Annotated in this window: 55 protein-coding genes, 1 tRNA gene and 3 pseudogenes (2 of these 59 running past the window's edge); 36 read left to right on the top strand and 23 right to left on the bottom strand. The window is 63.4% G+C overall.

The features are described 5' to 3' along the window. The 7 genes in view from ABL840_RS04650 to ABL840_RS04620 are tightly spaced (at most 45 nt apart) and all read left to right on the top strand, a layout consistent with a single transcriptional unit that may run on beyond the window. A protein-coding gene (locus ABL840_RS04650; protein ID WP_093299066.1) for a TolC family protein crosses the window boundary here: on the top strand, positions 1 to 852 show its 3' portion. The gene continues 468 nt to the left of window position 1, outside the view; only the last 852 of its 1,320 coding nucleotides appear in the window; the start codon falls outside the window, past its left edge; the stop codon is at positions 850 to 852. Continuing rightward, positions 849 to 2,066 (top strand): efflux RND transporter periplasmic adaptor subunit, encoded by a 1,218-nt coding sequence (locus tag ABL840_RS04645; RefSeq protein WP_093299064.1) that lies wholly within the window; start codon positions 849 to 851, stop codon positions 2,064 to 2,066. Before ABL840_RS04650 ends, ABL840_RS04645 begins: the two co-directional genes overlap by 4 nt. An 18-nt stretch (positions 2,067 to 2,084) precedes the next feature. Continuing rightward, on the top strand, positions 2,085 to 5,210 hold the full coding sequence (locus tag ABL840_RS04640; protein WP_093299061.1) for an efflux RND transporter permease subunit: 3,126 nt from the start codon (positions 2,085 to 2,087) through the stop codon (positions 5,208 to 5,210). Then, a complete protein-coding gene (locus ABL840_RS04635; RefSeq protein ID WP_093299058.1) occupies positions 5,207 to 5,545 on the top strand; it encodes a P-II family nitrogen regulator in 339 nt (112 codons plus the stop codon). The genes ABL840_RS04640 and ABL840_RS04635 overlap by 4 nt, the downstream gene beginning before the upstream one ends. Positions 5,546 to 5,555: 10 nt before the next feature. Beyond that, a complete protein-coding gene (locus ABL840_RS04630; RefSeq protein ID WP_143042877.1) occupies positions 5,556 to 6,041 on the top strand; it encodes a hypothetical protein in 486 nt (161 codons plus the stop codon). An 8-nt stretch (positions 6,042 to 6,049) separates the two neighbouring features. Further along, complete coding sequence (locus ABL840_RS04625; protein ID WP_093299056.1) at positions 6,050 to 6,961, top strand: cation diffusion facilitator family transporter; 912 nt, start codon at positions 6,050 to 6,052, stop codon at positions 6,959 to 6,961. 45 nt (positions 6,962 to 7,006) lie between these two features. Next, on the top strand, positions 7,007 to 7,246 hold the full coding sequence (locus ABL840_RS04620; protein ID WP_143042876.1) for a hypothetical protein: 240 nt from the start codon (positions 7,007 to 7,009) through the stop codon (positions 7,244 to 7,246). Positions 7,247 to 7,338: 92 nt separating this feature from the next. On the opposite strand, the gene ABL840_RS04615 is transcribed toward ABL840_RS04620, so the two are convergent. The 3 genes and pseudogenes from ABL840_RS04615 to ABL840_RS04605 form a co-directional block, all read right to left on the bottom strand. Then, positions 7,339 to 7,584 carry a hypothetical protein gene (locus ABL840_RS04615; protein WP_093299053.1) on the bottom strand — a complete coding sequence of 82 codons (246 nt, stop codon included), beginning with the start codon at positions 7,582 to 7,584 and terminating at the stop codon, positions 7,339 to 7,341. A 6-nt stretch (positions 7,585 to 7,590) separates the two neighbouring features. After that, entirely contained in the window at positions 7,591 to 8,172 is a 582-nt protein-coding gene (locus ABL840_RS04610) for a plasmid pRiA4b ORF-3 family protein (RefSeq protein ID WP_093299051.1), read from the bottom strand. A gap of 2 nt (positions 8,173 to 8,174) precedes the next feature. After that, positions 8,175 to 8,342 (bottom strand): annotated as a pseudogene (locus ABL840_RS04605) (transposase domain-containing protein); the annotation flags it as partial. 110 nt (positions 8,343 to 8,452) lie between these two features. Between ABL840_RS04605 and istA the strand changes: the two are divergent. Together istA and istB are read left to right on the top strand one after the other, a co-directional pair. Further along, complete coding sequence (istA, locus tag ABL840_RS04600) at positions 8,453 to 9,964, top strand: IS21 family transposase (protein WP_027730572.1); 1,512 nt, start codon at positions 8,453 to 8,455, stop codon at positions 9,962 to 9,964. Continuing rightward, the gene (gene istB / locus ABL840_RS04595; RefSeq protein ID WP_027730573.1) at positions 9,957 to 10,766 is read left to right on the top strand and encodes an IS21-like element helper ATPase IstB; all 810 of its coding nucleotides are present in this window, start codon (positions 9,957 to 9,959) and stop codon (positions 10,764 to 10,766) included. The genes istA and istB overlap by 8 nt, the downstream gene beginning before the upstream one ends. Positions 10,767 to 10,978: 212 nt before the next feature. On the opposite strand, the gene ABL840_RS04590 is transcribed toward istB, so the two are convergent. Continuing rightward, complete coding sequence (locus tag ABL840_RS04590; RefSeq protein ID WP_093299048.1) at positions 10,979 to 12,910, bottom strand: cytochrome c/FTR1 family iron permease; 1,932 nt, start codon at positions 12,908 to 12,910, stop codon at positions 10,979 to 10,981. Between the two features lie 577 nt (positions 12,911 to 13,487). Then, entirely contained in the window at positions 13,488 to 13,916 is a 429-nt protein-coding gene (gene merR / locus ABL840_RS04585; RefSeq protein WP_176947364.1) for an Hg(II)-responsive transcriptional regulator, read from the bottom strand. A gap of 72 nt (positions 13,917 to 13,988) precedes the next feature. On the opposite strand from merR, the gene merT reads away from it, so the two are divergent. From merT to merA, 4 genes and pseudogenes are all read left to right on the top strand, one after another. Then, a complete protein-coding gene (merT, locus tag ABL840_RS04580; protein ID WP_093299046.1) occupies positions 13,989 to 14,339 on the top strand; it encodes a mercuric ion transporter MerT in 351 nt (116 codons plus the stop codon). Between the two features lie 12 nt (positions 14,340 to 14,351). Beyond that, positions 14,352 to 14,630 (top strand): mercury resistance system periplasmic binding protein MerP, encoded by a 279-nt coding sequence (gene merP, locus ABL840_RS04575; protein WP_093299044.1) that lies wholly within the window; start codon positions 14,352 to 14,354, stop codon positions 14,628 to 14,630. A 10-nt stretch (positions 14,631 to 14,640) separates the two neighbouring features. Continuing rightward, a pseudogene (merC, locus tag ABL840_RS04570) lies at positions 14,641 to 15,061 on the top strand (organomercurial transporter MerC). A gap of 30 nt (positions 15,062 to 15,091) precedes the next feature. Then, on the top strand, positions 15,092 to 16,768 hold the full coding sequence (merA, locus tag ABL840_RS04565) for a mercury(II) reductase (RefSeq protein ID WP_093299042.1): 1,677 nt from the start codon (positions 15,092 to 15,094) through the stop codon (positions 16,766 to 16,768). Between the two features lie 151 nt (positions 16,769 to 16,919). Here the strand turns inward: merA and petA are convergent, their stop codons facing one another. From petA to ABL840_RS04510, 11 genes are all read right to left on the bottom strand, one after another. Then, complete coding sequence (gene petA, locus ABL840_RS04560; RefSeq protein WP_093299040.1) at positions 16,920 to 17,525, bottom strand: ubiquinol-cytochrome c reductase iron-sulfur subunit; 606 nt, start codon at positions 17,523 to 17,525, stop codon at positions 16,920 to 16,922. Positions 17,526 to 17,552: 27 nt separating this feature from the next. Further along, positions 17,553 to 17,807: a DUF2933 domain-containing protein gene (locus tag ABL840_RS04555; protein WP_093299038.1), complete on the bottom strand. Its 255-nt coding sequence runs from the start codon at positions 17,805 to 17,807 to the stop codon at positions 17,553 to 17,555. A gap of 42 nt (positions 17,808 to 17,849) precedes the next feature. Then, positions 17,850 to 18,179, bottom strand: a complete 330-nt coding sequence (locus ABL840_RS04550; protein WP_093299036.1) for a P-II family nitrogen regulator — start codon at positions 18,177 to 18,179, stop codon at positions 17,850 to 17,852. 287 nt (positions 18,180 to 18,466) lie between these two features. Next, complete coding sequence (locus ABL840_RS04545) at positions 18,467 to 18,928, bottom strand: copper-binding protein (RefSeq protein WP_093299033.1); 462 nt, start codon at positions 18,926 to 18,928, stop codon at positions 18,467 to 18,469. A 110-nt stretch (positions 18,929 to 19,038) separates the two neighbouring features. Beyond that, positions 19,039 to 19,335, bottom strand: coding sequence for a hypothetical protein (locus ABL840_RS04540; RefSeq protein ID WP_093299031.1), 297 nt, complete (start codon positions 19,333 to 19,335; stop codon positions 19,039 to 19,041). Between the two features lie 90 nt (positions 19,336 to 19,425). Beyond that, positions 19,426 to 19,737, bottom strand: coding sequence for a hypothetical protein (locus ABL840_RS04535; protein WP_093299029.1), 312 nt, complete (start codon positions 19,735 to 19,737; stop codon positions 19,426 to 19,428). A 423-nt stretch (positions 19,738 to 20,160) separates the two neighbouring features. After that, positions 20,161 to 23,325: an efflux RND transporter permease subunit gene (locus tag ABL840_RS04530; protein ID WP_093299026.1), complete on the bottom strand. Its 3,165-nt coding sequence runs from the start codon at positions 23,323 to 23,325 to the stop codon at positions 20,161 to 20,163. Next, entirely contained in the window at positions 23,322 to 25,046 is a 1,725-nt protein-coding gene (locus ABL840_RS04525) for an efflux RND transporter periplasmic adaptor subunit (RefSeq protein ID WP_093299024.1), read from the bottom strand. The genes ABL840_RS04530 and ABL840_RS04525 overlap by 4 nt, the downstream gene beginning before the upstream one ends. Continuing rightward, positions 25,043 to 26,398, bottom strand: coding sequence for a TolC family protein (locus tag ABL840_RS04520; RefSeq protein WP_093299021.1), 1,356 nt, complete (start codon positions 26,396 to 26,398; stop codon positions 25,043 to 25,045). The genes ABL840_RS04525 and ABL840_RS04520 overlap by 4 nt, the downstream gene beginning before the upstream one ends. Positions 26,399 to 26,535: 137 nt before the next feature. Further along, positions 26,536 to 26,982: a hypothetical protein gene (locus tag ABL840_RS04515; protein ID WP_093299019.1), complete on the bottom strand. Its 447-nt coding sequence runs from the start codon at positions 26,980 to 26,982 to the stop codon at positions 26,536 to 26,538. Positions 26,983 to 27,245: 263 nt separating this feature from the next. Then, positions 27,246 to 27,695 carry a hypothetical protein gene (locus tag ABL840_RS04510; RefSeq protein WP_093299016.1) on the bottom strand — a complete coding sequence of 150 codons (450 nt, stop codon included), beginning with the start codon at positions 27,693 to 27,695 and terminating at the stop codon, positions 27,246 to 27,248. 1,021 nt (positions 27,696 to 28,716) lie between these two features. Here ABL840_RS04510 and ABL840_RS04505 point away from each other — a divergent pair. From ABL840_RS04505 to ABL840_RS04470, 8 genes are all read left to right on the top strand, one after another. Continuing rightward, complete coding sequence (locus ABL840_RS04505; protein WP_093299010.1) at positions 28,717 to 30,528, top strand: copper resistance system multicopper oxidase; 1,812 nt, start codon at positions 28,717 to 28,719, stop codon at positions 30,526 to 30,528. Further along, positions 30,525 to 31,604 (top strand): copper resistance protein B, encoded by a 1,080-nt coding sequence (locus tag ABL840_RS04500; RefSeq protein WP_228121900.1) that lies wholly within the window; start codon positions 30,525 to 30,527, stop codon positions 31,602 to 31,604. The genes ABL840_RS04505 and ABL840_RS04500 overlap by 4 nt, the downstream gene beginning before the upstream one ends. Before the next feature lie 12 nt (positions 31,605 to 31,616). Then, entirely contained in the window at positions 31,617 to 32,153 is a 537-nt protein-coding gene (locus tag ABL840_RS04495) for a c-type cytochrome (protein ID WP_093299006.1), read from the top strand. Between the two features lie 40 nt (positions 32,154 to 32,193). Further along, positions 32,194 to 34,035 carry a glycoside hydrolase family 15 protein gene (locus ABL840_RS04490; RefSeq protein ID WP_176947363.1) on the top strand — a complete coding sequence of 614 codons (1,842 nt, stop codon included), beginning with the start codon at positions 32,194 to 32,196 and terminating at the stop codon, positions 34,033 to 34,035. Beyond that, positions 34,032 to 35,024 (top strand): SDR family oxidoreductase, encoded by a 993-nt coding sequence (locus tag ABL840_RS04485; protein ID WP_093299001.1) that lies wholly within the window; start codon positions 34,032 to 34,034, stop codon positions 35,022 to 35,024. Before ABL840_RS04490 ends, ABL840_RS04485 begins: the two co-directional genes overlap by 4 nt. Positions 35,025 to 35,027: 3 nt before the next feature. After that, positions 35,028 to 37,565 (top strand): NAD-dependent epimerase/dehydratase family protein, encoded by a 2,538-nt coding sequence (locus ABL840_RS04480; protein WP_093298999.1) that lies wholly within the window; start codon positions 35,028 to 35,030, stop codon positions 37,563 to 37,565. A 226-nt stretch (positions 37,566 to 37,791) separates the two neighbouring features. Further along, a complete protein-coding gene (locus ABL840_RS04475; protein ID WP_093298995.1) occupies positions 37,792 to 38,130 on the top strand; it encodes a hypothetical protein in 339 nt (112 codons plus the stop codon). A 138-nt stretch (positions 38,131 to 38,268) separates the two neighbouring features. Then, complete coding sequence (locus ABL840_RS04470; protein ID WP_093298992.1) at positions 38,269 to 38,598, top strand: four-helix bundle copper-binding protein; 330 nt, start codon at positions 38,269 to 38,271, stop codon at positions 38,596 to 38,598. A gap of 76 nt (positions 38,599 to 38,674) precedes the next feature. Here ABL840_RS04470 and ABL840_RS04465 read toward each other — a convergent pair whose 3' ends face one another. The 3 genes from ABL840_RS04465 to ABL840_RS04455 all read right to left on the bottom strand — a co-directional run bounded on the left by ABL840_RS04465 (position 38,675) and on the right by ABL840_RS04455 (position 42,223). After that, positions 38,675 to 39,937 (bottom strand): type II restriction endonuclease, encoded by a 1,263-nt coding sequence (locus tag ABL840_RS04465; RefSeq protein WP_093298990.1) that lies wholly within the window; start codon positions 39,935 to 39,937, stop codon positions 38,675 to 38,677. Between the two features lie 190 nt (positions 39,938 to 40,127). Then, positions 40,128 to 41,543 (bottom strand): heavy metal sensor histidine kinase, encoded by a 1,416-nt coding sequence (locus ABL840_RS04460; RefSeq protein WP_228121901.1) that lies wholly within the window; start codon positions 41,541 to 41,543, stop codon positions 40,128 to 40,130. Further along, positions 41,540 to 42,223: a heavy metal response regulator transcription factor gene (locus ABL840_RS04455; RefSeq protein ID WP_093299893.1), complete on the bottom strand. Its 684-nt coding sequence runs from the start codon at positions 42,221 to 42,223 to the stop codon at positions 41,540 to 41,542. The genes ABL840_RS04460 and ABL840_RS04455 overlap by 4 nt, the downstream gene beginning before the upstream one ends. Before the next feature lie 191 nt (positions 42,224 to 42,414). On the opposite strand from ABL840_RS04455, the gene ABL840_RS04450 reads away from it, so the two are divergent. The 14 genes from ABL840_RS04450 to ABL840_RS04385 all read left to right on the top strand — a co-directional run bounded on the left by ABL840_RS04450 (position 42,415) and on the right by ABL840_RS04385 (position 53,225). Continuing rightward, complete coding sequence (locus tag ABL840_RS04450; protein WP_143042875.1) at positions 42,415 to 42,810, top strand: hypothetical protein; 396 nt, start codon at positions 42,415 to 42,417, stop codon at positions 42,808 to 42,810. Between the two features lie 67 nt (positions 42,811 to 42,877). Then, positions 42,878 to 43,303, top strand: coding sequence for a hypothetical protein (locus ABL840_RS04445; protein WP_228121902.1), 426 nt, complete (start codon positions 42,878 to 42,880; stop codon positions 43,301 to 43,303). Positions 43,304 to 43,525: 222 nt separating this feature from the next. Continuing rightward, positions 43,526 to 43,789: a hypothetical protein gene (locus ABL840_RS04440; RefSeq protein WP_228121903.1), complete on the top strand. Its 264-nt coding sequence runs from the start codon at positions 43,526 to 43,528 to the stop codon at positions 43,787 to 43,789. Continuing rightward, positions 43,786 to 45,210 carry a TolC family protein gene (locus tag ABL840_RS04435; protein WP_093298979.1) on the top strand — a complete coding sequence of 475 codons (1,425 nt, stop codon included), beginning with the start codon at positions 43,786 to 43,788 and terminating at the stop codon, positions 45,208 to 45,210. The genes ABL840_RS04440 and ABL840_RS04435 overlap by 4 nt, the downstream gene beginning before the upstream one ends. Positions 45,211 to 45,246: 36 nt before the next feature. After that, entirely contained in the window at positions 45,247 to 46,662 is a 1,416-nt protein-coding gene (locus ABL840_RS04430; RefSeq protein ID WP_093298977.1) for a multicopper oxidase family protein, read from the top strand. A 43-nt stretch (positions 46,663 to 46,705) separates the two neighbouring features. After that, positions 46,706 to 47,197, top strand: coding sequence for a cupredoxin domain-containing protein (locus tag ABL840_RS04425; protein ID WP_093298974.1), 492 nt, complete (start codon positions 46,706 to 46,708; stop codon positions 47,195 to 47,197). 75 nt (positions 47,198 to 47,272) lie between these two features. After that, positions 47,273 to 47,647, top strand: a complete 375-nt coding sequence (locus tag ABL840_RS04420; protein WP_176947362.1) for a copper-binding protein — start codon at positions 47,273 to 47,275, stop codon at positions 47,645 to 47,647. 49 nt (positions 47,648 to 47,696) lie between these two features. Next, positions 47,697 to 48,509 (top strand): methyltransferase, TIGR04325 family, encoded by an 813-nt coding sequence (locus ABL840_RS04415; RefSeq protein ID WP_176947361.1) that lies wholly within the window; start codon positions 47,697 to 47,699, stop codon positions 48,507 to 48,509. A 132-nt stretch (positions 48,510 to 48,641) separates the two neighbouring features. Then, positions 48,642 to 48,980 (top strand): hypothetical protein, encoded by a 339-nt coding sequence (locus ABL840_RS04410; RefSeq protein WP_093298969.1) that lies wholly within the window; start codon positions 48,642 to 48,644, stop codon positions 48,978 to 48,980. A gap of 62 nt (positions 48,981 to 49,042) precedes the next feature. Then, the gene (locus tag ABL840_RS04405; protein ID WP_093298967.1) at positions 49,043 to 49,702 is read left to right on the top strand and encodes a c-type cytochrome; all 660 of its coding nucleotides are present in this window, start codon (positions 49,043 to 49,045) and stop codon (positions 49,700 to 49,702) included. A 139-nt stretch (positions 49,703 to 49,841) separates the two neighbouring features. Beyond that, positions 49,842 to 50,162, top strand: a complete 321-nt coding sequence (locus ABL840_RS04400) for a hypothetical protein (RefSeq protein ID WP_228121904.1) — start codon at positions 49,842 to 49,844, stop codon at positions 50,160 to 50,162. 56 nt (positions 50,163 to 50,218) lie between these two features. Further along, positions 50,219 to 50,410, top strand: a complete 192-nt coding sequence (locus tag ABL840_RS04395) for a heavy-metal-associated domain-containing protein (protein WP_093298964.1) — start codon at positions 50,219 to 50,221, stop codon at positions 50,408 to 50,410. 115 nt (positions 50,411 to 50,525) lie between these two features. After that, positions 50,526 to 52,964, top strand: coding sequence for a heavy metal translocating P-type ATPase (locus tag ABL840_RS04390; protein WP_093298961.1), 2,439 nt, complete (start codon positions 50,526 to 50,528; stop codon positions 52,962 to 52,964). Between the two features lie 45 nt (positions 52,965 to 53,009). Next, a complete protein-coding gene (locus ABL840_RS04385; protein ID WP_093298959.1) occupies positions 53,010 to 53,225 on the top strand; it encodes a hypothetical protein in 216 nt (71 codons plus the stop codon). Positions 53,226 to 53,235: 10 nt separating this feature from the next. Here the strand turns inward: ABL840_RS04385 and ABL840_RS04380 are convergent, their stop codons facing one another. Continuing rightward, entirely contained in the window at positions 53,236 to 53,475 is a 240-nt protein-coding gene (locus tag ABL840_RS04380) for a hypothetical protein (protein WP_143093984.1), read from the bottom strand. 455 nt (positions 53,476 to 53,930) lie between these two features. On the opposite strand from ABL840_RS04380, the pseudogene ABL840_RS04375 reads away from it, so the two are divergent. Continuing rightward, positions 53,931 to 54,140 (top strand): annotated as a pseudogene (locus ABL840_RS04375) (IS3 family transposase); the annotation flags it as partial. 179 nt (positions 54,141 to 54,319) lie between these two features. On the opposite strand, the gene ABL840_RS04370 reads toward ABL840_RS04375, so the two are convergent. The 3 genes from ABL840_RS04370 to ABL840_RS04360 form a co-directional block, all read right to left on the bottom strand. Further along, positions 54,320 to 54,395, bottom strand: a tRNA-Phe gene (locus ABL840_RS04370). A gap of 21 nt (positions 54,396 to 54,416) precedes the next feature. Continuing rightward, positions 54,417 to 55,118: a response regulator gene (locus tag ABL840_RS04365; RefSeq protein ID WP_093207017.1), complete on the bottom strand. Its 702-nt coding sequence runs from the start codon at positions 55,116 to 55,118 to the stop codon at positions 54,417 to 54,419. A gap of 96 nt (positions 55,119 to 55,214) precedes the next feature. Beyond that, a protein-coding gene (locus tag ABL840_RS04360) for a sensor histidine kinase (protein ID WP_093298953.1) crosses the window boundary here: on the bottom strand, positions 55,215 to 55,924 show its 3' end. 1,624 nt of this gene lie beyond the right edge of the window; 710 of the gene's 2,334 nt are visible here — the last part of the coding sequence; its start codon lies beyond the right edge, outside the window; it ends in the stop codon at positions 55,215 to 55,217.

The raw sequence follows: 55,924 nt of genomic DNA, 5'->3' as shown, positions 1-55,924 counted from the left end.
CGCATCCTCGCCCTGCAACAACGGACCGAGCTCGAAGAGCAGGCGCTGGGTCTCTTCGAAAGTACCGCGGCAGCTGTACAAAAGCGACGGATCGCAGGCGAAGACACCAAGCTGGATTCCAACGTGGCCTCGGTCGAGGCCGAGCGTGCCCGCAACCAGCTGGCCGTCGCAAAGGAACAACTGCTAGACACTCGCGCTGAACTGGCTGCCAAGCTTCAACTCCGCCCTGAAAGCCTGCCCCAGGCGAGCGGCGAGCTCCGACCTGCGGCAAGCGCGGCCTACAGCCTCGAGTCCCTGCTGTCCCAGGTCGATAGCCAGCCCCGCCTCCAGGCCCTGCGTGCGCGGGAGGAGTCTGCACGGGCCAAGCTGAAGCTGGAGAGCGCCAGCCGCTATCCCGATCTCACTGTCGGCGTGGGCGTGGGACGTGAAGGTGCATCCGGCGCACGCGAACGGCTTACAACTGTTTCAGTCTCCGTGCCCCTACCGCTGTTCAAGCGCAATGCCGCTGGCATCGGACAAGCAAGCAGCGCGCTCACCCAAGCCGAGATCTCGCGCAGTGCGGGCGCTCGAGACGCGCAAGCGCAGGTGCAGGCGCTCTGGGCCAAGCTGGAGAGCCTGAGGGATCGCGTCACCAGGCTCCAAGAGCGCGTGCTTCCGGCGCTGCTCGATAACCAGCAGCTCTCGGTCAAGTCGCAGCGCGCTGGCCAGATCGGTCTTCTCGAGTTGATTGTGGTGAACAGGCAAGCCCTCGACGCACGCCGCGATCTCATCGACGCGCTCATCGACTATCAATCCACCCGTCTTGCACTGGAGCTGGCCGCCGGCTGGCCTCCAGAAGGAATCACGCCATGAAATTCAGTCCCACTCAAGTCGGTCAGAGCAGTACCGAACGCCCCGCTCTGACGAAGCTTGTCGCAGCGGTTTGCGCGGCCGTCGCATTGATTGCACTTTCCGGTTGCGGAGGCAGCAACGGTGCGGCAGAAAAGCCCGCTGCCGAAGAGAAAGCTGCCGAGAAAGAAGGCCTCAAGCTCACGAAGGAGGAAGCGGATCGCGCCGGCATCGTCCTGGAGGAACTCAAGGCACAGCCACTGGCTGACACCGTCACGGTGACAGCCACGATTCGCGCGAACCAGGATCGCATCGCGAGAATTGCGCCTCGCGTCGAAGGCCGCGTTGCCGGCGTTGCGGCAAGCCTTGGCGACAATGTTCGAGCCGGACAGTCGCTCGCGACCTTGGACAGCGTAGCCGTTGGCGAGGCATCGTCGGCGCTGAGCCAGGCACGGTCCGCTCAGCGAGTGGCTGACGCGGACTACAAGCGCGCGACTGCGTTGCAGGCAGAGGAAATCATCCCGCAGAAAGACTATTTGCGAGCCAAGGCAGAGCATGAAAAGGCAAGTGCCGCGCTTCGCGCCGCAGAGGACCACCTCCGGCTGCTCGGCGTTGCGTCGGGCCAAAGTGCAGGCGTGGCCTCCGTCTTTCCGCTGACTTCGCCGCTGGCAGGAACAATCATCGAGAAAAAAGCGGTCGTGGGTGGCTTGGCTGGCCCGAGCGACGCCTTGTTCGTTGTCGCGGACCTGTCGACGTTGTGGATCGAGGCCAACCTGGCCGAGGCCCAGTTGGCGAAGGTCCGCGTTGGTGCGAAAGCGACCGTCACGGTCGGCGCCTATCCCGGCGAGCGCTTTGAAGGACGAGTGACCTACGTTGCAAGCATCCTCGACAAGGAGACGCGTTCGATTCCGGCTCGCATCGAGGTGAAGAACGGCGACGGCCGCCTCAAGCCCGAGATGTTCGCGACCGCCACCATTGAAAGCCCCTCGCCGCAGTCGGCACCGAAGACTGACGTGCTGACGGTGCCAGACCAGGCCATCGTTCTCATGCAAGGCCAGCCCAACGTTTTCGTCTTTGAAAACGGTGCTTACGAACAGCGCGCCATCGATCCAGGCGACAGGCTCGGGAGCCGGACGGTGGTGAAGTCAGGCGTGAAGGCCGGCGAACAGGTGGTGAGTGCGGGAACCTATGCCCTCAAGGCACGCGTGCTGAAGTCGCAAATTGGCGATGCACATTGAGGAATCGAAAGTAACAACATGCTCAATGCACTCGTCGACGCGTCGCTTCGATACAAAGTACTCGTCCTGGTCTTCTTTGCCGTCTTGGTCGGACTCGGTGTTCAGGCATTTCGCAATGTCCCTGTCGATGCCTTCCCCGACGTTACCCCGGTTCAAGTCAATATCTATACAGAGTCCCCAGGCCTGGCCGCGGAGGACGTGGAAAAGCTGCTCACGACACCGATCGAAGGCGCCATGGCTGGCTTGCCGGGCGTCGAAGAAGTGCGCTCGGTCTCGCTCTTTGGCTTGTCTTACGTCGGCGTCTACTTCAAGGACGATGTTGACATCTATTTCGCTCGCCGCTTGGTGGGCGAGAAACTGCAGGAAGCAAAAGGGCGCCTGCCTCAAGGCTATGGCGAACCGGTGCTGGGTCCGAACAGCTCGGGTCTCGGCCAGGTTTTTTGGTACACCGTCGAGTCCGAAGACAAGAAGATGAGCACCATGGACCTTCGTACGCTCCATGACTGGACCGTGCGGCTGATCCTTCGTACGGCCCCCGGTGTTGACGACATCGTCTCGTGGGGCGGGGAACAGAAGCAGTTCCAGGTTCAGATCGATCCGCGAAAGCTCATCAAGTACAGCGTGAGCTTCAAGGAGGTGATGGAGCGGCTCACCGCCAACAACAAGCAGGTTGGCGGCCAATCGATCAATCTCGGCGCGGAACAGTTTCTGGTGCGCGGCCTCGGGCTGGTGGGAACCACAAAGGACATCGAGCAGATCGTCATCGCAGAGCGCAACGGCGCGCCTGTATATGTGCGGGACGTCGCTCAGGTCAAGGAGGCTCCCGCGCCCAGATTCGGCGCAGTGACACGAGACGGCAAGGAAGCCGTCTTGGGTATCGCATTGGCTCGGGTCAACGAAAACGCGAAGAACGTGGTGGATGCCGTCAAAGCCAAGTTGGCCGTGGCGCAAGCAGCGCTGCCGAAGGGCGTGACGCTGCAGCCGGTCTACGATCGCACCGAGTTGGTCAAGAAAGCCCTGAACACCGCGGAGAGTTCGCTGGTCGAAGGCGCGATCCTTGTCGCCGTGATTCTTTTCCTGTTCCTGGGCGAGTTTCGTTCGGCGATCGTGGTGGTGATCACGCTGCCAATGGCGATGTTGATCGCATTCATCCTGATGCAGCAGTTCGGTGTCTCGGCCAACCTGATGTCGCTTGCCGGCTTGGCGATCGGCACAGGGATGATGGTGGACGGCGCGGTCGTGATGGTCGAGAACGCATTCCGACTTCTGGCGCATGCGAAAGAATCCGGCAAGCCGATTCAGAAGACTCACCTCATCCTCGAAGCGGCCCGAGAGGTGGTCAACCCGATCGCATTCGCTATCCTGATCATCATCGTGGTTTTCCTGCCCTTGTTTTCGCTCACCGGGCTCGAGGGAAAGCTCTTCAAGCCGATGGCGTACACCATCACGTTCGCCATGGCAGGCTCGCTCCTGCTTTCGCTGACGTTGGTCCCAGTGCTCGCGGCGATGATCCTGAAGCCTAAAGAGGAGAAGGACACCTTCCTCGTTCGTCGCGCCAAGCGGATCTACCTTCCGCTGTTGGACTGGGCACTTGAGCGCAAGCGCTTAGTCGTCGGTTCGGCGATCGTCCTACTGCTCGCCTCGCTGGCGCTGTTCCCGTTCCTGGGCAAGGAGTTCATGCCCCAGCTCCAGGAAGGAACGATCCAGTTCCGGGTTACGGGCATTCCCTCTACGTCATTGGACGAGTCCATCCGCGTCTCCAACGAGGTGAGTGCGGCCTTGCGCAAGCAATTTCCCCAAGTCAGATCCGTGCTTGCAACCATCGGCCGCGCCGAAGGCGGCGAGACGACGGACGTGAACTACATGGAGCTGAACCTGGACACCAAGCCGCCAGGGGAGTGGCCGGAGAAAATTTCCTACGGAAAACTCGCCTCGGACATGCAGGAGGCGCTCGAAAAAGTGGTGCCCACGGTTGTGTTCGGCGCGACCCAGCCGATCCAATCTCGTGTCGAAGAACTGATCTCTGGGGTGCGGGCCACGCTTGCGCTCAAGCTGTACGGGGAGGATCTGGCCACGCTCGACAGGCTCACCGGCAAGATTCAAGGCGTGCTCGGGAAGATCCCTGGTGTTGCGGACCTGTCGGCTGAAGCCAACAAGGGCAAGCCGCAGCTCATCATCAAGGTCAACCGGGACGCTGCGGCGCGCTATGGCATCAACGCAGACGAGATCCTTGAGGTCGTGCAATCCGGAATCGGCGGCAGTGCGGTCTCCACATTGATCGATGGCACCAAGCGCTTTGAAATCGCGGTTCGTCTCTCCGACGAGTTCCGGGTCAGCCCCGCGGCCATTGCCAGCATTCCGATCCGCACGGGAGGGGGGGCGCTGGTGCCTTTCTCGCAGGTCGCATCGATCGAGCTCGACGAGGGGTACTCTTTCATCCGACGTGAGTCGCTGCAGCGCTATTCAGTGCTCCAGATGGACGTCAAGGGCCGCGATGTCGACAGCTTCGTGAAAGAGGCGGATGCGCAGCTGAAGGCGCAAGTCGAGTTGCCAACCGGCTACTGGATCGAATGGGGCGGCTCCTTCGAGAATCAGCAGCGCGCGATGGCGAGGCTCGGGGTGATCGTTCCGTTGACCATCGGTCTGATTTTTATCCTTCTGTACACCGCCTTCAACTCTGTACGGCATGCGACGCTCATCATCGCCAACGTGCCATTCGCAATCATCGGCGGCATCGTCGGCTTGTTTGTCAGCGGGCAATACCTGTCGGTCCCGTCGGCGATCGGCTTCATCGCTGTCTTCGGCGTTGCCATGCTGAACGGCATTGTGATGGTGACGTTCCTGAACGACCTGAGACGACAGGGCTTGCCGATCCGGGAGGCGGTTCAACAGGGGGCCGCGCTGCGGCTGCGCCCCGTGCTGATGACCGCGTCTGTCGCGATCCTTGGCCTCATCCCGATGCTGCTGTCGACCGGCGTCGGCGCCGAGACGCAACGCCCGCTTGCAACGGTCGTGGTGGGTGGCCTCTTCACTTCGACCGCGTTGACGCTGCTGATCCTGCCCTTGATGTACGAGTGGGCGGAGCAGCGTGCCGAGAGGCGCAAGGCCAAGGCCGAAGAAATCGTAGAAGGAGAAACACCATGAAAGAGATCAAGGCATACGTCCACAGCAACAGGGTCGCGGCTGTGATTGCCGCATTGAAGGGGGCAAGCGCCTGGGGAGACGACGCACGCGGTCGCCTGCACAACCTTACCCTGTACGTCGTGAAGGGATCGTTGACGCCGCTTCACGAGGCTGAGCGTCGCTACTCCATTGAACTTGGCGACGAAGTGGTGAACGAGTACAAGCTCGAACTCCATTGCAATGATGACGATGTCGATGAGTTCGTGAAGGTCATCGCAGCCGCGGCCCATACTGGCCAGGCGGGTGCGGGGTGGATATACGTAATGGATGTCGGGTACGCGCAAGCGATCGCTTGATGGTGCCGTGATGAACAACTCCGATCCGCGCGCCCATTGTCTCGAGAGGGGTGGTGATCGCGCAGGCGCCTTGCGGGCCAGGCGACTGCTCGTGATGGCTGTGTTCGGCACGGGTTGCGCCGCAAGCTTGGGCGGCTGCGCGAACCTCATGGAGGACGCCGGTGCGTTCCGCGAAGGCTGGCGCACCGCAGAGGTGACCGAGGTGGCCTCCGCGCGTCAACTGCGAGGAGGCGGCCGGACCGATTGCCGACAGACGGCAAGCCAACAACAATTTGCGATGTCGCGCTTCGCTCGCTTGTCGTACCGCTCCGGCGGGTCCAAGCACTCACATGTTGTCATGGTGAGCGACGGCCACCCCGTCACCGTAGGCGATGTCGTCTTCACCAATGTGATTCGTTGCGGAACCCCCTTGGAAGTTCGATCAAGGCCAACGGCCGATGCGATCAAGACCGGGAGCACGAGCGGCCCTGGCCGGCTTCCCAGCCCCAATCTTTGAAAGCGATCATGGCATCCGGAAACTCTCACTCGCATGTACAGGCCGTATCCGGCCCTGGTCACGAGCGATCCCTGTGGATTGCCCTGGCCCTTACGACGACGTTCATGGTCGCGGAGGTGATCGGAGGACTCGTCACCGGAAGCCTCGCGCTGATCTCAGACGCGGCGCATATGTTCACCGACACGGTGGCGCTGGCTATTTCGCTCGCAGCGATCCAAATCGGTAAGCGCGTAGTAGATACCAAGCGGACCTTCGGCTACTACCGGTTCGAGATCCTAGCGGCGGCGTTCAATGCCCTCCTGCTCTTCGGCGTTGCCATCTACATCCTCTATGAAGCCTGGCAACGGATGCGTGCGCCGCAAACGGTCGACTCCATCCCGATGCTGATCATTGCGGCACTAGGTCTCGTCGTAAACCTCGTGAGCATGAGATTGCTCTCGTCGGGCAAAGATCGAAGCCTCAATGTCAAGGGCGCCTACCTGGAGGTCTGGAGCGACATGCTCGGGTCGATGGGAGTGATTGTGGGGGCTGTCGTGATCTGGCTCACAGACTGGACTTGGGTCGATTCGATTATCGCCGTCGCGATTGGATTCTGGGTGTTGCCGCGAACTTGGCTGCTGCTGCGAGACAGCATGAATATTCTTCTCGAGGGTGCGCCGGACGATGTCGATGTTGAAGAGATCGGAAAGGCGCTGTGCGAATTGCCCGGGGTCGATTCCATTCACGAACTGCACGTCTGGGCTATCTCCAGCGGCAAGGTGAGCTTGAGCGTTCATCTAGTCAGCGCGATCGGTGACTTCGACAGTCTCGTGGCTGAGGGGACCCGCGTCCTCGCGGAGCGCTTTGATATACATCACTCGACGATCCAACCCGAACGCGTTCCATGCGGTCAGGCGTCGGAAACACATCGTTTCGAGTGATCTTCCATACCCGAACCATTCTGAGTTCGACGGAAAGGAACGGCCGTGCACCGCACCACAATCGACGACGGATCGCATTTTTTCATGATGCTGGGCCTGTACATCAGCATCCTCGTCATCGGCGCTGTAATCTTTCTTCTAGTTCGATGGTGGAAAGATCGCCGCGACTATCCAGCGGCACATCGCCGCCCCCAAACAAAAAGCTTGCTCGATCGACTTTCGGGCCGTGACGCCAAGACGAAAAGCACGGCGGCTCACAAGAGCCACGGGAAACCCAAGAAATAGTGCTCGGTGTTCATCGATAGATGAACTCCTGATCGCGGAAAGAAAGTAAGCGTCGTCTCAAGACCCCTCTTGACGCTGGATCGACGGAGGAACTACAGCAGGTCGCTCTCGCCGTCGTTGACCTCGTCGACGAACGTGTCATTTGACCAAGCCAGGCCGATGGCCTTGTCCAGGCGTTTGAGCAGGACGTTGAGGCTCTCACCATCGCGACGCACAAGCATGGCCAGGCAGTTGCTGCCATCGGCGGCTGTGGCGACGCACTCGTGCGGCGGCAGCGCACCGATTGTGATCTCGCCGCCGTCCTCGATCAGGGCCTCGATGTAGTTCGTCCGAGCCATTGCCGCTCAGACCTTGACCTCGGCGAGTCGGTCGTTGATCTCGATGGTGTCGAAGGCCAAGGGGTCCCAGGTATCGGTACCGATCCATTCGAGCAGATCATCGTGCTCGGGATCGTCAGGGTTCGCCATGGCCCGCACGAACTGCGCATAACCCGGCACGCCTCCGCAATCCTCCGGCGGCGTTGCACAGGCACCGCCGGCACAGAACGGGAGCACGAACTCCGGAATCGGTGCGATCTTCTTCTCGACCTTGATGCGGTGGTCCCAGTAGTCCCCGAAGTCGTAGACGTAGCTCAGCGTCGACCGGTTCAGGGCGGTGGTCAGTCGCGTGCTCTCGCTGGTGATCGAGCCAGGATCGTCGTACATCGGATCTGGCGTGCCATAGCGCTCGCCGTCGCCAGCGATGAACTCGTGCAGATGCGAGTGGCCCCAGCCGAAGGCTGCCTGGATGACAACGTGCAGCTTGGCCAGGGTGATCGTGTCCGGCACCAGAACGCGGCGCCAGACCTTGGGCTTGGTGCCGCGCAATTCGATGTGCAACTGCAGGATCGCCGCTGGTGCCTTGATTCGTTGTACCTTGCTCGCCATGCTCAAGCTGCTTGTCGTTGGTCTTCGGCGTGTCGGCCGATGTTCCACGGCAGCAACTCGTCGATGCGGTTGATCGGATGGTCCGCGATGCGCCCGAGCACATCGCGCAGGTAAGCCTCGGGGTCGAGCCCGTTCAGCTTGGCGGTCTCTACGAGGCTATAGATGTTGGCGCCGACCGGAAACTGAGCCAGTTTTGCAGGTAGTGCCGAAGTAAAAGTGAGCCAGGTGTTCAACCTACCCTGCTGTTTATTTAAGCAGCGGGGTTCGAGGAGTGATCACCATGGACATGATTGGCAAGATCCGACGGCTGCACGCGAGGGACAAGCTGTCGGAGCGCGAGATAGCGCGCAGGACGGGACTGTCGCGCAACACGGTTTCCAAGTGGCTGCGCGCGCCGGTGAAGGAGGCGCCGAAGTACCGGCGCGATCCCCGCCCCAACAAGCTCAGCCCGTTTGAGGAAGCGCTGAAGCGGGCATTGACGGCCGATGCGCGACGGCCCAAGCATGAGCGGCGCACAGCACGTGCGCTGCACGCCGAGATCAAGGCGGCGGGCTACGACGGCGGTTACTCGGCCGTCACTGACTTCGTTCGAGCCTGGCGCCAGGGCGAGGGACAGGCGGTCAACGTCACCGCGTTCGTTCCACTGACCTTCGAGCTCGGCGAGGCCTTCCAATTCGATTGGAGCGAAGAAGGCCTGGTCGTCGGCGGCATCTACTACCGCATGCAGGTGTCGCACCTGAAGCTGTGTGCGAGCCGTGCGTTCTGGCTGGTGGCCTACCCGAGCCAAGGCCACGAGATGCTGTTCGACGCCCACACAAGATCGTTCGCAGCGCTGGGCGGTGTGGCGCGCCGTGGGATCTACGACAACATGCGCACCGCAGTGGACAAGGTTCACAAGGGCAAGGGCCGCACCGTCAATGCCCGCTTCGCAGTGATGTGCGCGCACTACCTGTACGACCCCGACTTCTGCAACGTGGCCTCGGGCTGGGAGAAGGGGCGTGTGGAGAAGAACGTGCAGGACAGCCGTCGGCGCATCTGGATCGAGGCGGGCCGGCGCCGCTTCGGCTCCTTCGTCGAACTCAACGCCTGGCTGGGCGAGCGATGCCGAGCGCTGTGGAACGAGGTGCGCCACCCCGAGCACAGCCAGTTCAGCGTGGCCGAGATGCTCGAGCACGAGCGTCCCCACCTGATGCCCATGCCTGAGCCCTTCGATGGCTACGTAGAGAAGCCAGCGCGGGTGTCGAGCACCTGCCTGGTGTCGGTGGCACGCAATCGCTACTCGGTGCCCTGCGAGCTGGCTGGGCAGATGGTCAGCACGCGGCTGTACCCGGGCAACGTCGTGGTGGTCGCAGAAGACGCGGCAGTGGCGCGCCACGAGCGCCTGAGCGCCTCTGGCGGCACCCGCTACGACTGGCAGCACTACATTCCGCTCATCCAGCGCAAGCCTGGTGCATTGAGGAACGGTGCGCCCTTCGCGGACATGCCCGAAGCGCTGCAGCAACTGCGCCGCGGCCTGCTGCGCCAGGCCGGTGGAGATCGCGTGATGGCCCAGGTGTTGGCCATCGTGCCGACGGCGGGGCTGGATGCGGTGATCGTGGCGGTCGAGCTGGCGCTGGAGAGTGGTCCGCCATCGGGCCGTGTCAGCGTGGAGCACGTCGTCAATGTGCTCGGGCGGCTCACCGCACCGGCAGCACCGCAGAGTGCGCAGACGGCGCTGCAGATCGTCACGCCACCGCTGGCCAACACGGCCCGCTACGACGGCTTGCGTGGACAGGAGGTGGACCATGCGTGACGTGACAGTCGAACTCAAGGCGTTGCGCCTGCACGGTATGGCCAGTGCCTGGTGCGATCTGGCGGAGCAAGGTGCCGCGTCCGGCTTGGATGCCTCGCGCTGGCTGGTCGAGCACCTGCTGCAGGCGGAGACCACAGACCGTTCGATGCGTTCGGTCCAGCACCAGATGAACTCGGCGCGCTTCCCCGTGCACCGGGATCTGGCCGGCTTCGACTTCGACGCGTCGGTGATCGACCAGAAGCTGGTCCACCAGCTCGCGATGCTGGAGTTCACCGAGGCCGCGCACAACGTGGTCTTGGTCGGTGGTCCAGGCACAGGCAAGACCCATCTGGCAACGGCTCTGGGCGTGTCGGGCATCGTGCGCCACGGCAAGCGCGTGCGGTTCTACTCGACGGTCGATCTGGTCAATGCACTGGAGCAAGAGAAGGCCCAGGGCAAGGCCGGGCGTATCGCGCTGAGCCTGCTGCGAATGGATCTGGTGATCCTGGACGAACTGGGCTACCTGCCGTTCAGCCAGGCCGGCGGCGCGCTGCTGTTCCACCTGCTGTCCAAGCTGTACGAGCACACCAGCGTGGTGATCACCACCAACCTGGACTTCGCCGAATGGTCGACGGTGTTCGGCGACGCGAAGATGACAACCGCCTTGCTCGACCGCCTCACGCACCACTGCCACATCGTGGAGACGGGCAACGAGAGCCATCGCTTCCTGCACAGCAGCGCCACTGCGAAGAAGCGCATCAAGGCCAGGGAGCAGACCCGCAAGACAGGCGCCAAGGCCGATCCAACCGACGCCACCGATTGACGACTACTGCTCGTAGCAAGGCGCTACGGGCTACGCCCTTCGCGCCTTATGAGTTCGATCACAAGAAGCGAAAGGAGGTCACAGAACAAGGCAAGACATACACTTATCCACAGTCGACCATTGCTGCGTCGGCTTCCACCCCTGGCTCACGATTCAAGCGGCGCGGTGGCTCAGTTCTACTTCGGCGCGGACAGCCCAGCCCACCCCCAAGGTCATGCAGCCTGCAATCGACGGCCCTTGTATGCGTTCATCGCGAAGCCCGAGACCGCAATCAGCAGAACGATGACCTGGGCCACCACGGTTTCGGCCGAGGGGTACATGCCCAGCAAGTCGATCCGGGGCGCCATGATCGGAGTCGCACCCAGCCAGCCAGCTTCCTGCAGCCCCGCGACGCCCTTACCGGCCAGGACAACGGCGAGCACAGCGACCAGGAACGAGCTGATGCTGAAGAATTTCCCGATCGGCATCCGAGCGCTAGTCCTGAGCATCACCCAGGCAAGGACGGCCAGGAGTGCGACGCCCAAGGCGAGACCGCCCAGCAGTGCATCGCCATTCCCATCGGCGGACAGGGCCGAGTAGAAAAGCACGGTCTCGAAGACCTCGCGGTATACCGCAATGAACGAAAGACCGAACAAGGCCCACGCCGAGCGCTTCGACATGGCCGAGGACAGCTTTTCCTTGAGGTAGGCCTGCCAACGGCCCGCAGCGCTCTTCTGGTGCATCCACAAGCCCACGCTCAGCAGCACGAGCGCGGCAAAGAGCGACGAGAGCCCTTCGGTCACCTCTCGGCTTGCCCCGCTGATGTTCACGAAATAAGTTGCCACCGCCCAAGTCAGACCGCCGGCGGCCAACGCCACGATCCAGCCGCCGTGCACGTAGCGCAGGACGTCCGGACGATTGGCCTTCTTCAGGAAGGCCACCATGCCGACAACGATCAACAGAGCCTCGAGCCCTTCTCTCAGCAAGATCGTCAGAGAGCCCAGGAAGGTGGTGAGCGGTGCGGCCGATTCCCCACCCAGCTCCTTTTCCACCTCGGCAAAGAGGTAGTCCAGCTTTTGAGCTGCGGCCTCGGCTTGAGCCAGCGTGCCGTTGGCAATGGCCGAGCGATAGGCCAGCATGCCGTTTTCCACTTCCGTCAGAAGCGCCTTGTTGCGCGCGCCCAGGGACGGCTCCAGCGGCTCGAAGCCATCAAGGTAGGCGGAGAGCGCCAGCCGCGTGGCCGTCGGCTTGTCGCCCTTGCGAATTGCGGCCAGGCTCTCGTCAAGGCGCGTGCGGGAAAGGGTCAACGCGCCGGCGTTCCCCGCCGCGGACGCCGCCTCGGGCTGGCTGCGCAGGAAGGCGGTCACATCTCGAGCCGCCTCAGGCCCGATCCGGGCGGCTGCTGCCACTTCGGTGACCGTGGTCACTGCGGCCAGGTCTGCGAATTCCTTGCGAGTTGCGGCATCTCGTTTCCACAGCTGCTCGCCTCGTTCGCGCATGCCAGCATCATGAGAAAGCGTGCCGGCAAAGAACGCCAGCGCCCACCGGTCCTCATCGGGCAGCCCAGCAAAACTCGGCATCGCCGTGCCGGTAACGCCCTGGGAGACGACTTGATAGAGCGCCATGAGACTTCGCGAGCGAGCACGTTCCCGGTCCGTGAAGGCGATCGGCGGTGGCTCCATTTTGGCTGCGAGTGGTCCATCGCCTCCGCCCGCAGTGCCGTGACAGGATGCGCATTGGGCTTGGAAGAGCGCCGCGCCTCGCTTGAGGTCTGGCAGGGCCTTCGGTGCCACGGGGATAGGATAGGCGGCCACCAGCAGCGCTTCCGCTTCATGCGCCAGGCGCGCGACCTCTGCGCTATCTGCCTTACCGGAAACGGCCGCCTGCAGTTTGGTGGCAGCAGTGACTACCGCTTCCTTGGAGGCATGCGCAGGAAGGCTGCGCGCCTGGGTCACCGCATTGGTGGTGAAATCTCGCATCTCCGCATATTCCGACTCGCTGACGATGGCGCCTTTGTCGACCGCACCACCGTAGTCCACGGCGACATAGTCCAGCAGCTGCCATAGCTGACGCGGCCCTTCAGCGGCTCCAGCAGCAGGGGTCTGCGCGGTGGCAGAGCCCATGAAACACAGTCCAACCCACAGAATCAACAACAAGCGCTTCATTCTTCAATCCGAAATAAGAACGACAAGCATTTTCGTTCAATAGTCCGAGCTTTTGCTTGAGGCCAATCCATTTGCCTCAAAGCTGCTTTCGACAAAGTTGTAACAGTGGCACCGGTCGGCCGGGAGTGACGGTTGGGGGGCAGGCTTGCACAGCTTTTTGCTTGATCCCTCAACTATCTCAACTATCGGAAGGTGGGCTGTCAAGCTGTGACAGGAGCGCACACGGTCGAACGATCACACGCTACTGAAACTCAAAAAGTGGACGAACGTTCGCGTTCGCCCGCTCGGAGACGGCAATGTCTCGAAAGGCATGTTAGTTGAGAGCATGCCAGCACCGCCGGCTGCGGCCCGACGCCACTTCGTTGTCGCGGGGCTTAGAACCCATGTCCTTGCTGTTGTCTCGCATGCCCTTCATCATGAAGAGCGTCGCACAGGCTGATGAGCACCATCAGGATCGGCGCACCTCGGCCCTTCGAGCGCTCAACTTCGGTTGGTCGATTGACACTTTGCCGCCGCTGGTTTGGCCTGATCTCGCCCCCCTGGGCACTCGGCACATCGAGCGCTTCTCTCGCTTGCCTCAGGCGGGCGGAGCCACAGCCTGCTCCTGCAGCGCGGAAATCAACGGACATGACACCGTGCCGTGACTCGCACAACAGTCGTCAACCAGCGTAGCCAGAACGAACTCGATGCGGCGGAGATCGGCCAGCTTGGAGCGCACATTGGCCAACTTCTCTTCCGCAACCTGACGCGCTTCATCGCAATGGGTGCCGTCATCCAATGCGAGCAAGCTGGATACCTCGTCAAGGCTGAAACCCAGGCTCTGGGCGGACTTGACGAACCGAACACGCGCCACGTCAGTCTCTCCGTAGCGCCGAATGCTCCCGTAGGGCCTGTCCGGCTGCGGCAGCAGGCCCTTGCGTTGGTAGAACCTGATTGTTTCCACGTTGACCCCGGCCGACTCGGCGAATGCGCCGATGGTCAGGGTGTTGTGCACCTGATTTGCCATACCGCTTGACTCCGTACTTGACTACGGAAGTAAGGTTACTCCAGTTCAAAAACAACCGGAAGGATGGCGGCAATGCCAGAAACGAAAAGCAGTCGCGGAGTCCTGATTGCAGGGGGACTTGCCGCGTTGCTCGCCTCGACGTGTTGTCTTGGCCCCCTGATTCTGGTCGCGCTCGGTGTCAGCGGGGCATGGATCGGGAACCTGTCGGCGCTCGAGCCATATCGGCCGCTCTTCATCGGGGTGGCGCTGGTCGCGCTGTTCTTCGCCTCTCGACGCATCTTTCGGCCGGTGCAGGCCTGTCAGCCCGGGGACGTTTGTGCCGCGCCCCAGGTGCGGCTCGGCTACCAGGTCGTGTTCTGGATCGTGGCGATTTTGGTCGTCGTGGCGCTCGCGTTTCCCTATGTGTTGCCCTTGTTCTATTGAAAGGACCTCTTCATGAAAAAGCTGTTTTCTGTTCTCGCACTGCTCGCTGCGTTCACCGCTCCCGCGTGGGCCACGCCGCAAACCGTCACCCTCTCCGTACCGGGCATGACCTGCGCGGCGTGCCCGTTCACAGTCAAGCAGGCGCTGAGCAAGGTCAACGGAGTGAGCAAGACCGAAGTCAGCTTCGACAAGAGGCAGGCGGTGGTGTCGTTCGATGACGCCAGGACCAGCATCCAGGCGCTGACCAAGGCCACAGCGGACGCGGGTTACCCGTCGACCGCCAAGCAATAGGTCCTTCACCATGGGATTGATAACTCGCATTGGGGACAAGGCCGGGGCGCTGGGCACCGTCGTCTCTGCGATGGGCTGCGCGGGGTGCTTTCCGGCGCTGGGGAGCCTGGGGGGTGGCGCTCGGACTGGGCTTCCTGAACCGGTATGAGGAGCTCGTCATGACCCGCGTGTTGCCGCTGTCTGCCGTGGTGGTACTGCTCGCCAACGGCTTGGGCTGGTTCAGCCATCGGCAATGGCATCGCAGCGTGCTGGGCATGGTGGGTCCCGCGATCGTACTGGCGGTGCTCTATCCGTTCTTCGGCTATGGGTGGACCGAGTGGCTGCTCTACACGGGCCTGGCCATCATGGTCGCCGTCTCGGTCTGGGATCTGCTCTCGCCAGCGCATCGCAGGTGCGCTCCCGACTTGAGTGCACAACCACGCAGACAGTGAAGATTTTCAACCTACACAGACAGGCATTCAATGACCCGCTTGCAAATTGAAGGCATGACCTGTGCCTCGTGCGCTGAGCATGTGCGCAGTGCACTGCAGAAGGTACCCGGCGTGCGCTCGGTGTCGGTGTCTTACCCGGACCGCCTGGCCAAGCTCACGCTCGACGAAGGCACATCGCCGGCTGCGCTGACGACGGCTGTGGCAGCGGCCGGCTACCGCGCGCTGCATGCCGACACTTCGGCGCCCGCTGGGCCGCTCGGCAAGGCCCGCCAATGGCTCGGTAATGCCGCACATCCGAGCTCAGATAGCCAACCGTTGCATGTCGCGGTGATCGGTAGCGGCGGCGCCGCGATGGCCGCGGCGCTCAAGGCGGTGGAGAACGGCGCCCGCGTCACGCTGATCGAACGCGGCACGATCGGTGGCACCTGCGTCAATGTCGGCTGCGTGCCGTCCAAGATCATGATCCGCGCCGCGCATGTCGCGCATATGCGCCGCGAAAGTCCGTTCGACGCCGGCCTGTCCACGGCGGCGCCGACCGTGCTGCGAGACCGGCTGCTTGCTCAACAAAAAGCGCGCGTTGACGAACTGCGCCATGGCAAGTACGAGAACGTCCTGAGCGGCACACCGGCCATCTCGGTCGTGCATGGCGCCGCGCGCTTCAAGGATAGCCATACGCTGATAGTGACGCTGAACGAAGGCGGCGAGCAGGAGGTGTCCTTTGAGCGCTGCCTGGTGGCCACCGGTGCAAGCGCCGCTGTGCCGCCAATCCCGGGCCTGAAGGAGACGCCCTACTGGACGTCGACCGAAGCCTTGGCCTGCGCGGTGATCCCTCTGCGCCTGGTGGTGATCGGTGCATCGGTGGTGGCGGTGGAGCTTGCCCAGGCGTTCGCCCGATTGGGCAGCCAGGTCACGATCTTGGCTCGCAGCAGACTTTTCTCTCAGGATGACCCGGCCATCGGCAAGGCGGTCACCGAAGCGTTTCGCGATGAAGGCATCGTGGTGCTGGAGCAGACCGAGGCGAGCCAGGTGGCGTACGCCAACGGTGAGTTCGCCTTGACGACGAATCACGGCGTTCTGCGTGCGGAGCGGCTGTTGGTTGCCACCGGACGCTCGCCGAACACTGGCGGACTGGCTCTCGAAGCTGCAGGCGTGAAGCTCGGCGAGCATGGCACCATCGTCATCGACCACAGCATGCGAACCAATGTCGCAGGCATCTATGCGGCAGGCGACTGCACGAATCAACCGCAGTTCGTCTATGTCGCTGCGGCGGCCGGCACACGCGCGGCCGTCAATATGACGGGCGGAGCGGCTGAGCTCGATTTGACGGCAATGCCGGCGGTCGTGTTCACCGATCCGCAGGTGGCAACCGTCGGCTACACCGAGGCCGAAGCGCGCAAGGCGGGGATCGAGACCGACAGCCGCACGCTGACGCTGGACAACGTGCCGCGCGCCCTGGTCAACTTCGACACGCGCGGCTTCATCAAGCTCGTTGCCGAGGTCGGTACCGGCCGAATCCTGGGTGTGCAGGCGGTCGCGGCGGAGGCCGGCGAACTCATCCAGGCGGCGGCTCTGGCAATCCGAGGTCACATGACGGTCCAAGACTTGGTCGACCAGCTTTTCTCCTATCTGACGATGGTCGAAGGTTTGAAGCTTGCAGCCCAGACCTTCACCAAGGACGTTACACAGCTTTCGTGCTGTGCTGGCTGAGGAGCAGCAGCGGGGCAGCAATGACCGACAACGAATACGACCCGATAGGCAATATCGTCGAGAGATTGACCAATGATCTGTTTCTCGAGCAATGCAGCCAAGCCGTACGTCGAGACTGCCCGCCGTCGACTACATCGAGCGCCTCCGGCTCTCACTCTCCCGCCTGCCCAGGCCCTGCGCCGACCAACAGCATCGACTCCGCGACGTAGTGGTGCGGCGGCACCTCGAGGTTGCTTGGGGCAGGCACGTTCTTGAACACGCGACCTGCGAGATCGAACTTCGATCCGTGGCATGGACAATAGAAGCCGCCTGGCCACGATGCGCCGATGTCGGCGGCGCCTCGCTCTGGCCTGAAGGTCGGGACGCACCCCAAGTGGGTACATATCCCTGTCAACACGACGAACTCGGGCCTGACAGAGCGCAGCTCGTTGCGCACGTAGTCGGGCTGCTGGGCCAGCCGGCGCGAATGCGGATCTGCGAGCACATCGTCGTGTTGGCGCAAGCCTTCGATCATTTCGGCACTGCGGTGCAGCACCCAAACCGGCTTGCCGCGCCACTCCACGGTCTGCAGCTCACCGGGCTTGATGGGGCGGATGTCAACTTCCACAGGGGCGCCGAACGCTCGCGCCCGCTCGCTGGGAGACAGCGATGCCACGAAGGGCACGCTCGTCGCGATCAGGCCAGCGCCGCCGGCTGCGGAAGTGGCTATCAGCCAACTCCGACGTGCGGCGTTCGGGCGGCTTGGGGGGCATGACATGGGACGCTCCTCCTTGCTCGCTGGCCGTCAAGGCTTGTCGGGGTCGGTTTTTCGGTCACCCGGCACCACCTCGTTTTCGCGAGGCTTGGAGGTCACATCCTTGTTGTTGTCTCTCATGCCTTTCATCATGAAGAGCATCGCTGCCGGGCAGATGAGCACCAGCAGGAACGGTGCAATGGCCTGGATGAAGGCCCGCGCCTCGGGCAGCGCGGCATACGCCACCAGGAGGCCAGCGCCCAACCCAACGGCGACCTTGATCATTGTCCGCATATCGCATTTCATGGCATTGATCCTTTCAGAGCGCGTACTTCGCAGAGGCGTTCGCTAGACCGATGGGGCCGGCAGGAACTCTGTTCCGGTACGCAGATGGAGAAATCTTTCGACGGGCATCACAGCCGCGATTCCGGCGCCGGGGACATCCGAGCCAGCGACTTCCAGCAAGGCATTGAGAAGGCCTTCCAGGTGTGATTCCTCCACGAAGACCTCGAGCTTGGTGTGCTCGCTGAGCAAATCGCGGGAGAAGAAGTTCTTGTATTCGCCAAAGCCCTTGACCTTGGTCAGCGTCATACCGCCAATACCAATGCTCCTGAACCTTCTCTCCAGCGCATCGACCGTCTCGGGCGGAACGATGGCAATGACGTAGCTGAATTTCATGATGACCTCGCTGCGTTGTGTGCGGCCTGATCGGCCGATGAACACGGTATGAAAAGTTCGCTCGGAACGGCAACGCCGCACATGTGCCCATTTCAGGGGGCGCCTGGGCTGCAGGTCATTCGCGCGACCTGCAGTGCGGCAAGACTCGCCATCACGATGGTTGGAGTGCCGCGCCAGCCTGGGATTCCCCTGGCGCGCCCCATTTGTCAGAAGGAATGCGACTACGGCAAGCGCCGACCAGCGACGGTTCGCTGTCGTCGCAGGTTTGCACGAAGTCTTGTGTCCCTCTATTTCACCGAGGTCACCACGTAGCCGTCACCTTCTTTCTTGAACCCGACATGGACCTTCGCGCCCACGGCGAGCTTGTCGAACAGCATCTTGTCCTTGACGCCAAAGCCCATGGTCATCGCGGGCCACCCCAGGCTTTTGACGGGGCCGTGCGCAAGGGTGACTTTGCCCTGGGCCGCATCGAAGTCCTTCACCACCGCGTCAGCTTCATGGGACGTGGACTTGGATGCCTTGGAGGTGCTTTTTGCGGGCCTGTCTTTCATCATCTCCTTGCACTTCTTGGCATCCATGTCCTTCATGTCCATGCCTTTCATGTCCATGTCCTTCATGCCCTTCATCTCCATGCAGTTCTGCATGCCCTTGTCCCCCATCTTCATGTTGCCCATGTCGCCGGATTGGGCGAACGTGGCGGCAGAAAAAGACAAGGCAGCGATCACCGTTGCGGTCGAAACGAATTTCATGATGTGTTTCCTTTTTTGAAATTGAGGCGGGCCGTTTTTTTCAGGCCCGGGTTAAGAGCGGCCCCTTCGGCAGCCGCGTCTGGAGTCATGTGCCGGTTTTCGGTTCAGAATTACTTGGGTGTCCCTCCTTGCATGGGGAGTTGATGGGGGCGTGCCTCGCGGACATCGGCAAGGCGCTGCCCCGTTGTCTCCGCTCGGTCGAACGTCATGACGCCAGAGCCGCTGCCCTCGGCCGTGCTGCCGTCGTTGATTCGCACAACAACGCCGCGCGGCTTGGCGTTCTTCAGCGACTCCGCCACTGCCTGGGGCCGGCTGTCGAACTGAGGGGCCGCCTCCTGCGATTGGCTTTGGGCGTAGGCGCCGGACAGCAGCAGGCTTGCGGCGATAAATACAAGGGTGTTCTTCATTTCTGGGTCCTATTCAAAAAAATGGGATCAAGTGGACTCGGTGGGCTGATGGCTCGCATCGCATCCGCGTCGAACGATTCGGTCAGGCGTTCACAGCACGCGGTTCGCGCATGCCTTCACCTGGGCCTCGTAGCGCGCCTTGCGTACCCAGTTTTCTCCAGGCGTCGTTTGGGCACGCGGCCCATGGTCCAGCGGCAGCACCAGAGGTTCGAGCGGGCAATTCACCCGCTGGCCTGTGGTGCTGTCGACTCTGCTGGTGGTGGCCATGGCCATTTGTGCCGCCACAGCCGCGTGCCGGTCCGCGCGCGCTTTCTCGATGACCTGGAAGTCGGGGCCGGCAAGCGCGGGCCAGGCCGCGCCCAGCGTCAAGGCGGCGGCGAGGGAAATGAGCAGTTTCTTCATGATGTTCTCCTGAGGTTGGTCTGATCTGACAGTTCGAGAGGAACCTCATCGGATCAATCCAGCCACCGGCAGAACGCGATGCGCACAGGCCATCGCAGCCGTCCGCCTCCAGCATCAAAAAACCAGGCTGGCGCCGGCGCCGCCGGCGCGTACGCGAGCCAAACCCTCGGTGTCTGTTCTTGTGCCTCACCTTCGTCGGTGAATGCGTGAGCCACTGGCGCTGGTGCGATGGCACAAGCCGCACATGTCTGACAATCCTCGGCGCTGGTGGGCATCGGGCGCGAGGATGCCGACGCGGTCATCACCGGTCCGGCCGGCGGGGTTGTTGGGCTGGAGACTGCGGCGCGCGCTGAAGTACCGAGCACCAGCGACAGGCACAAGCAAAGCGCAACCGCACCCCACAGGTGGCGGCAGTCGGAGCGTTCAGACGGCCGCACGACGGCTCCTTCCAAGCGTCCACCGCGATGCCTTGCGCGGCCTGCGCATCAACAGGTAGGCCGCGGGAATGACGAACATCGAAAGCAACGGCGCCGTGATCATCCCGCCCACCATCGGTGCCGCGATGCGCTGCATCACCTCTGAGCCTGTGCCTGTTCCCCACATGATCGGGAACAGGCCCGCCAAGATGACCGCCACTGTCATGGCCTTGGGGCGCACGCGCAGCACCGCGCCTTCTCGGATCGCATCCAGCAGATCGTCGGTGCTGGTCTTGCCCTCGTCGATGCGCTCGTCCCAGGCGTGCTTCAGGTACAGCAGCATGATCACGCCGAACTCCGCCGACACACCCGCGAGCGCGATGAAACCGACCGCGCCGGCGACGGACAGGTTATAGCTGAGCAGGTAGAGCAGCCAGATGCCCCCGACCAGTGCGAACGGCAGCGCCGCCATGATCAGCAGGGCTTCGTCGAAGCGCTTGAAGGTCAGGTACAGCAGCACGAAGATGATCAGCAACGTGAACGGCACCACCACCTTCAGCTTTGCCGTGGCACGCTCCAAGAACTCGAACTGTCCGGACCATGACACCGCGTAGCCCGGCGGCAGCTTCACCTCCTTCGCAACCACGCGCTGCATGTCCTGCACGGCCGAACGCAGGTCCCGACCCCGAATGTCCACGTAGACCCAGCCGGACAGCCGCGCGTTCTCGCTGCGCAACATCGGCGGCCCATCGGTGACACGGATGTCCGCCACGTCGGAGAGCACCAGTCGCGCGCCGCGCTCGGTGACGACCGGAAGAGAGCGCAGTTGCTCCAGCGAGTCGCGAATCTCGCGCGGGTAGCGCACGTTGATCGGGAAACGCTGCAGGCCTTCGACCGTCTCGCCGATGTTCTCGCCGCCCACCGCCGAGGCGATGACCGATTGCACGTCGGCGATGTTCATGCCGAACCGCGCCGCCTCGTCGCGCTTGACGTTCACGTCCACGTAGCGGCCGCCGGTGAGCCGCTCGGCCAACGCGCTCGACACGCCCGGCACGTCTTTGAGCACCCGCTCGATCTCGCCGGTGATGCGATCGATGGTGGCCAGGTCGGTGCCCGCCACTTTCACGCCCACCGGGCTCTTGATGCCCGTGGCCAGCATGTCGATGCGGTTGCGGATCGGTGGCACCCAGATGTTGGTCAGGCCGGGCACCTTGACGATGCGATCGAGCTCCTCGACCAGCTTGTCCTGCGTCATGCCGGCGCGCCACTGCTCGCGTGGCTTGAACTGGATGGTCGTTTCGAACATCTCGATCGGTGCCGGGTCGGTTGCGGACTCTGCGCGTCCGGCCTTGCCATAGACGCTTGCCACCTCGGGAACCGTCTTGATCAGCCGGTCGGTCTGCTGCAGCAACTCGCCGGCCTTGCCCGTCGACAAGCCCGGCAGCGCCGAGGGCATGTAGAGCAGGTCACCTTCGTCCAGGCGCGGCATGAACTCGCCGCCGATGTGCTGCAGCGGCCACAGGCTCAGCACCAGCACGACAACGGCGCCCACCAGCGTCAGTTTGGGCCAGCGCAGCACTGCATTCAGCAACGGCCGATAGACAGCGATGAGCAGCCGGTTCAAGGGATTGGTCTTCTCATCGGGAATCCTGCCGCGGATCAGGTAGCCCATCAGCACCGGAATCAACGTCACCGAAAGTCCCGCTGCGGCGGCCATCGCGTAGGTCTTGGTGAAGGCCAGCGGCGAGAACATTCGCCCCTCCTGCGCTTCCAGCGTGAAGACGGGAATGAAGGACAGCGTGATGATGAGCAGCGAGAAGAACAGCGCAGGGCCCACCTCCGCCGCCGAGTCCGCGATCACCCGCCAGTGGGTTTCCCCGCGCAGCGTCTGGTCCGGGTGATCGTGCTTCCACTTCTCGATGTGCTTGTGGGCGTTCTCGATCATCACCACCGCGGCATCCACCATCGCGCCGATGGCGATAGCGATGCCGCCAAGCGACATGATGTTGGCGTTGACGCCCTGGTAGCGCATCACGATGAAAGCCGCGAGGATGCCGATCGGCAGCGAGACGATCGCGACGAACGCGGAGCGCAGGTGGAACAGGAAGACGAAGCACACCACCGCGACGACGATGAATTCCTCGAGCAGCTTGAAGCCGAGGTTGCGCACCGCGCGCTCGATCAGGTTGGATCGGTCGTAGGTCGGCACGATTTCCACGCCCTGGGGCAGACTGGCCTGCAGTGTCTGGAGCTTTTCCTTGACCGCGGTGATGGTCTCCAGCGCGTTCTTGCCCGAGCGCATCACGATCACGCCGCCGACGGCTTCGCCTTCGCCATCGAGCTCGCCGATACCTCGGCGCATCTCCGGTCCGACCTGGATGCGCGCGACGTCGCCCAGGCGCACGGACACACCGGCGTCGGTCGTCATCAGCGGGATCTTGCGGAAATCCTCCAGGCCCTGGAGGTAGCCTGAGGCGCGTACCATGTATTCCGCCTCGCCGAGCTCGAGCACCGAGCCGCCGGTTTCCTGGTTGGCTTTCTGGATCGCCTCCACCGCCTTGGTGTGCGGAATCCGATAGGCGGCGAGCTTCTCCGGATCGAGCACGACCTGGTACTGGCGCACCATGCCACCGATCGAGGCGACCTCGGCCACGTTGGGCACAGTCTTGAGTTCGTACTTGAGGAACCAGTCCTGCAAGGCGCGCAACTGCGAGGCGTCCTGTGTGCCGCCGCGGTCGACCAGCGCGTACTGGTAGATCCAACCCACGCCAGTGGCGTCGGGCCCGAGCGAAGCCTTGGCAGCCGCCGGCAGGCGTGACTGCACTTGGTTCAGGTATTCCAGCACCCGCGAGCGCGCCCAGTACAGATCGGTGCCATCCTCAAACAGCACATAGACGAACGAGTCACCGAAGAAGGAATAGCCTCGGACTGTCTTGGCGCCCGGCACCGACAGCATGGTGGTGGTCAGGGGGTAGGTAATCTGGTTCTCGACAATGCGCGGCGCCTGGCCGGGATAGCTCGTGCGGATGATGACCTGCACGTCCGAGAGGTCGGGCAGCGCGTCCAGCGGCGTGCGCAGGACGGAATACACGCCCCAGGCGCTGAGCATCACCGTGGCCAGCAATACGAGGAAGCGATTGGCGATGGACCACCGGATGAGCTTGGCGATCATGGCTTGCTTCCGGGGGTCGCGGGCGACACGGACGTAGCCGCGGAAGGGGCCTTGGGTTCGGCAGAGACGCCCGCCGCGGGAGCTCCCGCCAGCGGCGCCACCCGGGTGAGCTGCGGCAGGTCGTCCGTGTCGATGAAGAACTCGAAGCTCGCTCGGTCGCCGGGCTTCAGGGTGACCGGCGCACCGCCGGGCGGCAGCTTGAACTCCATGGTCATCGCGCCCCACTTCATCGTCGGAATCGGGCCGTGCGAGAAGGTCATCGCGTCCTTGGTGATGCTTTCCACCTTGCCTTCGCCCACGTGCCTTGGAGCCCCTGCGGCCGGCATGGCGGACGCGGCCGTCGCAGGCGCCGCTGTGCTGGGCGCGGCGTTCAGACGTGCCTCGACCCCCTTGAGGCTGGCCTCCGAGTCGATCAGGAACTGCGAGGACGCCACGACACGCTGGCCGGCCTGCAGCCCGCGCTTGATCTCGGTCTGGCCGCCGGTTTCAAGGCCGATCTCGACGTCGACCGGCCGGAACCGGCCGTTGTCCTCCGCCAGCATGACAACCGCGCGCTTGCCCGTCTGGATGACGGCTTCGGTCGGGATCAGCAGCGCCTTGCCGGCGCGCGTGTCGGTGAACTGCATCGACACGAACATGCCCGGCACCAGCCTGCCGGTTGGATTCGATAGCTCCAGGCGTGCCTTCAGGGTGCGCGTCGCCGGATTCACATCGGGAAGAATGGCCTGCACCTTGCCGTCGAAGGTTTCGCCGGGCGCGGCAGGCGTTCTGGCCTGCACCCGGGCACCCAGTCGCAGCAGTGCCGATTGGCTCTCGGGCACTTCGGCATTGGCCCAGACCGTGGCCAGGCCGTTGATGCGAAACAGCGTGGTACCGGCGCTGACCGTCATGCCTTCGCGCGCGGCCAGCTCCGTGACGACACCGCCGATGGGCGCGACCAGCGTGATGCGCGGCTGCGTGCGGCCGCTGCGAGCGACGAGTTCGATCTGCCCATCGTTCATGCCGACCTGGCGCATGCGTTGGCGTGCGCCGTCGATCAGCGAGGCCAGGTCGGTGCCGCGCATGCGCTGCACCGACAGGAACTCCTCCTGTGCCGCGATCCATTCCGGGACATAGAGCTCGGCCAGGGGCTGGCCTTTCTTCACCTGGTCGAGCGTGGCGCGCACGTTCAGGCGCTCGACATACCCGGTCGCCCGGGCCTGCACGATGACCTGGTCCCGCTCATTGAAGGCGATGCTGCCGACCGTGGTCACTTGCGGCGACACAGTGCCCTCGGACACCACAGCGGTTCGCACGCCCAGGTTCTGCTGCACGCGCGCACTCACCGTCACGCTGTTCTGGTCGCCGTCGCCACCTACGTAGACGGGCGACATCATCATGTCCATGAAGGGCGATTTGGCCGGCTTGTCGAACCTGTTCCCCGGCACCATGGGGTCGTGGTAGTAGAGGATCTTCTTGCCGTTGGCCGGGTCGGTGTCGCCGGCCTTGAGGCCTGCGGCGATGTGGCGCCGTGTTGCGTCTTCGCCGGTTTCGTTGGGAGAGACTGCAGGCGCAGCTGTTGTGTTCGCTGACGATGTGGCCATCGACGACGTGCCCCCCGAGGTGGCGGAAGATGGTCCCAGGCTCCTGCCGCGCTGCACTCCGAAGGTGTAGGCACCGAAGGCTGCTGCCGCGAGGACCGCTGCCGCGATCAGTCCAGGAAAGAGAGGTCTTGTTTTCATTTCTGTGATTCCTTGGTCTCGCCCGCGGCCGCGGACGGGCCGGTATCGAGCACTGAATGGTTGGCGGGGATCAGGAATTCGAGCTGCGCCCAGAGCGCGGCGGTCTCCATCTCGAGGCGAAGGCGTTCCAGGCGGGTGTCGATTTCCATGCGTCGTGTCTCGAGTGCAGCGCTCAAAGTGCCCGCACCGCCTCGGTAGGCAGCCAGCACCGCTTGCGTGCGTTCGGCGGCGAGCGGGATGAGCGAGCTGTCATACAGGCCGAGCCGCTTGCGGTTGCTCTGCCATTGCTGCAACCATGAAAGCGCCTCGGCGGTGCTCTCTCGCGTCGCTTCCTCACGCTGGGCCTGCAACTGCTCGACCGCGGCCAGCTTGGCCGCGAGTTCCCGATCCTGGCGATTCTTCTGGTCCAACTGCAGCGGGATCGACAGGTTCAGCGACACCATGTTCGAGTAGGCCGGCCCCCGCTGGCTGTACATCAGTTCGACACTCCAGTCGGAGCGCTTGTTGCTTTGCGCGACGTCAGCTTCCGCGCGCGCCACCGCTTCCTGCCGTGCCATCAGCGCGATCTGGGGATGCTCGCCGATCTGGGCCTCCAGATTGCGGGCGTCCAGGCGCACGGAGCCCAGTTCGGGGAGCACCGACGAGGGAGGGGGGATGCCCGGCCCGACCCAGCGCGCCAAACGCGTCTGGGCCGTGGCGATCTGGCGCTCCTGCGCAAGGATGCGGTCGTCCAACTGCGCCAACGCGGAGCGGGCCGTGAACACATCGGCCTGCGTGCCGCGGCCTCCGCGGTAGGCAGCGTCGGCGCCCTCGATCTGAAGGGTCAGCTCGGCACGTTGGGTTTGCAGCAGTTCCCGCATCCGCCCTTGGTAATAGAGATCAAGCCAGGCGGTCGCGGTGTCGCGCCGCAGGTTGGCCAAAGCCACAGCACGTCCTGCATCGGCGACCTCGGCTTCCCGGTCAAAGCGCGCCGCGCGGGTCTGGCGCTTGTCGGAGCGGGTGAATTCCTGCATCACGCCGATCGAGCGCATCGTCATGAAGTCGCGCGTGAGGCTGAAGCGGTCACTCCCGTTGACCGGCAGATTGCTGATACCGGCCTTGAGCACGGGATCGGGCAGTTGTCCTGCGGCCACGGCCATGGCGCGCGCGGCGCCGGCGGCCGCGTCCTGCGCGACGAGCTGCCGCGAGCGCTCCTCGGCGAGCCGCAGTGCCGCATCGAGAGAAAGCGTCTGCTGTGCATGAGCGCTCAGGCCGAGGGTGCCGGCGCACAGCGCCAACACCACAGCCCAAAGGCGAGCGGGGCGGCGGGCTGATCGCACGATCGGTGCAGCCGCAAAAGGATTGGGGAACATGGAATCTCCTGACGAACCTGCGAGTAGGTTGTCGGGCCGCTCCGGTGCACCGAGCACAGCTCGACGAACACGGCAAGGCACGACCGACGCGCCGTACCGGCCCACAACGGGCCGTCGGCGCAAAGTCGGTCAGGCGATCAAGTTCGGGAGACGCAGTGCAGGATGGCGTGAGGCGGCGAGGCCGCAACCAGTGCACTCAGGGAGGTGGCCGAAGGGCGCGCAGGAGGCACCGTCTCAGGCACCCATGGGGTCAGGGCATAGATCGCCGACAGCAACACCGGCGGAACCGTCAGTGTGGATGCGTGGTCGCTTTGCTGCCCGTATTTGCAGTGCTCGGCGCACAGGTTGCCGGAAGCCGTGTCAGTCGCGCCCACCATGTCCGCACAGGGCGATCCTTGCACGGCCGAGTCACGAGAGTTGTCTGTTGCAGAGACAGCGCCTTGCGCCATCGACATGTCAGTGGACAAGCCACCCGCCAGACCCGCGGAAAGCGCGGGGCAGGCGTAAGCGGCGATCGCCAACTGCGAGAACAGCAGCAAGCCGATCAGGCCCCGGGCCACCATCTGCACGAGTCCACGCCTCATCGCTGCACCTCTGGCAACACCGACACGGCCGCACGTCCAGCGCATGATGCGTTGGCGAGCCGTGTGAGGAGGGTTGCGGAAATGAGCATTGGAGAACGCGTGAAACGCTGCTGATGGAGTCCGTGCCTGGAAAGTGGTTCCGCGAATTCTAGGCCTGTTGCTCAGGAAACGGGGCGAGCCGTGGCAAGACGTGCGGCTTGCGGCGGACGACAGCGTTGTGATCGGCGCTCAATTGCCTGGCGGTCGCCCGGTGGCCAGGTCGCTCAGCGGCGCATGGTCGCGGGTGCGTCCGGCAGTTGGCCCTGCTGGGTGAGGCGCTCCACGGGCGTGCCGAACTCCGGCTGCTCACCGCGCAGGCGTGCGTACGCAGCTGCGGCTTGCCGATAGGCAGGGCGAGTCGTGTCCGCACCCGCTTCGCCGTTGGTGGCGGCGGCCAGACCCGAACGCATCCAGGCCAGCGTGTCCGCCTGGACCATCGCGCGGGTGTTGGAGGACACGCTCACGACGGCGCGCGGATTGCCCTCGGGATAGCCCTGGTCCATTGAGCTTTGCAGCCAGCGCTGCGTGTCCGCGGCAACGGCTGCACGGCTGGTACTCGAGGTCAGCGGCGCCGGGCGAGGATCGCCTTCGGCATAGTTGCCGGCCAGTGCGGGTCCTGCGATCGCACCGAGCAGTGCGGCCAGCGTCAGGGAGGTCCTAAGGGAAGTCTTCATGTTCGGTCCTTTGGCGGTCAGAGGGTTGGCATTTCCGGAAATGAACAGCGCTGGGACTTGTCTTTCCGATGCGTCAACTTTAGGCTGCGGGTCCGTGGGTTACCGCACGCGCAGATTACAGTTATGTCATCTATCGGGAGCCATCCGTCGAGCTACCGCCTGCCGAGCGCGAGGGCTTGGCGAAGTTGACGCGGCGGCGCCTCGACCAAGGACAAGAACGCCGGGCTCGGCCGATCTCACGATCAAATCAGCTGTTATCTGACAGACGGCACTCTCCAGACACCAATCATTCGGGCATCAATCTGGTCGGCCCGTCGATTGGATAACCAAGGCTGCTGCAGCATGTCCTGCTTTCGAGTTTTGCTTCTTTGGGCACTCACACTCGCCGTACCGTTCCAGGGGTACGCTGCAGCGTCCATGGCTTTCTGCGAGACCGAGCAGGCCGAAGCCGCCGAAACAGTTCACGTGGGTTCGCATCATCACTCGCATGCCGCCGCTTCCGATGCCGACCACCTCCAGGGGACGGACGATGAAAGCGCTGGACACCCCGATGGCTCAGGCGTTGCACACAAATGCGGGACCTGCGGAGCCTGCCACGCGGTGGCATTGGTGGCTGATACCTCCGTAGTTCGCACTGAGCATCTGCCGGCAGCGGATCTGGCAGAGCCCCACGTGCGACCGACAACCCTCTTTCCGCTCCTCCTCGAACGCCCGCCTCGGGCCTGAAGAACCCGCTCGCCCTCGACATTGACGTCGGGCGCAAGTGCTTCGTATCGCCGGTAGCCGCCCTCCCAACTCGGGAGGGGCATGACGCATCCCAGCCATGAAACTTCGAGGACTCCATGCCCTATTCATCAACACGTCCAAAGAGCAAGCCCACGCGCATGCGTACTGTTCCAAGCAGTGTTCAGTTTCGTTGCGCGCCTGAGATCCGATCACCCGATCGGCCACGCTCAATCGGCCTGGACGCGCTCGCCGGCGCTGCTCGCTCAAGACGTCTCGAGACGAGAAGGGGCGCACCATGAAGCCGACTTCAAACGGCGCCGATCGGCGCAAATTCGTGATGGGTCTGGGCTCTTTCGGGGCGCTCGGTGGGTTGACATTGCCTTCTTCGTTGTCCTGGGCCGCGGCGGCAGGGCAAACCGAACTCACGGAATTGCGTGGAACGGAGTTCGATCTCGAAATAGCGCAGACGCCCGTCAATCTCACAGGACAAGCCCGCATCGCCACGACTGTCAATGGCCAGATTCCGGCGCCGACGCTCAGATGGCGCGAGGGGGATACGGTCACGCTGCGCGTGACCAACCGACTACCGGTCGCGAGCTCGATTCACTGGCATGGCATCCTGGTCCCTGCGGCCATGGACGGCGTGCCTGGCCTGAGTTTCAACGGCATCGCACCCGGCGAAACTTTCGTCTATCGCTTCCCAGTCAAGCAGAGCGGCACTTACTGGTACCACAGTCACTCCCGATTCCAAGAGCAAACGGGTCTGTATGGGCCCATCGTGATCGACCCGCGCGATGGCCCTCGCTTCAGAACCGACCGCGAGCATGTGGTGCTGCTTTCGGACTGGACGGATGGCGTGCCCGAAGAGATCTTCCGAAAGCTGAAGGTCATGAGCGGGTTCTTCAATTTCAACCAACCGACGGTTGGCGACTTCAAGCGAGACATCGCCCAGATGGGTATCCAAGGCGCGCTCGAAAAGCGAAAGATGTGGAACCGCATGCGCATGGTCCCAACCGACCTCGGTGATTTGACCGGCACGGCTCAACTGCGTAGCGCCGCGCGCTATCTTCTCAATGGCAAGACCGCGGATCACAACTGGACTGGCGCGTTTCAACCCCGCGAGAAGGTGCGGATTCGGTTCATCAACGGGTCGGCAACCACCATCTTCGATGTCCGCATACCGGGACTGAAGATGACCGTCGTCGCTGCAGATGGTCAGGACGTCCATCCGGTGACGGTGGATGAATTCCGGATCTCCGTTGCCGAAACCTACGACGTGGTCGTCGAACCAACCGACGACAGGCCCTACACCCTTTTCGCTCAATCGATCGACCGAACCAATTTCGTCCGCGGCACGCTTGCGCCTCGCGCCGGGATGCAGGCGCCGGTACCTGAGGTGGGCAAACCTCAGTGGTTGACCATGACCGACATGATGGGCGCCATGGGCGTGATGGGGAGCATGGGCGGGTCCAAGGGCAAGGGCGAGATGGATGGAATGCAGGAGATGGAGAACATGCAAGGCATGGACCACTCGAGCATGGCCGGAATGGGGACAGAGGGTAGCGCGAAGCCCGCCATGAAACCGCCGCGCGTGCGCCACGCCCGTACGGAGTACGGGCCCGGCGTGGACATGCACGTCGACATGCCGCGTACCAACCTCGACGACCCGGGCATCAATCTGCGGGACAACGGAAGACGCGTCTTGACCTATGCCGATCTCCACACGATCGGCGGACCGATCGACAGCCGGGAGCCTGGCCGTGACATCGAGTTGCACCTCACCGGCAACATGGAGCGATTCATGTGGTCTTTCGACGGTCAGAAGTTTTCCGAATCGAAGCCCGTGCACTTCCGTTTCGGCGAGCGGCTTCGATTGGTGCTCGTCAACGACACGATGATGAATCACCCGATTCACCTGCACGGGATGTGGGGTGAACTGGAATCTCCCACTGGCGAGTTTCTGGCTCGCAAACACACGATCAACGTCCAGCCCGCGCAGCGCGTGACCTACCGGGTGACCGCGGATGCGATGGGGCGTTGGGCTTATCACTGTCATATGCTGTACCACATGGAAGCAGGCATGTTTCGCGAGGTGCATGTGTCATGAACCCGCTTCAGCTCAAACTTGCGCGCAGCAGCATTGCAGTCGCAACCGCATCTTTTCTACTCGGCTTCACAGTTTCTGCGATTGCCCAGAGCGATGCGTCCAAGCGCATGGACGACATGCCGGGGATGGGCGCGAACATGTCCGATCCCACGTCGAAGGGAGGTGCATCCAACAAGGTCGCGCCGACGTCACCGTCAAAAGAGCTAACCGAGAAGAACAATCCTCGATCCACCGCAGCGCCTATGGATCTCGGACAGGTGCAGGGAATGCCCGGAATGAAAGGCGGAAGCTCCGACATGAAGGACATGCCCGGAATGAACATGGGCTCCATGCCCGGCATGGGCCCGATGCAAGGTGGCACCCCCCCTCCCGATGCCCGCAACCCAGACGCCCATGCTGAGGGGATGCCGAAGATGGCCATGCCCGGAATGGACATGGCGGATGACGAGCGCTTCGGGCGGATCCTGGTCAACGAGTTGGAATATGCAAAGGGCAGAGATGCTCGTGGCCAGAACCTCAACGTCGAAGCCTGGTACGGGGGCGACTACAACAAGCTTTGGATCAAGGCTGAAGGTGAACGCCGCGCGGGCCGCCTTGACGCCTTTCGCACCGAAGCACTCTGGGACCATGCCATCGCCACGTTCTGGAGCACGCAGTTGGGCTTGCGGCACGACAATGGGGGTGGCGGACGCTCGCGCAGCTGGCTGGCGTTCGGTGTGCAAGGCCTTGCTCCGTACTGGTTCGAAACCGAAGCAACAGCCTATGTGGGTTCAGGCGGCGCGCTCGCCGCACGTCTCGAACTGCGCTATGACCTCCTCCTGACGCAGAAGTGGATCCTCCAACCCAAGCTCGAAGCCAACTTTTATAGCAAGAGCGATCCGCAGCGCGGCATTGGGTCGGGACTCTCCGACATGGAACTGGGTGTTCGTCTGCGCTACGAGGTGACGAGGCAGCTCGCTCCCTTCATCGGCGTGACTTGGTCGAAGAAGTTCGGGAACACAGCGGCTTACGCAAGACAGGCTGGCGAACGCGTTCGAGACACGCAAATCGTGGCCGGCGTGAGATTGTGGTTTTGACAGGAGCATCCCATGTCGAAACGGATCTCAACGATGCTTGCCGGAGCGGCTGCTGTGATCGTGATTGCCGCTGCAGGACTTGCGGCTGTTTGGTGGACGGGAGGGTACAACGTCGCGGCGGACGAGGCGCACTCCCGGCCTGTCGCTTCCGCCCTGACTTCAATGCGCGAGCGCTCGGTCTCTGCGCGCGCGCGAAGGATCGCTGTGCCAGACCTCGAGTCACCGCAGATGGTCGCCCTTGGCGCAAAGCAATACAGGGAAATGTGTGCGAGCTGTCACCTGGCACCGGGGATAGAAAACACAGAGCTGCGTCGAGGACTCAACCCGCGCCCACCGGATCTCGCACGCCATGGCGTGCACGATCCGGCGGAATCCTTCTGGATCGTCAAGTACGGCATCAAGATGTCTGGAATGCCGGCGTGGGGCCTCACCCACGACGATCAAACACTCTGGGCCATCGTGGCCTTCATGCAGCGCATGCCGAAACTGTCGGCAAAGCAGTTCGATGAACTGAGCTCCGACGGCGCGTTCCATCACGATGCGAACTAAAAAGGGTGGACCAAGCGCCGTCTGCTCGGATGAGTACAACGTGAAGACACATCAAGCATATCAACCCATCTCCGACTATGCGCTGATCGGCAACACGCATTCGGCCGCGTTGATCGGACGCGACGGTGCGATTGATTGGTGCTGCCTGCCGCAATTCGACAGTCCAGCGGTCTTCTGTCGGCTGCTGGATGCCCAGCTCGGTGGTTATTTCAAACTCGCGCCCGCTGGCGCTCACCGGAGCACACGGCGCTATGCAGCGAACGGTGCGGCACTCGAAACGGAGTTTTCGACTGCGGGTGGTGCCGTTCGCGTGACCGATTTCATGCACAGCGAACGCTTGGCCACCAGTCGGATCGGGATCGATAAAGCCCACTGCCACCGGTTGCTGCGGTGCATCGACGGCCTCGGCGGTGATGTTGAGCTGGAGGTAGCGCTAAGACCGACATTCGACTTCGCACGGCAGGCCGCGCATTGGAACCAAAGCGCGCTTGGCTGGCATGTCACCGGCGGCGGGCAGCACCTGTTATTGGAAAGCATGCCTGTCATCGAATGCCGCCTGCGCGGCGACATAGCGCAGGCGCGGCTTTCTGTTCGCACCGGTGAGCGGGCCTGGCTCATTGTGTCGCAGGTCGACGCCATGACGCTTCAGGCTCCTCCGCCCGCGGGCGATCCCGAGGTGCTGCTCGAGGAAACGCGACGTCATTGGGCGGAATGGGACCGGCTCTATACCTACGAAGGGCCCTATCAAGCGCAGGTTCGCATCAGCGCGCGCGTGCTCAAGCTTCTGACATTCGGCCCGACCGGAGCACTGGTAGCGGCTCCTACGGCCTCGCTGCCGGAGCTCGTCGGCGGCGCACGCAACTGGGACTATCGATTTTGCTGGCTGCGCGATTCGGCGCTGGTGTTGCGCGCGCTGATGGCCGTCGGCTACCACGAAGCCGCGATGGATTTCTTTCGTTGGCTGGAAGAGTTATGCCAAGGGGAATGCGATGCGATCCAGATCATGTATCGGATCGACGGCGGTCGAGACCTTCCTGAGCAGGAACTGGAGCACCTGGAGGGATACCGCGGTTCCCAACCGGTACGCATCGGCAACGCAGCGGCGCAGCAGAAACAGCTCGACGCCTACGGTCACGTCCTGGATGCGGTTCTGGTGTGCCATGAGGGCATGCGCATGTCGTTGAGTTCGGGCCTGCGGCACGTGCTTGCGAGGTTGGCGGATGAGGCGGCTGCGCACTGGCGTGAGCCTGACCAGGGCTTCTGGGAAAGCCGCGGGCCGCCACAACACTTTGTCTCATCGAAACTGATGTGTTGGGTCGCTCTGGATCGAGCCGTTCGACTTGCGGCCACGGCCGCGCTCGAAGGCAACGTGGATGGCTGGAGGGCTGAGCGCGATGCGGTGCGCCAGGCAATCCTGGAGCATGGCTACGACGCGAGAGCACAGGCGTTCACCCAGGCCTTCGGCAGCGCCGAACTCGATGCGAGCGCGCTGCTGATCCCGCTCGTAGGCTTCCTTCCGGCCGGTGACGAGCGGATGGCCAACACCGTGGAAAGCATTCGCCATCGGCTCATGAACCACGGACTGGTGTACCGCTACGGCGGAAACGACGGCGTCGCAGGCGGAGAGGCGGCGCTTGCGATGTGCAGCTTCTGGATGGTCGATAACCTCGCACTGCAGGCTCGGGTCGACGAGGCATGCATGCTGTTTGAACACATCGTCTCCTTCAGCAGCGATCTCGGTCTTCTTTCCGAGGAAATCGATCCGTTGACCGGCCAGTTGCTCGGCAACTACCCCCAGGGCTTCACTCATTTGGCGCTGATCGAATCGGCACTGGCGATCGGTGCCGCGCAGCGCAGGCAGATGCGAGGAGCGCAGGAATGAACGGCCCCCTTGTTGTTGTCATCAGCGGGGGAACCGCCGGCGTCGGACGGGCAACCGCGCTTGCATTCGCGCGCCGGGGCGACTGGGTCGCGATCCTTGCGCGCGACGAGGGGCGCCTGCAATCCGCGTGTGCCGAACTGCGCGCAACCGGATCGACCGTCCTTGGAATCGCCACCGACATGGCGGATGCCGCGCAGGTGGAGGCTGCCGCCGACCGCATCGAGCGCGAGCTGGGTGTGATCTCCATCTGGGTCAACAACTCGGCTACGACGGTTTTTGCGCCGGTGCTGGAGACGACGCCCGAGGAGTTCAGGCGTGTGACGGAGGTGACATACCTCGGTGCGGTCCATGGCACGCTCGCCGCGCTCAGGCGCATGCATCCGCGCAATGACGGCTGCATCGTCCAGACGGGGTCGGCCCTTGCTTATCGTTCGATCCCGCTGCAGTCGGCCTACTGCGCCGCAAAGGCCGCCATCCGCGGATTCACGGATTCGCTGCGCTGCGAACTGATCCGCGACGGCTCGAAAGTGCGGCTCACGATGGTGCAGTTGTCCGCGTTCAACACGCCGCAGTTCGAATGGGTGCGAAGCAAGCTGCCGCGGCGCGTTCAGCCCGTGCCGCCGATTTTTCAGCCCGAGTTGGCAGCCGACGCCATCGTCTGGGCCGCCACCCATCGTCGGCGCGAAGTGTGGGTCGGCTGGCCGGCCGCGAAGGCCATTCTTTCAAGTCGCATCGTGCCTGGCATCGGTGATCGGTTGGCGGCCCGGCAGGCGTATGACTCCCAGATGACGCTGGAGCCGGCGCAGCCCGGCCGGCCGGACAACCTGTTCACGCCCGTGGCAGGTCCTTTCGCAGCCCACGGACGCTTCGATGCCCAGGCACGCGGCGCCAGCGTGCAATGGTGGTGCTCGAAGCAACGCTGGACGCTGACGGCGTTCGCGGCGGCGCTGGCGGTCGCGGTCATCTTTTTGGCGCGCTGGAGCAACTGATCAATGAATAGAAATGCCAAAGGCCTCGTGCTCGTGACCGGCGCCAGTGGCTTCGTCGGGCGCGCGGTGGTGGCTCGACTCGCGAAGCTCTATACCGTCGTCGCGCTGGATCGCCCGGGCCCTCCCGACCTTGGCGCCGGCGCCAAGGTCGTGGATATCGACCTTGCTTCCGACGCCAGCGTACGAGATGCTCTGGCGCGCGTGCGCGCCGATTTTGGCGGCCGGGTCGCGTCGGTGATTCATCTGGCGGCCTATTTCGACCTCGAAGGTGTCCCTCATCCCGACTACGAGTGCGTGACCGTGGGCGGCACGCAGCGGCTGCTGCGCGAACTGCAGGCTTTCGAGGTTGAGCAGTTCGTGTTCGCCAGCACGCTGCTCGTCCATGCACCCGGGCGGCCGGGTCAACCGATCGATGAGGACTGGCCGGTCGAGCCGAAGCTGCCGTATCGAGAATCGAAGATCAAGACCGAAAAGTTGATCCGCGAGGAACGCGGCAAGATTCCCGCCGTCTTCGTTCGACCCGCCGGCGTCTATGACGACAAGGGACACGCGGTCTTTCTGGCCCACCAGATCGCCCGCATCTACGAGCGCAAGCTCAACAGCCGCGTCTATCCGGGCAACCTTGATGCGGGCCAGCCGTTCTTGCACTTGAACGATCTGGTCGATGCGCTGAAACGGATCGTCGAACGCCGCCACGAACTGCCACCCGAGTTGCCCGTGTTGCTGGCAGAGCCGAGGACACCTTCGTTCCGAGACCTGCAACAGGCCATTGGCCGCCTGGTGCACGGCGAAGCATGGGCTACAAAGGAAGTTCCCGAGGGAATCGCGCGCATGGGCGTCGAGCTTGAGGACAAGGTCCTGGGCGAGGATCCGTTCATCCGGTCCTGGATGGTCGAGATCGCGGGCGACCATTACGAGGTCGACATTTCTCGCGCGAGGAAGCTGCTCGGCTGGCGGCCTCGACATGCGGTGATGGATGTGCTGCCGAAGATTGTCGAGGCCTTGAAGTCCGATCCGCCTGCCTGGTATCACAGCAACAAGCTGAATGCGTCCGTGGTCGCAGACCGCGCACCTGCCGTTCTCGGCCAGGGCGACGCAAAGACCGAAACCCACCATGACAGCATGCGGGAACATCAACAGCAGATGCGACGCATGCACTTTGACATGCTGTGGGTCCATTTCTTCAACATGCTGCTTGGCGGATGGCTCATAAGCAGTGCGTTCGCGTTCGACGCTTTTGATGCTCAAGCCTTCGGCCACATGATCTGGCAAGTGACCGCCGAGCGCGGCCTGGCCGATCCGGCGCAGCGCATGGCTTGGCTCGGATGGAGCGATGTCGTCTGCGGCGCACTGATCATCCTGTTCGGCGCGATGTCTCTGTCGCAAAAATTTTCGTGGGCGCAGTGGGCCAATGCGGCCGTCGGCGTCTGGCTGCTGTTCGCGCCGCTTGTGTTTTGGTCGCCGAGCGCCGCGATCTACAACAACGACACCTTGGTCGGGGTGCTCGTGATCAGCTTCGCCATTCTCGTTCCCATGATGCCGGGGATGAGCATGGAGTCGATGATGGACCAGTCCGACATGCCGGCAGGCTGGTCCTATTCGCCATCGACTTATCTGCAACGCCTGCCGATCGTGGCGCTGGCATTCATCGGCTTCGTCATTGCACGCCAGCTCACCGCCTACCAGCTCGGCCACATCGCTGGCGTCTGGGACCCTTTTTTCTCAGGCACGGCAGGGCGCAACGGAACCGAAGCGATCATCACGTCCGACGTGTCCAAGGCGTGGCCGATTGCTGATGGCGGGCTCGGCGCAGTGAGCTATCTGCTGGAAGTCCTGATGGGCGTCATGGGCGGGCGGCAGCGCTGGCGAACGATGCCGTGGATGGTCGCGGCGTTCGGTGTGGTGGTGGTCCCGCTGGGGGTGGTCAGCATCTACTTCATCATCATCCAGCCGATCATGCTCGGCACCTGGTGCGCCTTATGCCTGGTCGCGGCGCTCGCGATGGTCATCATGATCCCCTATACCCTCGACGAACTCGTTGCGATGGGACAGTTTCTCGTCCAAGGCCATCGCCGCGGCGACCCGTTCCGGCGCATATTTTTCATGGGTGGCCCCTCTCCCGGGAGCAAGCAGGATCGACAGCCCGATTTCGACGCGCCGCTGATCAAGACAGTCGCATCTGCCCTGCGCGGCGTGCAAGTGCCTTGGACACTCGCCGCCTGTGCGCTGCTCGGCGCAGGATTGATGTTCACGCGTTTGATGTTCGGTTCCGAGCCGCCCATGGCCAACAGCGATCACCTGGTTGGCGCGCTCATCATCACGGTGGCGATCTCGGCCATGGCGGAGGTAGGTCGGCTGCTGCGCTTCATCAATGTTGCGCTGGGTCTTTGGCTCGTTGCCGCGCCATGGGTCTTGGACGGAGCGTCGGTTGCCGCCTCCGCAGGAAGCGTCGCTTTCGGAGTTGCGGTGGTCGCGCTCAGCCTCCCGCGGGGACGACGCAGCAAGGAACACTATGGCAGCTGGGATCGCTGGGTCCTGTAGGTGCAGGCGCGCCGCGCTGATGGCGGTTGCGAAGGCTCTCGCCGACAGAGTTCGAACAGCTCATCTGGCAATCGCGCGGGAGATTGGATTACGCAACTGTAATGCCCGCGTCCGGCTTTCGCCAAAGCCGCTTCCTACAGTGGGTGCGACAGCTGTCCCCACAGGGGGCCTGACGGGACAAATGTCCTTTTCGCCGGAACGCCGGCAACGACCCAAGGAGCTTTTCATGACGAACCAGAACACGATCCCTCAACGCAAAACCTTCACTCTCAAGAGCACGCTCATCGGATTCAGCGCTGCCGTTCTGTTCTCGGGCACTGCCATTGCGCAAAACCACACGTCCGAGGCCGTCCCGCAGACGAACACGAAGCCGCAGATCGCAGCCGAAGCCAAGAAGAGCGCGAAGCCGACGGGAACCAAACCGATCAAGGATGGCAGCACCGCCGAGGGCGAAGGCTCGGGCGTGAAGAAGACGACGCGGCCCGAGGCCACGGGCCAGGGAAGAGCCGCCGCTCGGGAGGCGCGTCCGCACCGCGATCCCGGTCAAGGCGGCACCCCGAAGTAACCACCATGAAATCCATGCTGTCGGGCTTCGCAACGACCAAGGTCCTGGAGGGGGGCGGCAGCAGATGGTTCAGGGCTGTCGAGCCACGGCAGCCCATTTGTCGCCGGGTCACCGGCATTCACTTCAAAGGAGTCGACAATGTCACATGAGAGCTATACCGCATGCATCGAAGCCTGCAACGGCTGCGCCACTGCCTGCAATCATTGCGCGTCCGCGTGCCTGAAAGAAGACAACGTCAAGATGATGGCAAGGTGCATCGCCCTTGACATCGATTGCGCCGCTGCCTGCCAGTTTGCTGCGGCCGCAATGGCCCGCGGCAGTGAACATGCCAAGGCCATATGCGCACTGTGCGCGGACATCTGCGACGCATGCGGTGCAGAGTGCGAGAAGCACCAGATGGCTCACTGCAAGGCGTGCGCCAAGGCCTGCAAGGATTGCGCTGCTGCATGTCGGGCCATGGCGCATTGATGATCGTTGGACTTGCGCAGCGGGCCGCGCTCTTGGCGAAGCGGCGCGCGGCTCTCCTCGTCACCATGGGTTTGGGTCACAGCGAATGAGAGATCTCGCTCAGCGGCTTCAAGCCCGAACCGAACCGTCCAATCGCTTCGCGGTGCGCTCCAAGCTCGCTGTAGGGCAGATAACGGATGCCGAGTTCGGCGACGCGCGAGAATGCCGGGCGGCGCAGCTGCAGCCGGACATCCTCGCGGCGTGCATCAGGTGCCACGAGAAACATCGAGACGCCCTTGCCCAGTTCGGTGCCCAGCGCGAGGTCTAGCATCCGCACGATGCCTGAGTAGATGGAGGTCGAATGCTCCACCTCGAAAGCCGCGGCGATCTTCGAGCCGTCGGACTCCGCCCAGATGACGTCGATCAACCGCACCGAGTCCAGGCCGGGCTGGGCGCCCGCGGGCAATTGCGTCAAGCAACCGTCGCCGAGCCGACCCCCCGCATAGCCGCGTCCCTGGTCGTTCGAAGCGATCCAGACGCCGAAGCCGAGCGACTTGCCCAGATCGCGCAGCCATCCTTGAATTTGCGTGTGGGTCGCCTCGCTCTCTCGATCTGCGGCCCAACGCTTGTGAGCGGCCGCTGAATCTTCGCGAACCTTCTCGAGGTCGGCCTCCCAGCCCTGAATGGCCGCGACATCATCGCTGCGCGGCGGCGGCGCGTACCGGCCCGAGCCGATGTCGAAGAGCAATCCGGCCAGTGCGCCCATGTCGTTGGACAGCAGCCGGCGGTGCTGCGCGTTCAGCCGAAGGCAGCCCTCGCGCATGGAAAGGTAGTGGTCCCACTTGCCAAGCTTGACGTTGCTGCCCGTGACGGCGTTGTAGCCTTTCACGATCGCCGTGTTGAAAGGCATCACGATCGTGGGATGAACGAAGTACAGCAGGTTCGCCACAGCCGGCCCAAGGCCCTTGATCCGATGCGCGTCAATGCGGCGGATGGCCTCGACCACCTCCTCGGCGTTGTCGCAGCAGTCGCAGGCATGCAGCAGTCGGGCAAAGGCACGCTGATTGGCATCGTTCTCGTAGATGTCGGGAATGCGCAGCTTCGGCTTCCAGAGAAACGCGTGGTCGGCGCCCTTGAAGATCTGGCGTTGCTCCGCCACCGAGCCGACGACGGTTTCGAGCGAGGAGCCGCGAAACGCGCTGCCGAATGTCCCTGCATCGATGTCCTTGACCACCTGGGCCAGGCCCCGGCGGATGGAGCGGAAATTCTTTAGCCGCTCGTCCCATAGAAACCAGGAGTTGTAGGTGCTCAATGAATCGGTCTTCCAGTGACCAATGAGAACTTCAAGACCAATGGACATGGGCGCAGAGGATTGAAATGCGCAAGGCGCGACACCGTCGATTGAAGCACGAGTCGATCTGGTCAAGTCAGCGTTTCGCGCAAGAATCCCTGGCGAGCCGACTCGCAGCCGAATCCAGCAATGGGGTCGCATGGGGCATGGCCGGCCCCTTGTCCCTACGCGAAGTGCGCGGCATGCCGAGCAACGCCTATCAAGTTTCCGGCGCTATCGAAAAGCTGATCTCAGTGACACCCGAGCGCGAGGTAGCGCGGGTTTGGCCGCCATGCATTCGTGCGATGGCGGCCACGATCGCCAAGCCCAGCCCATGGTGTTCGGACGAGTCGGTGCGAGACCGCTCTGCCCGGAAGAACCGTTTGAACAGATTGGGAAGGACGTCGTCCGGGACCGGCTCGCCGCGGTTGGCAACCTTGACCCAGACGCCGTCGGGCTGGGTGTCGATCACTACCGCGATCATGGAGCCGGGCGTCGCATAGCGGCTCGCATTACTCAGCAGGTTCGACAGGGCGCGGCGCACCAGCCCGGCATCGATGCCGATGTGCGCATCGCCGCTCACATGCACCTTCAATCCTGCATCTTCCAACGTGGCCTCGTGAAAATCCAGCACCGTTCGCACTTGGTCGACCAGACTGACCGGCGCGGATCGGCGCGCCGCCGTACCGCGGTCCGCCTTCGACAGGAAGAGCATGTCGATCACGATCGCCGAGACGCGTCTCGCCTCTTCCAGCGCCGACAACAACGCGTCTCGCAGTTCCTCGATTGATCGCGGTCGAGCCAACTCGACTTCGACCATTCCGATCAGGTTGGCCAGCGGCGTGCGCAGTTCGTGCGCTACATCCGCGTTGAAAGACTCCAGTTGGTGGTAGGCCTGTTCGGCGCGATCGAGCACCGCATTGAATTGAGCCACCCACGGCGTGATCTCTGAGGCATACGGGGCGGGATCGATGCGCCGCCCCGGATACTCTGGACCGGTCGCGGCAGTCTGCCGAACGAGCTTCTGCAGCGGTTGCATCCCCCGATGCACCAGCAACGCACCGGTCAGTGAGATGACCACTGAGCCAAGGACGACCGCGCCCACGAGCGTCCAGGCCAGGCGGGCCAGGAGCTTGGCATCCTCCTGGACATCGATGCCGAGCTGCAGATGCATCGCGGCGTCTCCCGACGGCATCGGCTGCTCCTGCGTGGGCATCCACAGCCAACGTCCCGAAGCCCGAGCCGGCGTGGACGAATAGATGATCTCGTTGCCGCGGCGCAACACGAGACTGATCTCCGCGTGGGTCGAGAAGAAGTCATCGAGCTTGTGGCGCAGTCCGTCGCGCCCCGGGTCATCGCGCGACTCCTGGATCAGGTGCTTGATGAGCTCGGACTGGCGCTCGAATTCGCTGGCCTGCTTGACCTGGAAGCTCCACGCGGTGACGGCATAGATCGCCACACACACCAAACTGAGACCGATCAGGGCCTGCGCTGCAAACCAACGCGACAGCGCGGCCTGGATGGACCCTGTGTCCTGCGCATGCGCGGTGACGGGCTGCGCACGTCCCTCTGGGGAGACTGCCGTAACGTCGGCGGCCGTGCCCGGCCCTTTCACAACGGTCTTGGCGGGGCTCACGACATGCCGCCTTGCCGACTCTCCAGCACGTACCCCATGCCGCGCACCGTGTGCAGCAGCTTCTCTTCGAAAGGATCGTCGATCTTGCTGCGCAGCCGCCGGATGGCGACTTCCACGATGTTGGTGTCGCTGTCGAAATTGATGTCCCACACCTGCTCGGCCAACTGGGTGCGTGACAGCACGTTGCCCCGACGGCGCATGAGCAAGGTCAACAGTGCGAACTCCTTGGCGGTGAGATCAAGCCGCTGCCCATTGCGGGAGGCCCTGCGTGCGACCACATCCAGGTGCAAGTCCTTCAGCGCATAGTTGGACACCTCGTGCAGCTTGCCGCGGCGCAACAGCGCCTGGATGCGGGCAAGCAGTTCGGAAAACGCAAAGGGCTTGGCAAGATAGTCGTCCGCACCGCTTTGAAGTCCACGCACGCGATCGGCGACTTCGTCGCGGGCCGTGAGCATCAGCACCGGCACGGACTTGATCTTGCGCACGGCCTCCAGCACGGCGAATCCGTCGATTCCCGGCAGCATCACATCCAGCACCAGCAGATCGTAGTCGCCATCCAAGGCGAGGCTGCGCCCCTCAAGGCCGGAGCGCGCGAGGTCTACCACGAAGCCGCTCTCGGTGAGGCCCTTGACGAGGTAGTCGCCCAATTTGTGTTCGTCTTCGATGACCAGTATGCGCATTGCCAAATGCTACGGCGGTGGGTCGCGGGCGTGGATTACTTCTTTGTAATCCACGTGGCGGGTGATTGGCGGACTGGCTTCCTAGAGTCATTGCATGCCAGACAGTTGACTGGCATCGCCGGCTCGGTGGTCGATGCCGACGCGTCCAGTGCAGCTCGCGAAGTCGAACATTTCGTTGAAGGAGACCTATCATGAAGAACCGTCAAATCCTCTCGCTCGCACTTGCCGTGGGTGCAGGCGCTGCATTCGTTGCGCCGTTTGCAGCTTACGCGGAAGGGCCGTCTCACTTTGCGCCGAACGAAGCCGGCGTGGTCTATCACCCAGGTGAAGCGGGACAGGCTAAATCCCAGGCCCATGTATCAGCTGAACTCGCGGACGCGCAGAAAACCCCTGCCGGGGCCAGCATGCTGCGCTGGGGATCGATGAGCACGCCGAAGGTCGGAGCCGCCAAGTCGCGCGCCGAAGTGGTGGCCGAACTGGAAGCCGCGCAGAGGCAACCCAACTGGGATGCCGCAGCACGGCTCGGTGCGCCCCTGCCGGCGCCCAAAGGTGATGCGAGCAAGGCTCGCGCACAAGCGCAGCCCTGAGAGTCGCGCACAAATCTGGATGTCTATACAGGTCTCCTGACACACTGCTCGACTTAGAATTCGCCGCATGCACCGGGTTCGCCTGTTCGTCCTTTGGATCATGATGTTTGCCGTGCCCTTCCAGGGGTACGCGGCGGCAGCCATGGTCTTTTGCGGACCGGGTCACGCCGGTGAGGCGGGCGAAGTGTCGCTCGCACAGCCCAGCGCACACGACCACGCTCAGCACCCGCATGCGGATGGGCACGGCGATCATGAGCACAAGGCGGCACAGGCTGCCAAGCCTCCCGCAAAGGACAACACCGCCAAGGTAGCGAGTGCCGGGCCCGATGCGATGCACAAGTGCGGTACCTGCGGCGCGTGCCATGCCACAGCGCTGACCAGCACGATGGACTTGGCCGTTTTCCACGACCTTCCCAAAGCCGACTTGGCGGAGCCAGCCATCACGGTGGCCACGCTCGCGCCGCGCGTTCTCGACAAACCTCCTCGCGCTTAACGCGTTCGTGCGCCTGTGACTCGTCACGGGCCGCCGCGAACGCTCATGCATCGCCTGCGTCATGCCTTTTCGGGCAGCTCTGACGCACTCCGTTCATGAACTTGCGAGGACTCCATGTTCCATTCATCGCCGGCCCATTGGCTGGCAGCTTTTCCCGCTTCGGCTGCGTTTGCCGCGTTGGCGACCCTGAGTGCCGCTGTCGCGGTGGCTCAACCCGCGCCCGTGAAATCCGCTGAGGCTGCGGCGCCCACCGTCCTGACCTACAGGTCCGCGCTCGAGGGCTATCAGCCCTTTGCCGACGAAAAGCCCATCCCCTGGAAAGAAGCCAACGAGACGGTCTATCGCCGCGGTGGCTGGCAGGCCTACGCCAAGGAGACATCAGGCTCCAGTGCGGCCGAGGCCGAATCGCCCAAGGGCGCCGCCGCTGCGCCCGCCGCGCAGCCAGGCCATTCGATGCCCATGCCTGCAAAGAAGGAGAAGCCATGAAGCGCGCCCTTCGTTTGACAGCCATTGCCGTCGCGACGGCTGTCCTCGCCGGGTGCGCGTCAGTCAGTATCGACGACGCCCTGAGTGACACAAATACCAATGCCCAGCAGTTCACCGGTGGGAAGCTCGAACTCAGCCGAACTCAGGAGCAGCGTGACCGCCGCGCCGCACTGTCGCAGGAACTGCTCGCCAAACCGCTGTCGCAGAGTGATGCGGTGCAGCTTGCGCTGGCCAACAGTCCTTCCGTCCAAGCGTTAATCGCTCAGAGTTGGGGCGACATTGCCGCGACTAACCAGAGCAGCCGGTTACCCAATCCGATCCTCTCGTTCGCGCGCACGCGCCTGAACAGCGAACTCGAGCTTGAGCGCCTGCTGTCCTTCGGACTGGTGGATCTGATTCTGTTGCCGCAGCGTTTGTCGATCTCCAGAAGCCAGGCCGCCCAGGCCAAAGTCCAACTGACCGGTGCCGTGGTCGACCAGGTCACGCAGGTCAAGCAGGCCTGGGTGCGTGCAGTCGCGGCGCAACAGACGCTGAAGTATGCCGAGCAGGTCAACAGGTCGGCCCAGGCCAGTGCCGAACTTGCGCGCCGGATGCAGCTCATTGGGAATTTCTCCAAGTTGCAGCGTGCACGCCAGCAGGTTTTCTACGCTGATGCGACGACCCAGCTCGCCTCGGCACAGCACGCCACCACCGCTGCACGCGAAGAGTTGGTTCGTGTCCTGGGGTTGAACGATGACCAGGCCACCAGACTGGCGTTGCCCGAACGCCTGCCTGACCTGCCCAAGACTCCTCGCGAAGCGAAGGAGGTCGCAGCGACCGCTACTGAGCAACGCCTGGATGTCCAACTGGCACGTGCCCAGTTGGACGTGGCGGGCAAATCGCAAGGTATCAACTTGCTGTCGACCTTCATCGACGTCGAGGTGGGCGGTCGGCGCGACACGGTGTTCGACAACGCGGAGAACACCAAGAGCACCCGCCGGGGCTTCGAGCTCGATATCCGCCTGCCGCTGTTCGACTGGGGGTCAGCGCAGCGCGACATGTTGAACGCGCAGTCGTTGGCCGCGGCCAACCGCTACGACGCCACCGTGCGTGGCGCTTCCTCTCAGCTGCGAGAGGGCTACTCGGCCTACCGCACTGCCTACGACATCGCACGGCACTACCGCGACGAGATCGTGCCGCTGCGCCAGGCCATGGCCGATGAGAACGTGCTTCGCTACAACGGGATGTTGATCGGCGTTTTCGAACTGTTGGCCGAGGCGCGTGACCAGATCGCCAGCGTGACCAACGCGATCAATGCCCAGCAGCAGTTCTGGCTGGCTGATGCCGCGCTGGCGGCTTCGGTGATGGGCAAGCCCACGTCCGCAGGGGCCTCGATGGCCAGCTCGGGCGGCGAAGGCGCCTCCGCTGGTGCGGCGCACTGAGCCCGCCCTCTGAGTTCTCCAACCGATTTGAACGACATGACAAACAGACGCAATTTCTTGAGCGGTGCGGGTGCCATCACGGGCGCCATCGCCGCGGCCAGCGTGAGCAAGGTGGCCATGGCCGCGCTGCCTGAGCCCGTGCTCCAGACCACGCCCAACACCATGCCGCCCTTGATGCCCTCGAGCGGACGCCCCTACAACCCCGTGGTCACGCTCAACGGCTGGACCTTGCCCTGGCGCATGAACAACGGCGTCAAGGAATTCCACTTGGTGGCCGAACCCGTGGTGCGCGAAATGGCGCCTGGCTTCAAGGCCAACCTGTGGGGCTACAACGGCCAGTCGCCCGGCCCGACCATCGAGGTGGTCGAAGGCGACCGCGTGCGCATCTTCGTGACCAACAAGCTGCCCGAGCACACCAGCGTGCACTGGCACGGCCAGCGCCTGCCCAACGGCATGGACGGCGTCGCCGGACTGAACCAGCCACCGATCCGCCCAGGCAAGACCTTCGTCTACGAGTTCGTAGCGCGCCGCCCCGGCACCTTCATGTACCACCCGCATGCGGACGAAATGACGCAGATGGCCATGGGCATGATGGGCTTTTGGGTGACGCACCCCAAGGCCGAGCATCCGTTGATCGAGAAGGTCGACCGCGACTTCGTGTTCCTGCTCAATGCCTACGACGTGGAGCCCGGCAGCGCCACGCCCAAGATCATGACGATGCTGGACTTCAACCTGTGGTCCTGGAACAGCCGGATCTTTCCGGGTATCGATTCGCTCAATGTCCGGCTCAACGACAAGGTACGCATTCGCATCGGAAACCTGACGATGACCAATCACCCGATGCACCTGCACGGGCACGAGTTCCTCGTCACGGGCACCGATGGCGGTCCGACGCCCAAGTCTTCGCGGCAGTACGAGGTGACGGCCGACGTGGCGGTCGGACAGATGCGCCAGATCGAGTTCCTGGCCGACGAGGAAGGAGACTGGGCCTTCCACTGCCACAAGAGCCATCACACGATGAACGCCATGGGCCACGACGTGCCGACCATGATCGGCCTGGACCACAAGGACGTGGCCAAGCAGATCACAAGCCTGGTGCCCGACTACATGGTCATGGGCGAGCGCGGCATGGCCGACATGGCCGAGATGGAAATGCCGATTCCCGATAACACCGCGCGAATGATGACCGGCGAAGGCCCGTTCGGCTCGGTCGAGATGGGCGGCATGTTCAGCATGGTCAAGGTGCGCAAAAACCAGAAGGCGGGCGACTACTCGAACCCGGGTTGGTTCAAGCATCCGAAGGGCACCGTTGCCTACGAGCTGGATGGACCGCCGCCCGAGACCTCGCGCCAACGCGGCGCCGGCGCCGCAGCGATGCCCGCTCAGAACATGCCCGCCAAGAACATCGAAGTCCAGATTCGAAAGCCCGGCGGCGGCCATTCGAACCACTAGTTCTCCCCCTCCGTTCCAAACTCCAACTCTCAAAGGAAAACCCATGAAACACAACTTCCGCAACACAGCTGTCGCAGCACTTGTGGCCCTGGCCGCCGCCGGCGCTTCGGCATCCGGCACCCACGCAGGCGGCCACGGCCACGATGCCAACGAGGCGATCGGCAAGCCCGGCGTGGCCACCAAGGCCACCCGCACGATCAACGTCGACATGACCGATAGCATGCGCTTCACGCCGGCCGACATCAGCGTCAAACAGGGCGAGACCGTGCGCTTCGTCGTCAAGAACTCCGGCCAGCTCAAGCACGAGCTCGTGATCGGGACGGAGAAGGAGCTCAAGGAGCACTACGAAGTCATGAAGAAGAACCCGGAGATGGAGCACTCCGATCCGAACATGGTGACGCTGGCCGCAGGCAAGAGCGGCGAGATCGTCTGGCAATTCACCAAGGCCGGCAAGGTCGACTTCGCGTGCCTGCAGCCGGGCCACTACGACGCCGGCATGAAGGGCGCCGTGAACGTGACCAAGACCGGAAAGTAAGCGAGGCGCTCCCGCCGCCGGCTTCCATCGGAATGCGGCGGGACTCCAAATTCATTCATATCTCAGGAGATCCTCATGACCAACACCCGTATCGCACTCTTGGCATTCGTTGCCGCACTCTCGTTCGCTGGCGCCGCCGGCGCGCAATCTTCCAAATCCATGTCCGACATGCCGGGCATGTCCGAGAAGGCACCTGCGGCCGGCGGCTCGGATGCGGCCGCAGCGTCGGACCTCAGCGAAGGCGAGATCCGCAAGGTGGACAAGGACAACAAGAAGCTCACGATCAAGCACGGCCCGCTCAAGAACCTCGACATGCCGGGCATGACGATGGTGTTCGGCGTCAAGGACGACGTCATGCTCGACAAGGTCGAGACCGGCGCCAAGGTCCGTTTCCAGGCGGAAAAGATCGACGGCAAGATCGTCGTCACGAAGATCGAATCGGCCCGCTGAGCGCGTAAAGAATCAATGGGCGGCGACTATCGAAAGGATGGAGGAAGGAATGGCTTACTCGAGTGCTTCGCAAGTCGTTCGGCAGATCCTGGAGGGACCGGTTACCCGGCCAGCGTTGCGGCGCTGGCGGCGCCAGCAGTTCTTTTCCGAGGCCGGATTCGGTAGTTACTTCGGACTGTTCAAAAGCTTTTCCGAAGCCCGGGATTGGCTGCCTGACAGTCCGGAATTCGACCACGCGGCCTTGGCGCAAGAGTACGTGAATGTCCGCACGAAGAAGGTGTTTGCCTACGACTACCCCGTGATGTGGTGGCTCGAACGTGCGTTCAGAGATGGTGCCACCAAGCTGCTCGACATCGGTGGCTCGGTGGGGGTTCACTTCTATGCCTATCGCCGCTATTTCGAGATGCCCCAGGGCCTTTCCTGGCGCGTCGTTGAAGTGCCTGCGATCGCGGCCCTGGGGCGAGATATCGCCAGCGGGGCCAACGCCACTGGACTGAGCTTCGCCGAGGATCTTTCGCAGGCGCTGCCCGGCAACGATATCTGGCTGTCTGCCGGCGCCCTGCACTATGTCGAGAATTCGCGTCCCGGTGATCTGCTTCAACGGTGCGACACGCGGCCACGGCACGTCTTGCTGAACAAGCTCCCGCTCTACGACGGCGAGGACTACGTCACGGCACAGAACATCGGTGCCGGCTGCTTTGCGCCCATGCACGTCTACAACCGCGAACGCTTCATCAAGGAAATCGAGGCGCTGGGGTATACCTTGCGCGACCAGTGGCAGGTTCCTGAGCGTTCGTTGTATCTGCCGGGATTTCCCGAGCGCAGCATTCCGACGTTCAGTGGCCTTTACTTCGCCAGTTGAGCAATGCAAGCCAAAGCGTCCACGCGTGCTCGCCAGTCCTTGCGGGCTGCGCGTACGTTGTTCGCAGTGGCAATGGAGAAGAAGCCTCGCATCACCGCGAGGGCATATTCCGCTGCGGGCGGAATCCTCGGTATGGCGCTCTTCGCCGGTCTGACGGGGTGCGCCGATTTCTACCGGCAGTCTCGCGATTTCCAGGACGGCTGGCGCACCGGGGAAATTGTCGAAATCGGCCGCGCAAAAGAGATTCAACGAGGCGGGCGCACGGATTGCAGGAAGACCGCCAGCGCCGACGAACTTGCAGTACGACGCTTCGCCATCCTGGTCGATCGTTCCACGGGGCGGCGACATGCGCACATCGAGATGCTGGATCCTGCGACATCTGTCGCGCTGGGCGACGTCGTGTGGACCAACGTCGACAGGTGCGACACACCCGTTCGCGTGCTGTCGCATGCACGAGCGCTGCGCGGCTGACGCGGCCTTCCCACGATCTGCGGCCATCCTTGCAGCCGGCCCACCACAAACCTCGGCACCTTATGAACTCTTTCGCTTCCTTTCTTCTCCTCACCGTCGGTGGACTTGCTTCAGGTTTTTCATTCGCCGCCGATCCTGCCGTGCCAGCGCCGATCGAAAGGGTCTTGGCCCCTTCGTCGAAACCCGACATTGCGAATGGCGAAGTCGTCTTCAATGGCAAGTCATGCGCCGCGTGCCACAGCGCGGATGGCAACTCGGCCATCCCCGCCAATCCCAAGCTGGCTCAGCAGCATCCCGAGTACCTGGTCAAGCAGCTTCAGGAATTCAAGTCCGGGAAACGCAAGAGCCCGGTCATGAGCGGCATGGCGGCAATGCTGTCCGAGAAGGAAATGCGCGACGTCGCCTGGTTCCTGGGTTCCAAGTCCATCAAGCCGGGGTTTGCGAAGGACAGGGATCTGGTGGCGCTGGGCGAGAAGATCTATCGCGGCGGCATTGGGGAGCGAAGTGTCCTGGCCTGCGCAGGCTGTCACAGCCCCAACGGCGCCGGCATCCCGATCCAGTACCCGCGTCTGGGCGGACAGAACGCCGAGTACATCGCCGCTCAGCTGACCGCGTTTCGCGATGGGGTACGACTCAACAGCGTGCCCATGAGCGGCGTTGCAGCCAAACTCAACGATCGCGAAATCAGGGCCGTTTCCGACTACATCGCGGGGCTGCATTGAACGACGCCATGCCTCCAGAGCTGCTCTCGCCTTAGGAGCTAGGTATGTACGTGACGGGGCGATGGGTTTCAACCAATGTTGTCGGCACGATGTTCATCGCCTGGCTCGTTGGTGTGATCATCTTCGTGGCCGTTCTCGTGTGGCAACTCCGAAAACATCGAAAGGAAAATTCCACTGGCGACAGACGCCCAGGTTCGGCTCGACCGAGTGGCTCGAGGAAAACCAAGCGCCGCCGGCGGGGCAGATGACCGCACCGTCAATGTCGGACCCGGTCAGCGCTTACGACGTGATCTGGAAAGCCTTGCGGCCTGGTAGATGGCTGGTCCACTGCCACATCCCGCGCCAGACGACCAACAACGACCTCGAACAGGACGGGGGCGGCGGCCTGATGATGGTTCTGGAGGTGAAGAGTCGGAATGCGCAGAACCACACCACTGACGGACTGGCGCCGGTCGCTTGACCTTCACACGATGTCAAGCCTGATACTGGAATCACCTTTCAACCAAGGAGCCTCTCATGCAAGAGTTCGTCATCCAATCGATGTCCTGTGGCAGCTGCGCGAGCCGGATCGCTCAGGCCGTGAAGAACCTGGACGCCACGGCGAAGATCGAAGTCGATCTGCCGGCCAAAACGTTGCGCGTCGACAGCGCTGAGGACCGTGAGTCTGTGACTGCCGCCCTGACGGAAGCCGGCTACCCGCCGAAGTGATTCGCCGGCACGGGACAGCGGCCTTCATCGGCTGATGTGTATCGAGCTGGCCTGTGTGGACTGAATGCACCGCCATGTAAGGTGCATTCAGCCAATTTTTCGTTGGAGAACTTGAATGAACCCCACGCCTTCCAACCAGCATGAACACCATCTGGGACATCACGGGGCGCACCCGCCCGCCTCTGGAGAGCCTTCGCAGAAGACCGATGCGATTTTGAAGGATCCCGTTTGTGGCATGGCGGTGACCACGCGGTCCGCGCACGTCCTGCAGCACGAAGGCGGGCCGGTCTATTTCTGTAGTGCGGGGTGCAAAGCCAAATTCGAGGCCAACCCGGCCAAATACGCGAAACGCGGCACGCAGCAGACGGCCCCGCTCGTGCTTGCGCCCGCGCAGCCGGCTCAACCCGGTCCTCCAGGCACGATCTACACCTGTCCCATGCACCCGGAGATCCGGCAAGATCACCCGGGCAACTGCCCCAAGTGCGGCATGACGCTGGAGCCCGAGATGCCGACCCTCGACGAGGGCGAAGACCTCGAGCTGAAAGACTTCAAGCGACGCTTCGTCTGGACCTTGCCCCTCACCGTCATCGTCACAGTGCTCGCCATGGCCGGCCACCGCCTGCAGTGGTTCGAGATGGACACGCAGAGCTGGATCGAACTTGTGCTCACCATGCCGATCGTCCTGTGGGCCGGGTGGCCGTTCTTCGTGCGCGCGGCGCAGTCTGTGGCAAACCGCAGTCCGAACATGTGGACCTTGATCGGCCTGGGCACGGCCGCGGCCTTTGTCTATAGCGTCGTGGCCACGGTGGCGCCCGACGTGTTTCCCGCGTCGTTCGTGTCGATGGGGCGCGTGTCGGTCTACTTCGAAGCGGCCGCGGTGATCATTTCTTTGACCTTGTTGGGTCAGATCCTCGAACTCAAGGCGCGGTCGCAGACCTCCGCAGCCATCAAGTCGCTGCTGGGCCTTGCCCCCAAGACAGCGCGCCGCATCGACCCTGACGGTGCCGAGGAAGACATACCGATTGGCCACGTGCATGTGGGCGACAAGCTGCGCGTGCGCCCCGGAGAGAAGGTGCCCGTGGACGGTGTGGTGATCGAAGGCAACAGCGCCGTCGACGAATCCATGCTGACTGGGGAGCCATTGCCCGTGACCAAGCGGATTGGCGACAAGCTTATCGGCGCAACGCTGAACACCAACGGCGCACTTGTGATGCAGTCCGAGAAAGTCGGCTCGCAGACCGTGCTCGCGAGCATCGTGCAGATGGTCGCGCTGGCGCAACGCTCCAGGGCGCCGATGCAACGAATGGCCGATCACGTTGCCGGCTACTTCGTCATGACCGTCATCGGCATCGCGGTGCTGACCTTCTTCGCCTGGGGATTCTTCGGGCCGCAGCCCAGTTGGGTCTACGGCCTGATCAATGCCGTGGCGGTGCTCATCATTGCCTGCCCCTGTGCACTCGGCCTCGCCACGCCGATGTCGATCATGGTGGCCACGGGCAAGGCGGCCACGCAGGGCGTGCTGTTCCGCGATGCCGCGGCGATCGAGAACTTCCGCAAGGTCGATGCGCTCATCGTCGACAAGACCGGCACCCTGACGGAAGGCCGGCCGCAGTTCGAGCGCGCGGTGCCTGCGCCGGGCTTCACCGCCGACGAGGTGCTGCGACTCGCAGCCAGCCTGGACCAGGGCAGCGAACACCCGCTGGCCGACGCCATCGTGCGGGCGGCGCGCGAGCGCAACCTGGCGCTGGACACGCCCGACGGTTTCGAATCCAGCAGCGGCATCGGCGTGAGCGGCGGCGTGGGCAGCAGGAAGCTGGCGCTCGGCAACACGGCGCTCATGGACCAGCTGCGCGTGCGGGTCGACGACCTCAAGCCGCAGGCCGAGGCCATGCGGGCCGAGGGCGCGAGTGTCATGTTCCTGGCTGTGGACGGCCAGCCTGCCGGCTTGCTTGCGGTCTCGGACCCAATCAAGGCCACCACGATCGAGGCGCTGGCCGCGCTCAAGGCCTCGGGCCTGCGGGTCATCATGGCGACCGGAGACGGGCTGACCACGGCCCGGGCCGTCGCAGCGAAGCTGGGCATCGACGAGGTGCATGGCGAAGTGAAGCCCGCCGACAAGCTCGCGCTGGTGGACAAGCTGCAGCGTGAAGGCCGGATCGTCGCCATGGCGGGGGACGGCATCAACGATGCGCCCGCGCTCGCCAAGGCCGACGTCGGGGTGGCGATGGGCACCGGCACCGATGTCGCGATGAACAGCGCCCAGGTGACGCTGGTCAAGGGCGACCTGCGCGGCATTGCGCAGGCGCGCGTGATCTCCGAGCAGACCATCGCCAACATGAAGCAGAACCTCGGCTTCGCCTTTCTCTACAACGCTCTCGGCGTGCCACTGGCCGCGGGCGTGTTGTTCCCGTTCACGGGCTGGCTGCTGTCGCCGATGATCGCGGCGCTGGCGATGAGCCTGAGCTCGGCGTCGGTCATCACCAATGCCTTGCGCTTGAGGGGAGCAAAAAGCGACACCCACGGGCCACACGCCGACGCAAAGTCGCCCTCCTAGAGGCGCGTTGGATCGAGTGGCGTCACTCCGTGCGAAGGAGTTCCTATGAAGTCCGAACTGTTTGAGCAGCATTTGCTGGACGTCTACCAGGAGGCCATCCGATTTCGCAAGTGGGCGGTCGCGGAGCATCTGTTGTGCGCCATCGAGGCGTGCGCACCAGCGGAAGCACCAATCAGCGCGAGCGTGGCCAGTGCCTACAGTGTTCTGGCCGCCGAGGCGCAAAAGCCCCGGCGATGTGGAACGCGCTCGAAGCGTGATTGAGGCGCGACGGTCAGTCTTTGGCGCGGGGTTTGAGGAGATTGGCGAGGGCCTTCTGGTCTTCGGCCAACTGGATGCGCATGAGCTGGAGCACGCGCAGGGCGAGACCGGACAGGGGCTGCCCAGGGAGAAGCACCAACACACCCGCGAAGGAGACATCCAGGGACAGCGGACGGATGGTCAGGCCGCGTTGAGCGTATTCCATGGCGGTGACCGGATTGACGACGCCGATGCCCATTCCGCTCAGGGCCATTTCTCACACGCTCGCCGCGTAGGGCGTCTCGACCAGCACACTCAACCCGACGTTGCACTCCGCCAATGCCCGCTCCAGGCGCCGCCGAGACGCGTCCTCGGGGTTGAGCGCTAGGAATGGCTCTTCCGCGAGCTGATGCGGTTGGATGGTCCTCGCCTTGGGCCTTGGTCAGCCGGTGCCTCGCATGCATCACCACCACACCTGGGAAGCGCGCGAACTCGGAATGCTCCAGGACTGTCGTCGGCATCTCGTCGCCCATTAGCCCGAAGTCGACCTGCCGTCCCAGTACGGCCTCGTGCACCTCCCGCGAGCTGAGCACCTGCAGCGAAATCTGCGGCCGGGCTTCGTTGTCGCGGCGCTCGACCACCAGCCGCGACAGCACCCCGCAGGCCGAAGGCCGGATAGACCGCCATGCGCAGCGTGTTGACGCCGAAACACCCGCTCGATGTCTCGCATGCTCACCTGATAACGAAGCTTGCGAAGGCTTCTTCGGTCGGCTGAAGAACGAGCTGTTCCATCCTCGAGACTGGAAGAACGCCACCATCGAGCAATTCATCGAGGCGGTCGACTCAGACATCCGCTGGTACAACGAGAAGCGGATCAAGATCTCTCTTGGCTCTCTCAGCCCTATCGAATACCGGGTGAGCCTTGGACTTGCGGCATAAAACCAGTCCAAGTTTTTATCCGCACCCCTAGGGTCAGAGATCAGCGGAATTCAACACCTTGTGGAAAAGCATTGATTTGCGATGATCCTACTTGCCTACATGGTGCCTACACGACACCAGAAAGCAAAAAGCCCAACCTAGCAAGATTGGGCTATCTACTTGATCCTAAAAGGAAAATTTGGTGGCCTGGGGCGGAATCGAACCACCGACACGCGGATTTTCAATCCGCTGCTCTACCAACTGAGCTACCGGGCCATTGCTGTGTGCAGCCTCAAATTATACAGCGCTTCTTCGCCCTCTTGAAAGATCAACGCCAAGTTGTTTGAGTTTTCTGTAGAGATGGGTGCGCTCGAGGCCGGTTTTCTCGGCGACGCGGGTCATCGAGCCGTTCTCCATCGCGAGGTGGAACTCGAAGTACGCCTTCTCGAAACCGTCGCGCGCGTCGCGCAGCGGGCGGTCGAGGTCGAAGCTCTGGGTCGATTGCGGGCCGGCATCGGCCACGGGCACCGAGGCCAGCGACGCCATCAGCAGGCTGTCGCCCGTCGTCGTGATGGCGGCCGACTGGCTGCCGGTGACCGGCGCGGGCACCACGCCCGCAGCGGCACGGCGTGCGTTCTCGCGGGCCAGGCCCTGCTCCACCGCCTTGAGCAGCTTCTGCATGGTGATGGGCTTTTCGAGGAAGGCGAACGCGCCGATGCGCGTGGCGTCGACCGCGGTGTCGATGGTGGCGTGGCCACTCATCATGATGACGGGCATGGTCAGGAGGCCCGCGGTGGACCACTCCTTGAGCAGCGTGACGCCGTCGGTATCGGGCATCCAGATGTCGAGCAGCACGAGGTCGGGCCGTGCGCGCTGGCGTGCAGCGCGAGCTTCGGCTGCGTTCTCCGCGAGCTCCACGTTGTGGCCTTCGTCATTGAGAATTTCGAAGAGCAGGTCCCGGATGCCCAGCTCGTCATCGACCACGAGAATGTTTGCCATGAGTGATGCTTGTTGTGTGCGCTGGTGTCTGCAATGTTTGTCGAGTCGCTGGCCGATCCGTCGCCTGTGCGACGGACATTCGTTCGTGCGTGCGGCTCAGGCGGCGGAAGACTTCGACGAATCTTCGGTGTGAGCGACCGCTGCCTGCGGCTCGCCTGCCAGCGCGAATGATAGCGAGACTTGTGCCCCCGCTACAGCCCCATCGACGACGCGGTTGGAAAGCTCGATGCGCGCGCCGTGCTCGTCGGCGATCTTCTTGACGACCGCCAGCCCTAAACCGGTACCTTTTGTTTTCGTGGTGACGTAGGGCTCGAACGCGCGCTTGAGGATGTTCTCGGCGAAGCCCGGTCCGGTGTCCTGCACGGTCAGGCGCACGCGCTGGCCGGAGTCGGCGAGCCGCGTGCGGATAGTGACCTCGCCGACCTTGCCCGTGCCGCTGGCGGCGGCCTCGGCGGCGTCCTGCGCGTTTTGCAACAGGTTGTGTATGACCTGGCGGATCTGCTGCGCGTCGCCACGGATGGGCGGGCAGCGTTCGTCGAGTTCGGAGCGCAGCGTGATCGGCAGGTTCTCCGCGCTGTAGAGCTGGAGCACGTCGGTCAGCAGCGCGTTCAGGTCCACCGGCTTCAGGTCGGCCGCGGGCAGGCGCGCGTAGTCGCGGAATTCGTTTACCAGCCGCTTCATCGCATCGACCTGGTCGACGATGGTCTTCACCGACTTCACGAGCACGGCCTGCTCGGGCGGCTGGACCTTGCCGGAGAGCTTCATCTCGAGCCGCTCGGCCGAGAGCTGGATCGGCGTGAGCGGAT

The organism is Variovorax sp. NFACC27, from assembly GCF_048301545.1.
Classification (GTDB): Bacteria; Pseudomonadota; Gammaproteobacteria; order Burkholderiales; family Burkholderiaceae_C; genus Variovorax; species Variovorax gossypii.
This window is presented reverse-complemented; position numbering and strand designations above follow the sequence as displayed.

Excerpts from the sequence above, each read along its gene's own strand:
- ABL840_RS04645 (WP_093299064.1), top strand. The coding sequence starts at position 849 with ATGAAATTCAGTCCCACTCAAGTCGGTCAGAGCAGTACCGAACGCCCC.
- ABL840_RS04640 (WP_093299061.1), top strand. The coding sequence starts at position 2,085 with ATGCTCAATGCACTCGTCGACGCGTCGCTTCGATACAAAGTACTCGTC.
- ABL840_RS04635 (WP_093299058.1), top strand. The coding sequence starts at position 5,207 with ATGAAAGAGATCAAGGCATACGTCCACAGCAACAGGGTCGCGGCTGTG.
- ABL840_RS04630 (WP_143042877.1), top strand. The coding sequence starts at position 5,556 with ATGAACAACTCCGATCCGCGCGCCCATTGTCTCGAGAGGGGTGGTGAT.
- ABL840_RS04625 (WP_093299056.1), top strand. The coding sequence starts at position 6,050 with ATGGCATCCGGAAACTCTCACTCGCATGTACAGGCCGTATCCGGCCCT.
- ABL840_RS04615 (WP_093299053.1), bottom strand. The coding sequence starts at position 7,584 with ATGGCTCGGACGAACTACATCGAGGCCCTGATCGAGGACGGCGGCGAG.
- ABL840_RS04610 (WP_093299051.1), bottom strand. The coding sequence starts at position 8,172 with ATGGCGAGCAAGGTACAACGAATCAAGGCACCAGCGGCGATCCTGCAG.
- istA (WP_027730572.1), top strand. The coding sequence starts at position 8,453 with ATGGACATGATTGGCAAGATCCGACGGCTGCACGCGAGGGACAAGCTG.
- istB (WP_027730573.1), top strand. The coding sequence starts at position 9,957 with ATGCGTGACGTGACAGTCGAACTCAAGGCGTTGCGCCTGCACGGTATG.
- ABL840_RS04590 (WP_093299048.1), bottom strand. The coding sequence starts at position 12,910 with ATGAAGCGCTTGTTGTTGATTCTGTGGGTTGGACTGTGTTTCATGGGC.
- merR (WP_176947364.1), bottom strand. The coding sequence starts at position 13,916 with ATGGCAAATCAGGTGCACAACACCCTGACCATCGGCGCATTCGCCGAG.
- merT (WP_093299046.1), top strand. The coding sequence starts at position 13,989 with ATGCCAGAAACGAAAAGCAGTCGCGGAGTCCTGATTGCAGGGGGACTT.
- merP (WP_093299044.1), top strand. The coding sequence starts at position 14,352 with ATGAAAAAGCTGTTTTCTGTTCTCGCACTGCTCGCTGCGTTCACCGCT.
- merA (WP_093299042.1), top strand. The coding sequence starts at position 15,092 with ATGACCCGCTTGCAAATTGAAGGCATGACCTGTGCCTCGTGCGCTGAG.
- petA (WP_093299040.1), bottom strand. The coding sequence starts at position 17,525 with ATGTCATGCCCCCCAAGCCGCCCGAACGCCGCACGTCGGAGTTGGCTG.
- ABL840_RS04555 (WP_093299038.1), bottom strand. The coding sequence starts at position 17,807 with ATGAAATGCGATATGCGGACAATGATCAAGGTCGCCGTTGGGTTGGGC.
- ABL840_RS04550 (WP_093299036.1), bottom strand. The coding sequence starts at position 18,179 with ATGAAATTCAGCTACGTCATTGCCATCGTTCCGCCCGAGACGGTCGAT.
- ABL840_RS04545 (WP_093299033.1), bottom strand. The coding sequence starts at position 18,928 with ATGAAATTCGTTTCGACCGCAACGGTGATCGCTGCCTTGTCTTTTTCT.
- ABL840_RS04540 (WP_093299031.1), bottom strand. The coding sequence starts at position 19,335 with ATGAAGAACACCCTTGTATTTATCGCCGCAAGCCTGCTGCTGTCCGGC.
- ABL840_RS04535 (WP_093299029.1), bottom strand. The coding sequence starts at position 19,737 with ATGAAGAAACTGCTCATTTCCCTCGCCGCCGCCTTGACGCTGGGCGCG.
- ABL840_RS04530 (WP_093299026.1), bottom strand. The coding sequence starts at position 23,325 with ATGATCGCCAAGCTCATCCGGTGGTCCATCGCCAATCGCTTCCTCGTA.
- ABL840_RS04525 (WP_093299024.1), bottom strand. The coding sequence starts at position 25,046 with ATGAAAACAAGACCTCTCTTTCCTGGACTGATCGCGGCAGCGGTCCTC.
- ABL840_RS04520 (WP_093299021.1), bottom strand. The coding sequence starts at position 26,398 with ATGTTCCCCAATCCTTTTGCGGCTGCACCGATCGTGCGATCAGCCCGC.
- ABL840_RS04515 (WP_093299019.1), bottom strand. The coding sequence starts at position 26,982 with ATGAGGCGTGGACTCGTGCAGATGGTGGCCCGGGGCCTGATCGGCTTG.
- ABL840_RS04510 (WP_093299016.1), bottom strand. The coding sequence starts at position 27,695 with ATGAAGACTTCCCTTAGGACCTCCCTGACGCTGGCCGCACTGCTCGGT.
- ABL840_RS04505 (WP_093299010.1), top strand. The coding sequence starts at position 28,717 with ATGAAGCCGACTTCAAACGGCGCCGATCGGCGCAAATTCGTGATGGGT.
- ABL840_RS04500 (WP_228121900.1), top strand. The coding sequence starts at position 30,525 with ATGAACCCGCTTCAGCTCAAACTTGCGCGCAGCAGCATTGCAGTCGCA.
- ABL840_RS04495 (WP_093299006.1), top strand. The coding sequence starts at position 31,617 with ATGTCGAAACGGATCTCAACGATGCTTGCCGGAGCGGCTGCTGTGATC.
- ABL840_RS04485 (WP_093299001.1), top strand. The coding sequence starts at position 34,032 with ATGAACGGCCCCCTTGTTGTTGTCATCAGCGGGGGAACCGCCGGCGTC.
- ABL840_RS04480 (WP_093298999.1), top strand. The coding sequence starts at position 35,028 with ATGAATAGAAATGCCAAAGGCCTCGTGCTCGTGACCGGCGCCAGTGGC.
- ABL840_RS04475 (WP_093298995.1), top strand. The coding sequence starts at position 37,792 with ATGACGAACCAGAACACGATCCCTCAACGCAAAACCTTCACTCTCAAG.
- ABL840_RS04470 (WP_093298992.1), top strand. The coding sequence starts at position 38,269 with ATGTCACATGAGAGCTATACCGCATGCATCGAAGCCTGCAACGGCTGC.
- ABL840_RS04465 (WP_093298990.1), bottom strand. The coding sequence starts at position 39,937 with ATGTCCATTGGTCTTGAAGTTCTCATTGGTCACTGGAAGACCGATTCA.
- ABL840_RS04455 (WP_093299893.1), bottom strand. The coding sequence starts at position 42,223 with ATGCGCATACTGGTCATCGAAGACGAACACAAATTGGGCGACTACCTC.
- ABL840_RS04450 (WP_143042875.1), top strand. The coding sequence starts at position 42,415 with ATGAAGAACCGTCAAATCCTCTCGCTCGCACTTGCCGTGGGTGCAGGC.
- ABL840_RS04445 (WP_228121902.1), top strand. The coding sequence starts at position 42,878 with ATGCACCGGGTTCGCCTGTTCGTCCTTTGGATCATGATGTTTGCCGTG.
- ABL840_RS04435 (WP_093298979.1), top strand. The coding sequence starts at position 43,786 with ATGAAGCGCGCCCTTCGTTTGACAGCCATTGCCGTCGCGACGGCTGTC.
- ABL840_RS04430 (WP_093298977.1), top strand. The coding sequence starts at position 45,247 with ATGACAAACAGACGCAATTTCTTGAGCGGTGCGGGTGCCATCACGGGC.
- ABL840_RS04425 (WP_093298974.1), top strand. The coding sequence starts at position 46,706 with ATGAAACACAACTTCCGCAACACAGCTGTCGCAGCACTTGTGGCCCTG.
- ABL840_RS04420 (WP_176947362.1), top strand. The coding sequence starts at position 47,273 with ATGACCAACACCCGTATCGCACTCTTGGCATTCGTTGCCGCACTCTCG.
- ABL840_RS04415 (WP_176947361.1), top strand. The coding sequence starts at position 47,697 with ATGGCTTACTCGAGTGCTTCGCAAGTCGTTCGGCAGATCCTGGAGGGA.
- ABL840_RS04410 (WP_093298969.1), top strand. The coding sequence starts at position 48,642 with ATGGCGCTCTTCGCCGGTCTGACGGGGTGCGCCGATTTCTACCGGCAG.
- ABL840_RS04405 (WP_093298967.1), top strand. The coding sequence starts at position 49,043 with ATGAACTCTTTCGCTTCCTTTCTTCTCCTCACCGTCGGTGGACTTGCT.
- ABL840_RS04395 (WP_093298964.1), top strand. The coding sequence starts at position 50,219 with ATGCAAGAGTTCGTCATCCAATCGATGTCCTGTGGCAGCTGCGCGAGC.
- ABL840_RS04390 (WP_093298961.1), top strand. The coding sequence starts at position 50,526 with ATGAACCCCACGCCTTCCAACCAGCATGAACACCATCTGGGACATCAC.
- ABL840_RS04385 (WP_093298959.1), top strand. The coding sequence starts at position 53,010 with ATGAAGTCCGAACTGTTTGAGCAGCATTTGCTGGACGTCTACCAGGAG.
- ABL840_RS04380 (WP_143093984.1), bottom strand. The coding sequence starts at position 53,475 with ATGGCCCTGAGCGGAATGGGCATCGGCGTCGTCAATCCGGTCACCGCC.
- ABL840_RS04365 (WP_093207017.1), bottom strand. The coding sequence starts at position 55,118 with ATGGCAAACATTCTCGTGGTCGATGACGAGCTGGGCATCCGGGACCTG.